Source organism: Tepidibacillus decaturensis (assembly GCF_001561915.1).
In the GTDB taxonomy this organism is placed as follows: domain Bacteria; phylum Bacillota; class Bacilli; order Tepidibacillales; family Tepidibacillaceae; genus Tepidibacillus_B; species Tepidibacillus_B infernus.
Window position 1 is genome coordinate 2,467,270 of the sequence record NZ_LSKU01000001.1, and the last position, 57,671, is coordinate 2,524,940.

The 57,671-nt window shown below is 37.5% G+C and carries 52 protein-coding genes and 2 pseudogenes (1 of these 54 running past the window's edge); 2 read left to right on the plus strand and 52 right to left on the minus strand.

Annotated features, from left to right (window positions below):
- Positions 1 to 391: 391 nt before the first annotated feature.
- The 30 genes and pseudogenes from U473_RS11500 to U473_RS11640 form a co-directional block, all read right to left on the minus strand.
- Positions 392 to 1,033 (minus strand): L-fuculose-phosphate aldolase, encoded by a 642-nt coding sequence (locus tag U473_RS11500; protein WP_068726502.1) that lies wholly within the window; start codon positions 1,031 to 1,033, stop codon positions 392 to 394.
- A gap of 15 nt (positions 1,034 to 1,048) precedes the next feature.
- A complete protein-coding gene (locus tag U473_RS11505) occupies positions 1,049 to 1,837 on the minus strand; it encodes a DeoR/GlpR family DNA-binding transcription regulator (RefSeq protein ID WP_068726504.1) in 789 nt (262 codons plus the stop codon).
- 39 nt (positions 1,838 to 1,876) lie between these two features.
- Positions 1,877 to 2,923 carry an S-methyl-5-thioribose-1-phosphate isomerase gene (gene mtnA / locus U473_RS11510; RefSeq protein ID WP_068726506.1) on the minus strand — a complete coding sequence of 349 codons (1,047 nt, stop codon included), beginning with the start codon at positions 2,921 to 2,923 and terminating at the stop codon, positions 1,877 to 1,879.
- A gap of 17 nt (positions 2,924 to 2,940) precedes the next feature.
- A complete protein-coding gene (locus U473_RS15445; RefSeq protein ID WP_082732520.1) occupies positions 2,941 to 3,729 on the minus strand; it encodes an extracellular solute-binding protein in 789 nt (262 codons plus the stop codon).
- Positions 3,657 to 4,067, minus strand: coding sequence for an extracellular solute-binding protein (locus U473_RS15450; RefSeq protein ID WP_068726510.1), 411 nt, complete (start codon positions 4,065 to 4,067; stop codon positions 3,657 to 3,659). Before U473_RS15450 ends, U473_RS15445 begins: the two co-directional genes overlap by 73 nt.
- A gap of 67 nt (positions 4,068 to 4,134) precedes the next feature.
- Positions 4,135 to 5,364: an S-methyl-5-thioribose kinase gene (gene mtnK / locus U473_RS11525; protein ID WP_068726512.1), complete on the minus strand. Its 1,230-nt coding sequence runs from the start codon at positions 5,362 to 5,364 to the stop codon at positions 4,135 to 4,137.
- Positions 5,365 to 5,392: 28 nt separating this feature from the next.
- Entirely contained in the window at positions 5,393 to 6,397 is a 1,005-nt protein-coding gene (locus U473_RS11530; RefSeq protein WP_068726515.1) for an ABC transporter permease, read from the minus strand.
- Positions 6,398 to 6,400: 3 nt separating this feature from the next.
- Positions 6,401 to 7,921 (minus strand): sugar ABC transporter ATP-binding protein, encoded by a 1,521-nt coding sequence (locus tag U473_RS11535; protein ID WP_068726517.1) that lies wholly within the window; start codon positions 7,919 to 7,921, stop codon positions 6,401 to 6,403.
- A gap of 90 nt (positions 7,922 to 8,011) precedes the next feature.
- Positions 8,012 to 9,106 carry a sugar ABC transporter substrate-binding protein gene (locus U473_RS11540; protein ID WP_068726519.1) on the minus strand — a complete coding sequence of 365 codons (1,095 nt, stop codon included), beginning with the start codon at positions 9,104 to 9,106 and terminating at the stop codon, positions 8,012 to 8,014.
- 705 nt (positions 9,107 to 9,811) lie between these two features.
- Entirely contained in the window at positions 9,812 to 11,182 is a 1,371-nt protein-coding gene (locus U473_RS11545) for an APC family permease (RefSeq protein ID WP_068726521.1), read from the minus strand.
- 16 nt (positions 11,183 to 11,198) lie between these two features.
- On the minus strand, positions 11,199 to 12,104 hold the full coding sequence (locus tag U473_RS11550; RefSeq protein WP_068726523.1) for an acetamidase/formamidase family protein: 906 nt from the start codon (positions 12,102 to 12,104) through the stop codon (positions 11,199 to 11,201).
- A 42-nt stretch (positions 12,105 to 12,146) separates the two neighbouring features.
- A complete protein-coding gene (locus U473_RS11555; RefSeq protein WP_068726525.1) occupies positions 12,147 to 13,400 on the minus strand; it encodes an SLC5/6 family protein in 1,254 nt (417 codons plus the stop codon).
- 20 nt (positions 13,401 to 13,420) lie between these two features.
- Positions 13,421 to 13,654 (minus strand): helix-turn-helix domain-containing protein, encoded by a 234-nt coding sequence (locus U473_RS15285; RefSeq protein ID WP_235589114.1) that lies wholly within the window; start codon positions 13,652 to 13,654, stop codon positions 13,421 to 13,423.
- A gap of 74 nt (positions 13,655 to 13,728) precedes the next feature.
- Positions 13,729 to 14,121 (minus strand): response regulator, encoded by a 393-nt coding sequence (locus U473_RS15290; RefSeq protein WP_235589115.1) that lies wholly within the window; start codon positions 14,119 to 14,121, stop codon positions 13,729 to 13,731.
- Between the two features lies 1 nt (position 14,122).
- Positions 14,123 to 14,875 carry a sensor histidine kinase gene (locus U473_RS11565; RefSeq protein ID WP_068726527.1) on the minus strand — a complete coding sequence of 251 codons (753 nt, stop codon included), beginning with the start codon at positions 14,873 to 14,875 and terminating at the stop codon, positions 14,123 to 14,125.
- A gap of 164 nt (positions 14,876 to 15,039) precedes the next feature.
- Positions 15,040 to 15,656: pseudogene (gene pcp, locus U473_RS15735) on the minus strand (pyroglutamyl-peptidase I).
- Between the two features lie 14 nt (positions 15,657 to 15,670).
- Positions 15,671 to 18,937, minus strand: a complete 3,267-nt coding sequence (locus U473_RS11575) for a M14 family metallopeptidase (protein ID WP_082732522.1) — start codon at positions 18,935 to 18,937, stop codon at positions 15,671 to 15,673.
- 97 nt (positions 18,938 to 19,034) lie between these two features.
- Positions 19,035 to 19,961, minus strand: coding sequence for an ABC transporter permease (locus tag U473_RS11580; RefSeq protein WP_082732523.1), 927 nt, complete (start codon positions 19,959 to 19,961; stop codon positions 19,035 to 19,037).
- The gene (gene nikB / locus U473_RS11585; RefSeq protein ID WP_068726532.1) at positions 19,958 to 20,893 is read right to left on the minus strand and encodes a nickel ABC transporter permease; all 936 of its coding nucleotides are present in this window, start codon (positions 20,891 to 20,893) and stop codon (positions 19,958 to 19,960) included. The genes U473_RS11580 and nikB overlap by 4 nt, the downstream gene beginning before the upstream one ends.
- Positions 20,894 to 21,011: 118 nt before the next feature.
- The gene (locus U473_RS11590; protein ID WP_068726534.1) at positions 21,012 to 22,586 is read right to left on the minus strand and encodes an ABC transporter substrate-binding protein; all 1,575 of its coding nucleotides are present in this window, start codon (positions 22,584 to 22,586) and stop codon (positions 21,012 to 21,014) included.
- Between the two features lie 22 nt (positions 22,587 to 22,608).
- Positions 22,609 to 23,601 carry an ABC transporter ATP-binding protein gene (locus U473_RS11595; RefSeq protein ID WP_068726536.1) on the minus strand — a complete coding sequence of 331 codons (993 nt, stop codon included), beginning with the start codon at positions 23,599 to 23,601 and terminating at the stop codon, positions 22,609 to 22,611.
- A complete protein-coding gene (locus tag U473_RS11600; protein WP_068726538.1) occupies positions 23,601 to 24,581 on the minus strand; it encodes an ABC transporter ATP-binding protein in 981 nt (326 codons plus the stop codon). Before U473_RS11600 ends, U473_RS11595 begins: the two co-directional genes overlap by 1 nt.
- A gap of 9 nt (positions 24,582 to 24,590) precedes the next feature.
- Positions 24,591 to 25,352 carry an IclR family transcriptional regulator gene (locus U473_RS11605; RefSeq protein ID WP_068726539.1) on the minus strand — a complete coding sequence of 254 codons (762 nt, stop codon included), beginning with the start codon at positions 25,350 to 25,352 and terminating at the stop codon, positions 24,591 to 24,593.
- Positions 25,353 to 25,765: 413 nt separating this feature from the next.
- Positions 25,766 to 27,235 carry a sucrose phosphorylase gene (gtfA, locus tag U473_RS11610; protein WP_068726540.1) on the minus strand — a complete coding sequence of 490 codons (1,470 nt, stop codon included), beginning with the start codon at positions 27,233 to 27,235 and terminating at the stop codon, positions 25,766 to 25,768.
- A gap of 11 nt (positions 27,236 to 27,246) precedes the next feature.
- Entirely contained in the window at positions 27,247 to 28,203 is a 957-nt protein-coding gene (locus tag U473_RS11615) for a carbohydrate kinase family protein (RefSeq protein WP_068726541.1), read from the minus strand.
- Between the two features lie 31 nt (positions 28,204 to 28,234).
- Positions 28,235 to 29,909 (minus strand): annotated as a pseudogene (locus U473_RS11620) (glycoside hydrolase family 13 protein).
- Between the two features lie 33 nt (positions 29,910 to 29,942).
- A complete protein-coding gene (locus U473_RS11625; RefSeq protein ID WP_068726542.1) occupies positions 29,943 to 30,779 on the minus strand; it encodes a carbohydrate ABC transporter permease in 837 nt (278 codons plus the stop codon).
- Complete coding sequence (locus U473_RS11630; RefSeq protein WP_068726543.1) at positions 30,779 to 31,663, minus strand: carbohydrate ABC transporter permease; 885 nt, start codon at positions 31,661 to 31,663, stop codon at positions 30,779 to 30,781. The genes U473_RS11625 and U473_RS11630 overlap by 1 nt, the downstream gene beginning before the upstream one ends.
- 93 nt (positions 31,664 to 31,756) lie before the next feature.
- Positions 31,757 to 33,073, minus strand: coding sequence for an ABC transporter substrate-binding protein (locus U473_RS11635; protein ID WP_082732524.1), 1,317 nt, complete (start codon positions 33,071 to 33,073; stop codon positions 31,757 to 31,759).
- Between the two features lie 192 nt (positions 33,074 to 33,265).
- Complete coding sequence (locus U473_RS11640) at positions 33,266 to 34,279, minus strand: LacI family DNA-binding transcriptional regulator (RefSeq protein WP_082732525.1); 1,014 nt, start codon at positions 34,277 to 34,279, stop codon at positions 33,266 to 33,268.
- Between the two features lie 462 nt (positions 34,280 to 34,741).
- Between U473_RS11640 and U473_RS11645 the strand changes: the two genes are divergently transcribed.
- Together U473_RS11645 and U473_RS11650 are read left to right on the plus strand one after the other, a co-directional pair.
- A complete protein-coding gene (locus U473_RS11645; protein ID WP_068726544.1) occupies positions 34,742 to 35,305 on the plus strand; it encodes a chromate transporter in 564 nt (187 codons plus the stop codon).
- Positions 35,302 to 35,832, plus strand: a complete 531-nt coding sequence (locus tag U473_RS11650; RefSeq protein WP_068726546.1) for a chromate transporter — start codon at positions 35,302 to 35,304, stop codon at positions 35,830 to 35,832. The genes U473_RS11645 and U473_RS11650 overlap by 4 nt, the downstream gene beginning before the upstream one ends.
- An 18-nt stretch (positions 35,833 to 35,850) precedes the next feature.
- Here U473_RS11650 and U473_RS11655 read toward each other — a convergent pair whose 3' ends face one another.
- The 22 genes from U473_RS11655 to nuoN all read right to left on the minus strand — a co-directional run.
- Entirely contained in the window at positions 35,851 to 36,246 is a 396-nt protein-coding gene (locus U473_RS11655) for a retropepsin-like aspartic protease (RefSeq protein ID WP_068726548.1), read from the minus strand.
- Positions 36,243 to 36,485, minus strand: a complete 243-nt coding sequence (locus U473_RS11660) for a hypothetical protein (protein WP_068726550.1) — start codon at positions 36,483 to 36,485, stop codon at positions 36,243 to 36,245. The genes U473_RS11655 and U473_RS11660 overlap by 4 nt, the downstream gene beginning before the upstream one ends.
- A gap of 57 nt (positions 36,486 to 36,542) precedes the next feature.
- Positions 36,543 to 36,965, minus strand: coding sequence for a 3-hydroxyacyl-ACP dehydratase FabZ (gene fabZ, locus U473_RS11665; protein ID WP_068726552.1), 423 nt, complete (start codon positions 36,963 to 36,965; stop codon positions 36,543 to 36,545).
- A gap of 141 nt (positions 36,966 to 37,106) precedes the next feature.
- On the minus strand, positions 37,107 to 37,610 hold the full coding sequence (locus U473_RS11670) for a CDP-alcohol phosphatidyltransferase family protein (protein ID WP_068726554.1): 504 nt from the start codon (positions 37,608 to 37,610) through the stop codon (positions 37,107 to 37,109).
- A gap of 232 nt (positions 37,611 to 37,842) precedes the next feature.
- Positions 37,843 to 38,085 carry a DNA-directed RNA polymerase subunit beta gene (locus tag U473_RS15055; RefSeq protein WP_068726556.1) on the minus strand — a complete coding sequence of 81 codons (243 nt, stop codon included), beginning with the start codon at positions 38,083 to 38,085 and terminating at the stop codon, positions 37,843 to 37,845.
- Between the two features lie 14 nt (positions 38,086 to 38,099).
- Positions 38,100 to 38,942, minus strand: a complete 843-nt coding sequence (locus U473_RS11680) for a flagellar hook-basal body protein (protein ID WP_068726558.1) — start codon at positions 38,940 to 38,942, stop codon at positions 38,100 to 38,102.
- A 29-nt stretch (positions 38,943 to 38,971) separates the two neighbouring features.
- Positions 38,972 to 39,775 (minus strand): flagellar hook-basal body protein, encoded by an 804-nt coding sequence (locus U473_RS11685; RefSeq protein WP_068726561.1) that lies wholly within the window; start codon positions 39,773 to 39,775, stop codon positions 38,972 to 38,974.
- A gap of 38 nt (positions 39,776 to 39,813) precedes the next feature.
- The gene (gene mreB / locus U473_RS11690) at positions 39,814 to 40,815 is read right to left on the minus strand and encodes a rod shape-determining protein (RefSeq protein ID WP_068726563.1); all 1,002 of its coding nucleotides are present in this window, start codon (positions 40,813 to 40,815) and stop codon (positions 39,814 to 39,816) included.
- Positions 40,816 to 41,022: 207 nt separating this feature from the next.
- A complete protein-coding gene (spoIIID, locus tag U473_RS11695) occupies positions 41,023 to 41,274 on the minus strand; it encodes a sporulation transcriptional regulator SpoIIID (RefSeq protein ID WP_068726566.1) in 252 nt (83 codons plus the stop codon).
- A gap of 277 nt (positions 41,275 to 41,551) precedes the next feature.
- On the minus strand, positions 41,552 to 42,892 hold the full coding sequence (locus U473_RS11700; RefSeq protein WP_068726568.1) for an ATP-binding protein: 1,341 nt from the start codon (positions 42,890 to 42,892) through the stop codon (positions 41,552 to 41,554).
- 297 nt (positions 42,893 to 43,189) lie between these two features.
- Positions 43,190 to 44,041: a M23 family metallopeptidase gene (locus U473_RS11705; protein ID WP_068726571.1), complete on the minus strand. Its 852-nt coding sequence runs from the start codon at positions 44,039 to 44,041 to the stop codon at positions 43,190 to 43,192.
- A gap of 78 nt (positions 44,042 to 44,119) precedes the next feature.
- Complete coding sequence (spoIID, locus tag U473_RS11710) at positions 44,120 to 45,124, minus strand: stage II sporulation protein D (protein ID WP_068726573.1); 1,005 nt, start codon at positions 45,122 to 45,124, stop codon at positions 44,120 to 44,122.
- Positions 45,125 to 45,229: 105 nt separating this feature from the next.
- On the minus strand, positions 45,230 to 45,802 hold the full coding sequence (locus U473_RS11715) for a TetR/AcrR family transcriptional regulator (RefSeq protein ID WP_068726575.1): 573 nt from the start codon (positions 45,800 to 45,802) through the stop codon (positions 45,230 to 45,232).
- Positions 45,786 to 48,914 carry an efflux RND transporter permease subunit gene (locus U473_RS11720; RefSeq protein WP_068726577.1) on the minus strand — a complete coding sequence of 1,043 codons (3,129 nt, stop codon included), beginning with the start codon at positions 48,912 to 48,914 and terminating at the stop codon, positions 45,786 to 45,788. Before U473_RS11720 ends, U473_RS11715 begins: the two co-directional genes overlap by 17 nt.
- The gene (locus U473_RS11725) at positions 48,911 to 49,750 is read right to left on the minus strand and encodes an efflux RND transporter periplasmic adaptor subunit (protein ID WP_082732527.1); all 840 of its coding nucleotides are present in this window, start codon (positions 49,748 to 49,750) and stop codon (positions 48,911 to 48,913) included. Before U473_RS11725 ends, U473_RS11720 begins: the two co-directional genes overlap by 4 nt.
- Complete coding sequence (locus U473_RS11730) at positions 49,699 to 50,148, minus strand: efflux RND transporter periplasmic adaptor subunit (protein ID WP_068726583.1); 450 nt, start codon at positions 50,146 to 50,148, stop codon at positions 49,699 to 49,701. Before U473_RS11730 ends, U473_RS11725 begins: the two co-directional genes overlap by 52 nt.
- 153 nt (positions 50,149 to 50,301) lie before the next feature.
- The gene (gene murA / locus U473_RS11735; protein WP_068726585.1) at positions 50,302 to 51,603 is read right to left on the minus strand and encodes a UDP-N-acetylglucosamine 1-carboxyvinyltransferase; all 1,302 of its coding nucleotides are present in this window, start codon (positions 51,601 to 51,603) and stop codon (positions 50,302 to 50,304) included.
- A 47-nt stretch (positions 51,604 to 51,650) separates the two neighbouring features.
- Positions 51,651 to 52,385, minus strand: coding sequence for a YwmB family TATA-box binding protein (locus tag U473_RS11740; protein WP_068726587.1), 735 nt, complete (start codon positions 52,383 to 52,385; stop codon positions 51,651 to 51,653).
- Between the two features lie 195 nt (positions 52,386 to 52,580).
- A complete protein-coding gene (locus tag U473_RS11745) occupies positions 52,581 to 52,814 on the minus strand; it encodes a DUF1146 family protein (RefSeq protein WP_068726589.1) in 234 nt (77 codons plus the stop codon).
- A 5-nt stretch (positions 52,815 to 52,819) separates the two neighbouring features.
- Positions 52,820 to 54,889 carry a S8 family peptidase gene (locus U473_RS11750; RefSeq protein WP_068726592.1) on the minus strand — a complete coding sequence of 690 codons (2,070 nt, stop codon included), beginning with the start codon at positions 54,887 to 54,889 and terminating at the stop codon, positions 52,820 to 52,822.
- Positions 54,890 to 55,023: 134 nt separating this feature from the next.
- Positions 55,024 to 56,439, minus strand: a complete 1,416-nt coding sequence (locus U473_RS11755; RefSeq protein ID WP_068726594.1) for a S41 family peptidase — start codon at positions 56,437 to 56,439, stop codon at positions 55,024 to 55,026.
- A 290-nt stretch (positions 56,440 to 56,729) separates the two neighbouring features.
- On the minus strand, positions 56,730 to 57,671 hold the 3' portion of the coding sequence (nuoN, locus tag U473_RS11760) for an NADH-quinone oxidoreductase subunit NuoN (protein ID WP_068726596.1). The gene runs 588 nt beyond the window's last position; only the last 942 of its 1,530 coding nucleotides appear in the window; the start codon falls outside the window, past its right edge — the gene reads right to left on this strand; it ends in the stop codon at positions 56,730 to 56,732.

Below are 57,671 nucleotides of genomic sequence, written 5' to 3' on the forward strand. Positions count from 1 at the left end.
CCTCACGATAAGTCTTGTTTCAACCGAGTTTCTTACTCTGTTTCCACCCGTCCGTGAGGCCTCCCACGGTAAGACGATTCACTTTCGTTCCATGTACCCGCAGCATCTACGTTGACGTGTCCGTGTAGCTTTCGGGCTTTGACTTGTTTAGCAGTCTTACCCCACGTTTTGCGCCTAATACTGTTCGTGTTCCTCGGGCCGGAACTTTGCCGCCGGCTTCCTTCAGATTCCACCTCACGATGGACACCCTTGCCTTAGGCTAATGGTTGGTTGCTACATACCCCCATAACGGACTTTCACCGTCTAGTTAATCGCCATGCGTGGCATACTAAAAGAGCACCTTCTTTTATTATGAAAGATAGGTGCTCTTTTCTCATTATTTATTTAGATTTTATCTTTGTCCGTAGGTCTTGAACTTTTCTAACATAACTTTCATTTCTTCATCAGATAAGATGACTGGATTACCAATACTTTTGGCGCGATAATAGATTTCTGCACTGAATTCAATTTCTTCAGCGATATTAAAAGCATTGATTAAATCATGCGCTCCTGCAAGTAAACCATGATTAGCAAGTAAGACAGCTTTTCGATCTTTCATTGCTTCAAATGCATTTTCGGCCAATTCTTTTGTACCAAAAGTAGCATATTTGGCACATCTTACATTTGGACCTGCATAGGCTACTAAATAGGAAACAGCAGGTAAATTCCAATTTAAAGCTGAGATAGTTGTTGCAAATGGAGAGTGGGTGTGAACAATTGCGTTGATATCTTCTCTTTTTCTATAAAAAATACTATGCATTTCCAGTTCACTCGATGGTTTTCTTATTCCATCCACTACTTCTCCATTTAAATTTAAAACAACAATATCCTCTGGCAAAATTTCAAAATAATCTAATCCACTTGGACTAATGGCCATTAAATTAAAATCTCGGTTATAGATACTTATATTGCCACCCGTGCCTTTTGTGAGACCACTCGTTATCAACTTTTTCCCATATTCTACAATGAGTTCTCTTTCTTGTTTTAATAACAAGATATCTAATCCCCCTTAATTGTCAGCTACAATTACTTCTATTCCGTATTCGCGAAACGCTTCTATCGTTAGATCTTGTTCTTTTGTTAATGGTTCAAATCTATCAGTAATAATGGTATTAAATCTTTCTTTCCCACAAACTTGGAAAAAGGATAATTTATCTAGTTTTGTATGGTCTGCAATGACAATCACTTTATTAGCCTTTTCAATTAAGGCTTGTTTAGCTTCTCCCTCTTCAATGGTGATATCGGTTAATCCTTCTTGAAAATTCAATGCTCTACTTGAAATAAAGGCTTTATCGATATAGATTCCTTCTAAACACTTTCTTATCGTGGCGCCTACTAATGATAGAGATGTCCCTCTTAGCGAACCTCCAAGTAACATCGTTGTGATATGAGTAGCGGTAGATAGTTCAATAGCTATACTGATGTTATTGGTGATCACTGTGAGTCTTTGCCGATCTTTGATTAATTTACTTACCTCGAGGGCAGTTGTACTTGCATCAAATGCAATCACATCACCATCTTCAATCAGTTCTGCTGCTTTTCTAGCGATTGCCATTTTTTCTTTCTTATTAGTATTTAATCTTTCTTCGACGGTTGCTTCATAAGGGCTGTTTATTTTAATTTTTGCTCCACCGTATACACGAACAATGTCTCCATCTCTCTCTAGTTTTTCTAGATCTCTTCTGATGGTCATTTCAGAGACATTAAATAAACTACTTAAAGAAGTTACATCAGCGTAGTCATGTTCCCATAGGAATTCTATGATTTTTTTTCTTCTGATATCAGGTAATTCAGTCATTTTAATGATCCTTATCCTTCTTATTGAAATGTTTTTGTGTTATTTTTGGTCGAATAGTTTTTTCAAATTATCTGCGTAAGGTGGGTAGACAATTCCTTTTTCTGTGACAATTGCAGTGATGTTTTCATGTGGAGTTACATCAAATGCTGGATTGTATGTTTTTACATCTTTTGGTGCTGTAGGTACACCGAATCTGTTGGTAATTTCCAATGAATCCCTTTCTTCAATTGGAATATCATTTCCTGTTTCGGTTTTCATATCGATCGTAGGAGTTGGTGCTGCAACATAAAATGGGATGTTATAATGTTTGGCTAAAATAGACACTCCTAATGTTCCAATTTTATTGGCTGTATCCCCGTTAGCAGCAATTCGATCACAGCCTACGATAACTGCATCAATCTTCCCTTGAGACATCACCATGGCAGCCATATTATCAGTAATGACAGTGACATCAATTCCTGCTTGTTGCAATTCAAAAGCTGTCAAAGTAGACCCTTGTAGCCTTGGCCTTGTTTCATCTGAAAAGACTTTTAAGTTCCAACCTTTTTCCTTAGCTAAGTACATAGGTGCTGTTGCTGTCCCGTATTTGGTTGTAGCTAAGGCTCCTGCATTACAGTGGGTTAAAATCCCCATTTCATCCTTTAATAATGTTAACAAATTCTCTCCTATTTTTCTATTGATTTCCTCATCTTCCTTATGAATTTCAACTGCTTCTTGATGCAACAATTCTTTGATTTGTGCCACTTGCAACTCTTTATTTTCAAGAGCTTTATTTTCCATTCGTTCTAGTGCCCAGAATAAGTTTACTGCTGTCGGCCTTGATGTGGCTAGATAATCTGCCTTTTCTTTTAGAACTTTATAAAAGTCCTCAAAACTGTCTTCTGGAGCGTTTTTAATTCCTAAATATAAACCATAGGCTGCTGCAACACCAATCGCCGGTGCTCCTCTTACTTTCATCACTTTAATTGCATCCCATACACTTTCTGCTGTTTCAAATTCTTCATAAGCGATTTCATTAGGTAAAAGGGTTTGATCTAATAAAATTAATTTCTCATTTTCCCATTGAATCGATTTAATTTGCTCCATGGTTTCTCCTCCTATTATTAAGCTTTTAACAGTTCCATCATTTCGTTAGGAGTGATTTCCTGTTTAAATAAACGATGTAATAAAGTATATAGACTTGATGAAGCCTTCGCAAAATGAACTGATTTCGGAACATGTTTCGCATTGATTAGCATGTGATATTGAACCTCATACCAATGGCAAAATTGTATTTCATTCTTATCTTGGTAAGTTGTTTTTCTTACAGGTCCTCCACTCACTCTACCTACTAATTTATCATTTTCTTGGTTTGATATATATTTGAGATATGAAATAGCTATATCTTTATTCGCACTATTTGCTGCAACTACAAATCCCCATGTGGTATTACAAGGATATTGATAAGTCATAAATCCGATTTGGTCAAAATATGGATTTTCATTAGGATTTAAGATAGCTGCCGCTTGCCCTCCCCAAGAAACTCCTATGACAACTTCACCCCTCTGAATAGCTTCCTTCACTTGCAGGTTTCCGTAGTTTTCAACTTGTTGTGGACAATACGGTTTAAAAGATAAATAGTCTTCCAACGCTAAGATTGTTTTCTTTTCATCAGAGAAAAATGGTGGTTGATCTAACAATTCCACTCCTCTTTCCCATAAAAAGGGTAAGAAATCTAGTAATATTTCAGTTACATCCGATTTTAAGGCAATTACCGGTTTATTATTTGAATACTTTTCTACTAAATCTTTTATTTCAGGAATGGACACCGTTTTTTTGTTTATCTTGATCCCTTTCTCTTCAAATCGATCTTTTCGATAGAATAATAGGTGTCCATCTGAAAAAGAAGGGATATATAGATATGGTCGTTATATTTCATTTCGTCTTGAACACTTTCTATAATTCCGTTTAGATCATAATCATCCAAATATTCATCCAAGGGAATAATAAGCTGCTTCTCTACCAATTCAGGAAGCCAAAAATTCCCTGGATTCATCATAATATCATAATTTCCTTCTCTATTTTTCAATGCAACATCCAAAGTATTTTTATATTGATCCCAATCAATAATATCAATGATTACTTTTACTTGGTTTGCCTCTTCCCATGTTTTCGTGATTGCATTTTCTGTTTCACGTACATAGGCATAAACTGCGGGATCATTTACGGCTAGGATTTTGATTTGTTTCATGACTTCACCTTCATCCTTACACTTGAATTGGACAGTTATTATTGATATATAAACAAGATCATTTCTTTTAACGAGGGAACCTGTTTACAGCTTCTCTTAAAGTTGCTAAAAAGTCTTCACCTGTTTTAAAGCTCTCTCGTTTTTTAATATAATCCTTAGCAGCAGTGAGACATATTCGCTCTGCTCTTAACCTAGCATTTTTATCTGAAATTGAAGTAATATCTTTAACATGGGCAAGACCTACAATTCGACGAGATAACTCAAGACCTGTTACAGCAGCAGTATCACGAAGTACAGTTCCAAGGTACCATTTATCGAAACCCTCTTCTTTGGCAAGAACTTCTGAGACGTTTTCTTCCCAAGCTTTAAGAAATTTCTCATTAAACATGTTCACAATATCAACAATGGTCTTCTCTAGCCAAACTGTATAATCTTCTCGTTCAGCTACATCATTTATGGTGGCATCTGCATTCACCCATGCGAAGATTAGATTAGCTATTACGTTACCGACATCGTAGCCAATTGGACCATAGAAAGCGAATTCAGGATCGATCACCTTGGTAGAGTCAGGTTTGATAAAAATAGATCCTGTATGTAGATCCCCATGTAAAAGTGCTTGGGCATTGGTCATAAATTCAAATTTGAGTTTGGCTACTTCCAAACGAAGTTCCTGATCTTCATAGAGTTCTCTTCTCACCCATTCAAGATTAGGTGGAAATACATCATTACGTCCCTTATAATCATTAAAAGGTTCTGTATAAACCAGATCCTCTGTAATTTCACAAAGATCCGGATTTATATAGTTTTTTACCAACGCTTTCTTTTCCTTATGCTCTAGAACAACGTCAGTGGTTAATAGTAGTGTATTGACCATAAATGTGGTGACATGATCTGCAAAAAGAGGAAATTTTTTATGTTCAATAAGAGCTTGGCGCATGATCACATGATCTGATAGATCTTCCATAGCACTGCAATTCATGATCTCATCGTATTTGTAAACCACAGGGACAAGTCCAGGGGCTAATTTCCCTTCTAATTGAAGCACATCTGATTCAATTTTATTACGGTCTGTGGAAAGTTTAAAATCATCGGAAATACGAGCAGTCTCTCCAGCCTGTTTTACGATAACTGATTGATTTGTATTCTTATCCCATACACGGAAGACGTAGTTCAAATTCCCATCACCGATTTCCTTACAGTCTAAATCAGCTTCTGGTTCAAATAAATCTAGTTTCTCCTTCACATATTCAATAACATCTGTTGGCTTCATTAAGAAGTAAGTATTGAACTTAGACATAAAACATTTCTCCTCTCCATCAGAATTTTTAGTTTCTTTTGCGGAAATAGGTTGATGCAAGGGCAAGGGCAAGTACTATACCTTTTACGATGTTTAATGAGTAATACGGAACTGACATCATTACAAGACCATTCTCTAGAACACCAACTAATACTGCCCCAACAAAAGTTCCAATAGCGTTCGGCTTACCTGAACCACCAAAGGAAGATCCAATAAACGCTGCAGCAACAGCTGGCATTAGATAACCAGCACCAGCATTGATCTGTGCAGAACCAATTCTGGATGCGATCATAATCCCACCAAGCGCAGCAAAGAAGGTGGATAACAAGTAGGCGATGGTTCGATAACGATCTACTGGAATCCCAGACAAACGAGCGGCCTCCATATTCCCTCCTACTACATAAAGATAGCGGCCATGCTTAGTATGGTTAAGAAAGATATGAACGATAACTACAACAACCAACATGATGATGATAATATATGGTGCTTGCCCGATCTTCTCAAAAATTGGTGGTAGAGTACCAACTGTTGGTGTTCCATCTAGTCTTGGCATGCCCTCACTAATCGACCCCCCACCAGTATAGGTCATAGCAACCCCTTCAAAAATAAACATAGTAGATAAAGTTGCTAACATATCTGGAATTTTAACTTTTACAATTAAAATTGCATTAAGTGCAGCTACTGTCAGAGTTATCACTATTGCGATGAACATAGAGGTAAACGTGGACATGCTATACCATACAAAGAAAGATACAATCAATGAATTAGAAAAGGTCGCTGCGGAACCAATTGATAAGTCCAATCCATTTACTGTCAAAGCAATCGTTAATCCAATTGCAATGACCGTTACAATTGAAATACTACGTAGAATTGTTAAAAGATTAGAAGTTGCTATAAATTGGGGCATGGTTATTGTGAAGAATAGTATAAGGATAAAGACTGCTATTACCGTACCCCATTTATTAATAAAATTTAAGAAGTTAGTAAGTCCCTTCATCTCACGTTCTTTTGTTTTTTCTATTTTTACTTGCATCGATCAATTACCCCCTGTTGAGTAAAAGAGTATTTCCTCTTCGTTTGTTTCAGAAGTAAGAAGCTCCTTCACAATCATTCCATCATACATAACATAAATTCTATCCGTGATCGCTAGTATTTCTGATAACTCGCTGGAAGCATAAATAACTCCTTTATTGGTACTTACCATACGACCAATCAATTCAAAGATATCATGCTTGGCACCAACATCAACACCTTTTGTCGGTTCATCAAATATGTATACATCGGCATTAGCCATTAGCCATTTACCGACGGCAACTTTTTGTTGGTTTCCCCCTGAAAGATAGGCCACTTTCTGATTTTCGTGTGGCGTTTTTATCCCTAGATCAACAATCATTTTTTTTGCAGCTTCGTGTTCGACTCTTGGTTTTAGGAACCCAAGGGGGCTACTAAAATCTGAAAGGCTTGCTGCCGTAAGGTTACTGTATACTGGTTCCTCAACCAATACTCCTTCTTTACGCCTTTCTTCTGGCACTAAGGCTAAACCTTGCTTTACTGCTGAATAGGGAGTATGAATATTTAATTTCTTACCCCTTAACCATATTTCTCCTTCATGAATAGGTAATGCTCCAAAGATCGTTTTGCAAAATTCAGTCTTACCTGCCCCTACCAATCCAGCAATACCCACAATTTCCCCTGATCGGACGTACATGTTTATATTCTTAACTGCATTATCTTTTTCGCTAAGATTCTTCACTTCAAAAAACTTCTCACCTATATTCACTTTATGTTTTTGGTAATTCTCATCAAATTTTCTGCCTAGCATTAGTTCGACAACCTGTTTAGCCGTTAAACCCTCCATTTTTCGCCGAGTAACGAGCTGTCCATCTCTCATTACAGTGATTTCTTCACATATTTCAAATAGCTCAGGCAGCCGATGAGAAATAAAGATGACACCAACGTTGTGATTGTATGCAAGGTCTCGAATAATGCGGAAAAGTTCTTCAGTCTCCCGAGAACTTAACGGTGCCGTTGGTTCATCGAGAATGAGAAATCTACGTTCCTCAGCAATCGCACGGGCAATTAATACTATTTGTTTTTGGGCAAGATTTAAATCTTGAACCAATGTGTGTGTATCAATCTGAATATGTAGACGTTCCAATACTTTACGAGCTTTTTTGTGTATTTCTTTCCAATTAACAAACTGCTTTCCTTTCATCTGATTAACAAGGATATCAAGCATAATGTTTTCTGCTACATTAAGATATGGAATCAGCGCCGTGTCCACTTCTTGATAAACAATATCGATCCCTAATTCCTTTGCATCGCGTGGAGAACGTATGTTGACCTCATTGTCGTCAATATAGATACTTCCTGTGTAATGATCGTAAGCTCCTGAAAGCACTTTCATTAGAGTTGATTTACCAGCGCCGTTCGCACCTACTAATGCATGTATCCGTCCAGTTTCCACATCAAAATGAACGTTTGAAAGAGCCTTTACACCAGGGAATTCGATAGAAATATCTTTCATTACTATTTTGGATCGTTTCGGTTGTTCCATGTTTTCCACCCCGTCTAGATAAAGTAAAACTAAAAATGCTAAGAAAAGAGAGGAAATTGGATTATTACTCCCTCCTCTCTCGTTATTTATCTATTTTTTTGCAAAATTAGCGCGAAGAGTATCCATCCATGGTTCATTAAAGGCATCAGATTTTCCCCAACCATCAACCACTAGATTGAGATTTGTCATATTGGTATCTGACTTTAATTGATCCTTCTTAATTAGTTTTGCTTCAAGGTCATAAGTATCTGGAGTCTCTTCACCAGCAAACTTCTTAGCTAAAAGTCTCATATCAACAATACCAATAAGGCGTGGATCAACAGCTGCAGTAGCAATCCATGTACTTCCTTCTTCTCTCATTAGGTTAATATCCTGATTAGAAATATCAATAGAGATTAGTTTTATATCCATTCGATTATTGTCCTTCATGGCTTTGAATCCACCTTTAGCCATTTCGTCCCAAGAACCCCAAATCACATCAACTGTACCTGGAGGATATTTAGCGAGTACTGCACTCACCTTAGCAGCGATATCTCCTTGAACATCCTGAAAATTGGTAGGTCCAATAATCTCAAGTGTCTTAATTTTATTTTCCTGCTCAAATTTTTGGTAAATGGTTTCCCGTCTATCAAGTGGGGGAACTCCTGGGCCAAACCAAAGTTTTATCACTTTAACTGGTTGACCATCTTTTGAGAGTGCTGCAATTTCATTTAGGGAAAGCTCAGCAAGTTTAAAGTCGTCTTGGAAAGTCGTGGTGATCTCTGGAATACCCTGTCCATTTTTATCAATGACAGTATCAAATGTTACAACTTTAATTCCTTTGTCAATCGCTGGTTTTAACATATCGTAAGAATAATCTTTTTTTCCATGGGAAATGACAAGCCCATCATAACCCTTTTGAATAGCTTGGGCTACTAATTCTTGAAACTTTGCATCATCATTGTCCGCAATAAAAGTATCAACCTTAAAACCAAACGATTCTCCTTCACTTCTAGCCCCATCTAAAAATTGTTTCGTGTGGTCGTCAGATGGAAGGTTACGAATAACAGCAACCTTTTTGCCCCCTTGAACTCCATCAGGTACCCCTTCAATTTTTTCTGCCGGTGCATTTGATGTTTGTGAGTTTGTACCACAAGCTGTTAGAACTAACATAAGTGAAAACAACAAGACAAGTACTTTTTTCATTTTGTTACCCCCTTCTGATTTTTGATTTGTTCTAGACTTAGCTTGATATTTTTATTGTTATGTACTTTTCACTCCTTTCTTTCTAAAAAAATTGTTTTACAGATTATGTTTGTTTTTAACATATTTTGCATTCATTTAATGTAAAGTTGTGTTTAATTATGTTTATTTCTAACATATTTAAATCAATTATAAACATTCATAATATTATATACAATTTTAAATTTCCGATGTTTTTACTACATTTGAGCTAGTTTTTAGTTGTTTTGATTATGTTTTCATTGTTTTTCTAAAATTTTAAAGCGCTTACATATTGATTTTACATAAAAAAACCACCAACTGATTTTTTCAGTCAATGGTCTTATTGTAAATTCAAATTAAACTTAATAGTTAATTATCTCTGATCACCTTGATAAAGCTCCAATAATTAAATTCATACTTTTCTCTGGTATTCCAAACTTCATCTTTTTGCTCCTAAGTCACGATATACCTGTGTTATAGCTGCGTAAAAACTATCCTTAATCTTCATTACTGCAAATTGAAAACACTCTTTTCCTTTAAGTTCATTATTATCATGCTCCCACATTTAATTTATTTATCAAATTTTATCACATTATCAATAAAGGTTAATGGTTAGTAATAATCGCCTTATAGCGGCAGCTTGAGCCCGTTTAAATAATGCAGTTGGATCAAAGCTTTAGTAAAGTCTTAAGCATCTAGATCTTTAGTAATAGAGGTATCTTTTCGCAATAATCGTAATACTACCATATAAAGAATACCTACCCCCATCCAAACAAAACCTAATTTTTTGGACATAGGATCAAGATTTACCCAAACATATCCAATCACTAGAAATCCGATAGCTGGGAATATTAAATGATTCCAATATTGTTTTGTTTTTTTCCTGATAAAAAAGTAATTGACTACTGAAACATGCAAGAATAAGAAAGCTGTCAAAGCACCAAAATTGACTAATGAAGCTAAGCTATCAATTTTTGAAGCAAAGATTAGACTAACCACTAATGAGATAATCGCTACGACAAGTGTGCTCGCATATGGTGTCTTGAATTTGTGATGAACTTTAGATAAGAATTTAGGCAATTTCTCATCACGCGCCATACTAAATAGAACTCGAGAAATAGCAGCTTGGGCCACTAATGCATCTGCAATTCCCCATGCAAGAGCTGTTGCGATGATCGTTGTCCATTTTAACGGAGTTCCGCCTGCAACTTCTGCGATTTGATAAAATGCCACATCTAGATTGTCAAAAGTCGTATAATCTGGCCATATCAGAGCAGCTACCCATGTTTGAATAATAAACATAGCACCTATCACAAATAAAGATACAATTGTAGCGTTTCCTACTGTTTTTCTTCCACCTTTGGTTTCTTCTGATAATGTTGAAATGGCGTCAAAACCAAGGAAACTTAATACAGCAATAGAAACTGCACTCATGACAAGACCCAGGCTGAAATTGCTAGGATCATAGATTGGTTTTATGGAAAACTCCGCACCATTCACTCCTTTAGCAATAGCCACTAAACCAACAACAACAAAAACGGCTAAAATGATCAATTCTAACACCACAATGACCTTGTTTGCCTTTGCAGTGATTTCAATTCCTAAAATATTGATAATCGTATTAGTACCGATGAAAATGATTAACCATACAGCGATAGGAATACCTGGGATCATGTCCTGTAGAGCAGCTGCACTAACGAGATAAAGAAGCGCCGGTACTAAAATATAGTCTAAAAGAATCACCCATCCAGCAAAGAAACCAACATGCTCATTGATCCCTCTTTGTGCATAGGAATAGACGGAACCTGCGATTGGAAAGGCTTCTGACATTCTTGCGTAACTTAAGGCAGTAAAAACCATACCTACCATTCCTATAAGATAGGCTAATGCTACCATTCCCTTTGAAGTATCTGCAACATAGCCATAAATACCAAATGGAGCGATTGGCACCATAAAGACCATACCATAGATTAATAAGTCCCAGAATGTAAGAGATCGTTTTAGCTCTTGTTTATAACCAAATGATTCAATCGATTGTTTTTTCTCTTCCCCTGCCATAGACTTTCCCCCTTATTTAAAATAACGTTACTTTTTTCGCTTGCAGTACCCATTTAGGAACAACAAAGCGAGCTGTCATCAATGGATCTACGACTTGACAGATTTGTGTCTGTCCTACTGCACTTAAGAGCATCGTTAAATCTTCAACAGAAAGTCCAAACTTAGGTTGTAATCGATTTGCCATTTCTTTGACTGAACCCTTGACAGCCTCATCTAATGTTTCTTTGGAAACGATAGAAGTGACGACGTCATCATTTTCTAAAAACGGATAGGCAATACTTTGACCTTTAATGACATCTAATGTAACAGTCACTTTCCCTGGTATCTCTACACCAGAAACCCCGATCTCCCCATCGCCCATCGCAGCATGTAAATCACCTAAAGCAAATAATGCGCCTTCGACAAAAACAGGAAAATAGAGAGTAGCTCCTTTGGTGATCATCTTGTTATCCATATTCCCACCGTGAGGTCCAGGTGCTCCACATGGAATATCCCCTTCTTCAGGGGCAACCCCTATCACACCGATCATTGGGTTTAAAGGAATCTGTAGATCTTCATCGAAAACTGCTTTTCCGTTTTGAATAGAAATCATTTTTGTGGTAAAAGTGTTGATTTCGTCTCCCATTACACCTAAACCAGGGCCTGTTGCCATCACTCCTTGGTCGGCAAGCTCAATTTCATCGATGGTGACTTTTAGAATATCTCCCGGTTGTGCTTCCTTTACAAAAACTGGACCTGTAGCTGGGTTGATCTGTTGCCAATCAATTGAGTTGAATGGAGTGTCGGATGAAGTGATCTGGTTTGTAAAACAATCATAAGTCTCTAATACAACCTGAGTTCCTGCCTCTACTTCTAGCATCGGTTGATGTTTGGCACTAAATGAGTAAATGGAAGCAGTTGAACAACTTAACGATTTCTTCATTTTATCCCTCCTCGTTTTTTTCTAAGTATACTTAGATAAGCCCTACTCTTTTTGTGATTTTTTTGCTAAACTTTGTTCATTTTTTACTATTTTTATAATTTTCAAAAAATATAGAGTAAATAAAACGACGAAAAGGGATATACCGATCACCATATTCCAAACAATCATAAAATGTATGGTATCTATTTCTTCTTGTTTAAATAATAGGGAAAAAAGAAACATGAAAAAGCCTATTCCTAAAGAAAAGAAATAACCCTCTTGAATAATATCCCTAGAATGTTTAGAATATCTACCTCGAATAACCAAGAATAGACTAGTAAATGCTTGTAACCTTGTCATCCAAGTCATCATTAATACGGAAAAAACTGAAAGCATGAATAACAATAAGATCAAATGGTGTTTTTTCGCAACTAAATAAGCAGGTAATGAAAAGATATTAATTGCAAAACCTTCAGTTGCAGTAAATAAGTTTAAAGTAACAAATGCCATAGATAATGAAAACCATGAAAATGCTGCTAAATTAAAACTTGAAGAGATTTTAGCAGGTTTGATGGAAAAAAACCTTTGCCACAAAGAAATATCTGTGATCCAACTAAAAAAAGTGATGATTAGAATGATTGAAAAAACAGTGCTATCCTCCCACTTTAACGGAGCCAATAAATGAGGTATATGTTGTAACTCTTGAAAAGTTGTATCGATCCCTTTTCTTAAAAAGATGGAAATAGGTAAAAACATGGCGACAAACAAAACAAACGTCATTTGTAAAATGGACATTTTTCTTATAGCGTCAAATCCCCCTAAACCTGCTAATACGCTTGCGGCTAAGAAAAAAATGGCCACTGTGAGCCCATAAGGAACGGAAAATAGCTTCTCCATGATTGATCCTATCCATATTCCTTGAAGCAAGAAAAATTGAATACTTCCAATCAACAGGAATCCCAGAATGAACAAGGTTCCTTTGGAAGATAATCTTTTCGTTAATAGATCTATCAATGTTTCACTATGATCCATGTCAGTTCTTATTTTGCGAGCCAATCTTCCTATCCATCCGATCCCAAGCGCACTTAAGATCGCATATAAAAAACTTGCCCATATCCCATATTGCTTCATTAACCAAAGGCTTATGATCATCATTTGTCCATTTAAGAGATGGGAAAGGAGGATTAACGCCCCAATACTCATTCCAAACGTACTGGTTCCAAATATATAGTTTCGAATAGTTAAATGGGTTCCAATATGTTGGAACACCCAAAAAATCAAATAGATTAAGATTAGATTTAAAAAAGACCAATCCAAAATCGTCCCTTCACCCCTTCTTATTTATATGATTTACGATATTGACTAGGTGTTCGATTTGTCCATTTTCGAAACATATGATTGAAATGATGTTGGGAAGAAAAGCCAACTTCATCAGCGATCCAAGCTATCGGTTTATCCGGATATTGAATGAGGATTTGTTTAGCTTTTTCAATACGATAATGGTTTAGATAATCTATATAATTCATTTCTAATTCTTCAGTAAACTTTCTACTTAAGTAAGTGGGATTCACATGAATTTGATTGGCTAATGATTCAAGTGTAAGCTTTTCTTTATAAGAATGATGAATAATCCAAATTGCTTTCTCTATAATAGGTGAATAGTTTTTTTTTCAGGATGGTTATGTAGATATTGATCTACTGTTTGGTATAGTTCTTCCTCAATAATCGGTTTTACAATATAATCAAATACGCCTAATCTAAGGGATTCTTTGGCATAATCAAACTTTTGATATGCGGATACAATAATCATCCCTATTTCTTTATTTTGGGATCTAAACTCTTTCATTAGTTCAAACCCAGAGTGACCAGGCAAATGAATATCAATAAAGCTTAATTGAATATCTGTTTCATTACTTATTTTTAATGCTTGTATAGCATCAATGGCTGTATAGTATTTCCACTGAGGATAACGATGATGAAGTAGCCATTTTAATTGTTCTAATTCTAAGGGCTCATCATCAACAAGTAAAATGTTCATGTTACTTGTCCCCCTTTTTCTTTTCCATAGGCCAAACGCATTCTATCCAAGTGTACTCATCCTTACGCATGAGTTCTAATTTCCATTGATCCTGATATAGTAGATTTAAACGATTTTCAATATTTTGTAATCCTATTCCCAACTTCCTTTTTGTTTGATCCGTTTCTTCCCAATTTGGTCCATTATCCTGTACAATCAAATGATGTTGATTGTTCTTAGTTTGTAAGATCATTTTCAATATCATATCCCCATATTTTTTTTCTAACCCATGTTTAAATGCATTTTCTACTAAGGTTTGAATCAGATATGGTGGAATAGAATTGTCTAATAAATCATCATCTATATCATAATGTATCGAGAGCCTTTTCCCATAACGTAATTGTTGAATCGCTAGATAATGTTTTGTATACTCTAACTCTTTTCTAATCTGTGAAAGGTACTGTTTGTTTTGGTATTTATATCGTAAAAATAGAGAAAGATGTTCGATAGCTTTGATAAGTTCTTGTTTTCGATCCAATCTTGCCAAAGATAATAGGGCATTAATAGAATTAGACAGAAAATGAGGTTGAATTTGTTGACTTAATTGAATTAACTCACTATATTCTAATTCTTTTTCCAATTGTTCTTGATGATATTTAATTTCAGAGTATTCGACTTCCCGTTCAAAGTAAGCGCTAGAAAAAAATAAAATAAAAGTCAAAACGGGTGATAATACACCAATCATTATAATAAAAGTAAATACACTTAAACTCATCCCTTTTATCTCCCTTTTAAAAAAGCACATCACCATTGATGTGCAATAACATAACAAATCATAACAATCTTGTTAAAAAACGTGCAATTTCGTGATTATATCAATAACGTATCATACGCTTCTCATAGATCCGTACGTGAATCCGTCTAACAATATGTGTTTTATCATGCTTCATCATCAGCATCAAGTGCTTCAATCACTAAGGTTATCGCTTTAATCATAGCTTCCATCGGCCAACTTGGCAGATTTGACTTTTTAATCGCCAACTCATAGGATGCAGGTATATGGATAAAACCAGATTTTACATTAAGTTTCTTAGACTCAATTTCATGTAACATTTGGAACATGACATTATTACAGAGATACGTTCCAGCACTATTAGAAATTTCAGCAGGAAAATTATGTTTGGTTAATCGGTCTACCATTTTGCGGATCGGAAGCGTGCTAAAATATGCGGCTGGTGCCTCCTCTATAATCGCTTGATCAATCAGCACTACTCCTGTATTATCTCTCGGACCATCATTACAGTTGATGGCAACCCGCTCTGGCGTGATTCGATCCCTCCCCCCGCTAAGCCCAGCGAAATAACCACATCAGGTTTTTCTTGATAAAAATAATCTAAAAGCACCTTTGCCGAACGAGAGAATTCCACAGGCAAGATCTTTCCTACTACTTGGTATTGACCAATCGTTTTGCCATTTAATTGATTGGCAATCACCTGACTGGGGTTAAAAGGAAAGTCTAAAAAAGGCTCAAATCCTGTCAATAGTAATTTTTTCACGAATTATCCTCCTATCATTGAAGTGGTCTTTTTCTAAACCAGCGAATCCAACCATTATTCGATATTTTAGTCACAGACTGAGGTCTGTTTGCAATCCAGCCAATAATTGAACGATCAAAAACTTGATGAGCATCCATGCATTCTCTTAATGCTTGATCATACACGGTTTCATCAGCCGCCTCGGAGATGATATCTAATGTAACCCATTCTGGATGCCTTGCAATCAGACTGGTCGACTTTTGATCTACTTGGGTTGGCCATTCGTAGAAAATTAATTCACTCTCTTTTTCTAAAGGAAAAGTCTCTGGACACCATTGATGACCATATCGTTGATAAAACAATTGATATTGACGATTTTTCTGTTGTAATGAAGATTGTTCAAATCCTCGGTTAATCTCCTTGATTACTTGTTGTAAGATTTGGTAATGTTTCGGGTATTTGTCCTGATCTAGCTTTTTGGTAATACCATAGATTAAGGAAATCGGGATCCAATATGAGACTGGAAACCTTGGTGGACTATTGTAACCGGCAAATGGCTGAGTCCATTCATGGGAAGGAATACCATGATCATCAATTATTACATCTGGTAACCAACGATAAAAGAGGGTTGGGACAACCTCAGCTTCTCCAAATAAGGTCTCCTTAAAACGATGGTACGCATATTCTAAGCCTACTGCATTAAAGCGTGCAGCATGATGCTTCCATTCTGGGTGTTCTGCCGTCAACCGTTGATGAAGTGCTACTCCATCTGGATTCGCTTGAGGGATGACGACTAAATTTACGCGTTTAAGCCAATCTGGATGCTGATTTATGATTTCGGTAACCAATTCCTTAATCGCTGGCATACTTGAAACTTCATTTGCATGATGCCCTGTTTCGATTAATATCGTTGGTTTAAACAGAGACAGTTTATGAGTAGAACGAAATTGCGAAACCCTATGACTTGTCACTTCAAGCGCTTGGATGGGTCTTCCCTCAAAAGAGTGCTTTACGGTCCACTCAAATACATGGACTTGAGACTTATGATGATTGGTATCATTATTGATTTTTATTGGCACTTGATGTTGAATCGGTGTTTGTCTAGGATCCGTTTCTTCTTCAACTACTGCAATCAGCTGCTCTGGGTTTTGGTGATCTATCCATAACTTGGTCGTTTTCATCTTTCGTTTTGGCCTTGGTTGGTAACGACGTAGAATAATCTCTGCTTTTGGCGCTTGATTTTGGTTTAAATGAAGGAACGGTTTTATCGCGCCGGGACTATTCCACTCCTGACCCGTTATCCGTTTCCCTAAGTCTGCGAAGTAATCTAGCGTAAAAAAGTAAAGATCCTCATGTAATGCTTCAAGAGCAGAAATTCTCTCTTCCTGGATATTTAAACGTTCTTCTTCCTCACTAAGCCAAACATGAACTTCTAAGGAATGGAACAAAGGACTCAAACCTGACTCAATATAGGTATCTTTACTAAGTTGTTCTTGAATTAGTTTTTCAATCTGAGGTAAAACGTTAAATCGGTATTCTCGCCAAAAGCGTTCCCGGTCAGTCGAGATCTGTTTTGCATTAATCTCTTTTTCATTCAAAATTATTCTAGCATTTCCAGTTGTTGGATAGCTATATTGATCATTTAAATAGAGCATTGGTGCAACTGGTACATTTAAACTCCATGTCCCTATACATTGGTAATCATGATAAGCTTCCAGAAAATAGGTACTTTCTAAATCTTCTTTCATGACCCATTCAATGTGATCAAGTTGGATTCCTAAATGTTTCTCTAACCATTGATCAATGGGATACATTTCTTGAAGCCAACGAATCTCTAATTCTAATCCATTTTCACGAGTTTCCTTTTGAAAATAAATTTTGAGCCGATCAATTGAATGGTTTACTTGTAATTTTTTTAATTCTTCACTGAGTTGTTCTTTGATCCAATGGAATCCCGGTTTATAGGCAGAATAAATATGAACAGTGATTGTATTATTGTTAGTAGTAGAAAACAACTGAGCTAGTTCTTCAGCTAATTGAGTTTCAAGAGCTTTGCGAATCTGATAAGGTTCTGAAAGAAAAACTTCTAGGTTGATCCTTTCTACAAATTCTTTCTCTTCAACTTCTCCTATTTGATTAACTGTTGAATGATGAAAGTAGTTCTTTCGCAATTCTACTTTTATCTGCTCCCACCACTGTTTAAAATCATTGAGTTCACCTTGATTATGCCACTCCCACTTTTTCCATAATGGAAAATCTATTGGTTTGTGATCTTGATTTAGGAGTTCTTGTTCCCAGCGTCCAAAACTTCCCCCTTCTGCCACTGGATAAGTTTGATTCAAATATTGAATCATGGCTGTGATACCGTCAGCAGTCCCTTTGAGTTCAATGATCTGAGGCAGTAGCGCTTGATGATCCAATTCAGAAGTGGTTTGCCTTGGTTGGCTAAGCAATAGCTCTGCACCATTCGGAGTATCTCCCTTTGGCTGGTCTTGTTGAGAACATTCTATGAATTTAAAGATTAGTTCTTTTTTATTGGTTTTATCTTGAGTTAGATCAAACCCAGTGATTGGAAATTTGATCCCAGTGGCATATAAGCCTAATTTGGCTGCAAGATGAGCACTTTCTTTAATCATAAAATGATGTGGTTGATTAAGACTAAATTCGAAGCCTATGTTTAGTTGACTATTTAGATCAACACGTCCACCTTGATAAAAACCTATTTCTGTCCATAATTGGCTTAAACTATCGAGTGGCTTCCATTCTAATTCTTCTCGTTCTTTTTCTTTTGGTAATTGATCAGCGGTTTGGCGATCATTGGTGATCTGAATTGGACTTTGGTCTCCATGATCGTTGATGGCAAACACTTGATTTAATCGCCATTCCAGTTTAGTAATCCTTTGTTCTTCGTTACAACTGACGCCTTCTGGCCAGTAAGCAGCTAACCAGCGTAACATTTTATCAATGCTTGTTTCATTGTTTCCTTCTAAGATTACTGTTCTCTTATCTTCATCCAAAAATAAACTGGCCTCACTATTGACTAAGTCTTGATCTTCTCTACTCCAATCAAAATAGTCTCTTTGACGGATCAAGAAGAGCCAATCCCCTTCCTCTAATTGTTTATCGATAATAGGGAAGGTTAGTTCACTGGTCTCTAAACCAAGTCGTGCAAGAAAATCAATGATGCCATAAACAACCAGTTGCTGCTCGATCTGAACCGAGACCGTAAGAGCATCTGTAACTCCATCTTGATTGCGATCAGCCAAAAATCCTTCTGTGGTAAAGATTTTTCGTATATCCACGATTCACTCCCTCCTCCCTACCTTTTCGACTATTCTTTCTTCTATTATCTTTCATTAGCAAACTATCTCTTTCATTCTTATACACCATTTATTACACTTAGGCTTTTAAATTAGGATCAAATTCATCACGCAACCAATCACCGACCAAATTAAAGCCAAGTACGGTCATCATGATAGCAATTCCTGGGAAGGTAGCTACCCACCAAGCAGAATCGATATAGTTACGTCCATCTGCTAACATACTTCCCCAAGCTGGAATGGAAGGATCAACTCCTAATCCAATAAACGTTAAAGAGGCTTCTAAAAGAATGTTAACAGCAACATTAAGTGTGGCTAATACGATAATTGAAGAAGCCACATTAGGTAACAAATGTTTTCTCATAATTCTAATATGGCTAGCACCAATTGAACGTGCAGCCTGAACATATTCCATTTCTTTAACGGACATTACTTGACCTCTAACTAAACGAGCAAAGCCAACCCAGTTACTAATTCCTAAGACGATAATCAACTTCCATAAACCATTTCCGATAATCGCCATCATCAAAATGGCAATCAAGATAAAGGGTAAGGCTAATTGAATATCTCCAAGTCGCATTATGAGATCGTCAGCCCATTTGCCAAAATAACCGGCGATCAAGCCCAATATTACTCCAATGACCATGGAGATTAAAACTGATATAATTCCTACCATTAGGGAGATTCGTGCACCATATATAATTCTTGTTAATAGGTCTCTACCTACCTGATCCGAACCTAAGAGATAGGGGGATTCACCTGATTCATCCGCCCATGATGGAGGTGCTAAACGGGCTCTAAGATCAGCTTGATCTGGTTCAAAAGGTGCAATCACTGGAGCAAAGGTAGCCGATAATATACTGATTAAAACGAGTAGAATTCCGATTAAGGCCCATACATTTTTCGTTGCTTTTTTGAATATTCCTGCCTTTTTCTTTTTGCTTGTTTTGGTAGACGTGTCATTTACTATTGTTACCTCTAGCACTTTTGTTTGCTCAGTATTCATTCATTCTTCCCTCCTCCCACTTTGATTCGTGGATCAATAAAACTATAACTAATATCTACCAACAGATTAACTAAAACCATGACTAAAGCTAAATAGATAACTGCTCCTTGAATCACAGGGAAATCCCTTTGATTCACGGCATCGATTAAAAGTCGGCCAACACCCGGCCAGGAAAAAACTTGTTCAACAATGACCGTTCCGCCTAATAACGTCCCAAATTGCAAGCCGATAAAAGTAACAGTAGGAACTAAAGCATTCCTTAAGGCATGTTTAATAATCACTAACCATTCACTCAACCCTTTTGAACGTGCGGTACTGATATATTGCTGATTAAGAACCTCCAACATTGATGACCGAATTAACCTCGCTAAAATCCCCGATAAAATTAAGCCAAGGGTAAATGCAGGTAAAAATAAATATTTGACTCCTTCATATCCTGATGCCGGAAACCACTGTAAACGAACAGCAAAAATTAAAATAAACATGATTCCTAACCAAAAGTTAGGAAAAGAAATCCCTAATAATGCAAAGATCCGTCCAAAAAAGTCAACACTTGTTCCTTTTTTCACGGCAGATAGGACCCCAACCGGTAAAGCGATCAATAAAGCGATGGCTAGCCCAGCAATAGCTAGTAATAAGGTTGCAGTCATTCGATCAAAGATCATCGTGATGACCTTTTCACCAGTCCTAAATGACTCTCCTAAATCTCCAACAATTAGCTTCTTAAGAAATATTGAATATTGGATATAAAGCGGTTGATCCAATCCTAACTGGGTTCGTAATTGATCAATGGCCTCTTTTGTCGGTTCACCTGCTTGAAACATCACTGCAACAGGGTCTCCTGTAAGGCGAATGGCAAAGAAAATAAGTAATGATAATGCTAAGACCACTAATATACTATGTCCAATTCTTCTGACAATAAATGCTGCCAACTGATTCTCCCCCCTTTAGACTATATGGGGAGGACAAGATTAACTCCCATCCTCCCTCTCTTTTCTAGCTAATTAAAATATTACAAAACCTATATTATCTTTTATTTTACAAATTCACTTATTCTACGGTAACCTCTTCTAAACGAATTCTCTCATCTGCTGGAGGGGTAAATCCCTTCACTTTCTTACTGACAGCCCAGAGATTAACGGATTGATATAGTGGAACATCTGGTACTAATTCATACAACCTTGCATCTAATTTCTTAAAGGCTTCCAAACGTTTAGCCTCATCAAAAGTAGAACGCTCCTCAGCGAGATATTGCTCTACTTTCTCATCATAAAAATCTGGGTTCCAGAATTCCCCTTTATGGTAGAGTAGATAGGCTGTATTATCAAAGTCTAAAGTCCAGCCACCCCAACCTTGGCGATACATATGTCCTGCTTTACCATTTGGAATTAGGTCAGATATAAATGTAGAGCTATCGACTGGGTTTATATTCACCTGAATGCCTACATCTTTAAGATAGATTTGAACCGCTTGAGCGACTTCTTTAAAGATTGCATCATTACCAGGGAAGTAAAAATCTAAGGCAGTACCTTCCTTAACACCTGCTTCTTTTAATAATTGTTTAGCCTTTTCAGGATTAAATTCTCTAAAGGGAAGAGATGGATCGTTACCAAAGGACATTTCACTTTGGAAAGTGGAGATCCGTTTCCCGTATCCATTTAAGACAGTTTCTATAATCGTATCAGCATCAATAGCTAAAGCAATTGCTTCTCTAACTTTTGGATTATCAACAGGTGGCTTAGATGTATCAAATCGAATCGAATAAACTGTTGGTGCGCCAACTGGTACTAAGTCTACTTTTTCCTCCTTTTCAACTGTCGCAGCTTGACTAATCGCTACTGCCTTCATCACATCGATGGCTCCTGTTTGTAGTTCAGCTAATCTTGTTGTTGCCTCTGGAATAATTCGGAATGTCACTTTATCTAACTTAGGTAATCCCTCTTTCCAGTAATTTTCGTTTTTCTCTAAGACTACCTTGTTATCTTTCTCATAAGTCGTCATTTTAAATGGGCCAGTGCCTACTGGATGCTCATTAAAATACTCGTCACCTTTTTCTTGAATATATTTCGGTGGTACGATTACCCCACCATAACCGGCTAATTTAGTAAGCAATACCGGGTCTTTAGTTTTAAGAATAAAGTTAACGGTATATTCGTCAACGATTTCTACATGGTCAATCGATGTATAGTTTGCCTGCTGGGGTCCTTTTTTACCTTCTTCACCAAGTAATCGGTCAAAGGTAAATTTGACAGCTTCAGCATTAAATGGTTCACCGTTGTGGAATTGAACCCCTTGACGAAGTTTAAATTGAAGTGTTTGATCATCCAAAAACTGCCAAGATTCTGCTAAGCCTGGTTGAATTTTTAGATCAACTGTACGATCGACTAAGCCTTCAAAAACGGATGTTGCAATCGTACTCCAATCCAGTAAGAAAGTATCAATAGGATCCCAATTGTGAGGATCCCCAACCACACCAATGGTAATTTCATTTTTACTTGCAGTTGCGGGTTGTTCACTTTGTTTTTCGTCTTTTGCAGGTTCAGTAGCCGTATTTGAAGAACAGCCAGCTAATACCATACTTAAAACCAAGACTAATGCTAAAATACCCATCGTTATTCTTTTCATCTGCTTTTCCCCCTTATTTATTTTATTCATATAAATGACAGGCGACATAATGCCCGTTATTTACTTGTCGAAATTCAGGTCTTTGTACTTTACAGATCTCCATCACCTCAGGGCAACGGGTATGGAATGGACAACCACTAGGTGGGTTAGCCGGACTTGGTACATCCCCTGATAAGATGATTCGTTCTTTTTTTGCTCTTCGATTGGTCGTAGGAACCGCAGATAATAATGATCTGGTATAAGGATGTAAAGGTTCATAGTAGAGATCCTTCTTTGGAGCAAGCTCCACCATCCTTCCCAAATACATTACCCCAATGCGATCACACAAATGTTTGATAACACTTAAGTCATGAGAAATGAAAAGATATGTTAAAGCAAACCTTTTTTGTAAATCTTTGAGTAAATTAAGAACCTGTGATTGAATGGAAACATCTAGGGCAGAAACGGGTTCATCTGCCACAATCAATTTAGGATTCAAGGCTAGGGCCCGAGCAATTCCGATCCTTTGTCTCTGTCCACCACTAAATTCATGGGGAAAGCGGTCCATATGTTCTTCTTTCAAGCCAACCACTTGAAGGAGCTCTTTCACTCTTTCTTTTCTTTGCTTTGCTTCTAGCTGATTGAAGATCACTAATGGCTCCTCAATGATTTCACCAATGGTCATCCGTGGATTTAAAGATGCAAATGGATCTTGAAAAACAATTTGAAAATCTTTACGTTTTTTCCGTAATTCTTGCTGATTTAATTCTAAGATATTATTACCTTCAAAAAGCACTTCTCCTTCAGTCGGTTCTAGTAAGCGAACTATCATTCTCCCAGTAGTCGTTTTACCACATCCAGACTCTCCTACTAAACCAAATACTTCGCCTTTAAAAATGGAAAAATTCAAGTTATCTACCGCTTTGACATGATTAACAGTTTTCCTTAATAAACCTTTTTTAATCGGAAAATATTTCTTTAATCCTTTGACTTCTAAAAGTATCTCTTTAGAATCATCCGTTAATTTCTCATTCATTACTTCACCCCCTGTTCCTCATATAGCCAACATCTAACCCGACTATATTCCTTAAGTTGGATCATCGGTGGGGCTTGCTGAAAACAACGTTGTTCTGCTTTGCTACATCGAGGAGCAAAACGGCAACCTGATGGCATTTGATCAGGGCTTGGAACCGTACCAGGGATGGAGTAAAGATATTCTTTTTCTTCTTCTAAAGTAGGGATTGACTCAATTAAACCAATTGTATAAGGATGTTTAGGATGGTCAAATAAGTCATCGATTTCTGCCTCTTCTACCACTTGTCCTGCATACATTACCACTACTCGATCACAGATTTCAGACACAACGCCAAGATCGTGTGTAATCAAAATAATGGACATTTCCATTTCTCTTTGTAGCTTTTTCATTAAATCTAAGATTTGAGCTTGAATGGTGACATCTAATGCGGTTGTAGGCTCGTCCGCAATTAATAACTCAGGATGTAATGACATCGCCATGGCGATCATCACTCTTTGTCTCATCCCACCAGATAGTTGATGTGGATACTCATCAACCACTTGTTCAGCTCTTGGTATTCCTACAAGCTTAAGCATTTTAATCGCATGCTCTTTTGCTTCCTTTTTGGAAACTTTTTTATGTGTCCTAATTACCTCAATGATTTGCGACCCTACGGTATAGACTGGATTTAGGGAAGTCATCGGTTCCTGGAAAATCATAGCTATTTCTTTGCCTCTAATATTTCTTAAATCTTTTTTACTTAGATTAACGATATTTTTATCTTTAAATTGAATACTTCCATACTTAACTTTACCGTTAAGAGGAAGTAAACCCATTACAGATAAAGAGGTAACGCTTTTTCCACTCCCTGATTCGCCAACGATCCCTAGCGATTCTCCTTTTTTTACGTAAAAATTTACACCATCTATCACATTCAAGTCTTGTTCATTGGAATTAAAATTTACATGGAGCTCCTTAACCTCTAGTAAATGCTGTCCCATCTTCTCACCTCATTCTCTAAATCCCATGTTTCTAGAAATTTCATTGACGGCAATTTTTAGTTCTTGGATTAAACTAGGAAGTCTATTTGAATCAAAACGATCTATTGGACCTGCGATACTTAAACCCGCAATGACCTTTCCAGTATAGTCTCTGATTGGCATCGCTACTGCTGCTGATCCATTTTCCAGTTCATTATAACTGACTGTATACCCCGATTCCCTCGCTTGAGCAATCATCTTTAATTGCAAATCCTTATCAACAATCGTTCCATTGGCAATTTTTTGCCATTGAAACTTATTAAATAGCTGTTCAATTTCTTGATCATCCATGTACGATAATAAAATTCTTGGGCACGCTCCTGCATATAATGGAGCCCTTCTTCCTACACGGGTATACACTCTCACTGGATGAGAGGTATCTACTTTTTCAATATAAACGGCTTCATTCCCATCAACTACAATGAGATTGACGGCCTCATTCACTTGATCCCTTAGTTTAGTCATCGACGAAAAGGCAGCTTTTCTAATTTCTAATCGTTGCTCAACAAGGTATCCTAATTCCAATAAAGACAAACCTAAACTATAGCTGTGTTGACTATTATCAACTCTTCTTAAAAAGCCTTCACTTTCAAGAGTTACAACCATTCTGTGTAATGTGCTTTTAGGTAATTCAGTCATTCTGGCCATCTCGGCTATTGATAATTGTTCATACTGTCTAAAATAGTTAAGTATTTCTAGTCCCTTTAATACGGTTTTATTCCTGTAATCCATCACTAAACCACCATTACCATCGTCTCAATCCCATGATCAATATTTTACAAATTTTACATTTCATTTGTCTCGATATTTGAGACGTTATCTTATTTTTTAAAATTTTATTAAAATCAATTTTATGTGCATAATTATTTCTTGTCAATATTTTCAGAAACTTAAGATTATATTGTAAGCGGTTACTTTTTTTGCTTTAAGAGTAACTGTATAATTTGGCCATTTCATATACCACTTGTGCCACAAGTATAACAACAACTGGACGAACGGCGATCATCATTCCTTTTAACCATGCCGCATCTCTAAATTTTAAATAAATATTTATTCAATAGAACTTTCCCCTATAAAATTCTAAATTATCCATGTAAAAAGACCATTAGCTGATAACAGTTAATGGTCTTTTTGTCAAAAACTTATTATATGAAGTATGGAATCTCCCCATCCTTTTCATCTACATATTCAATCACAGACTTATTCGTTTTAAGATCTATTTGTAACGTGCAACGTTTCTCTTCTTTTTGCCAGGAAAGCCGAATCTCATCTTGCGCGGAATCTAATACCTTAAACTCGCCATTAAACGCATCATATTCATTTCTAAATCTGATGAGCTGTAGAAGTCTTTGAACAACTTTCTTGTTAAGAGAATGCTCAATTTCATCCAAACTGAAGTTGTGGCGATTGATTTCACGGCCTTCACCAGTTTTTTTAACACCTTCCATATCATTCTCTCCAGCAAGCAATCCAACATAATATACCTGGGGAATTCCCGGAGTGAAAAATTGGATCGCTCTGGCAGCTAAGTAGGCATCATCATCCCTATTTAGAACGGAATAATAAGAACATCTTATTTGGTGAACGTCAAAGCCATCCTTATCCTTGTGCTCATGGGATAAGATAAGGCTTAGATTCGATCCTCTTTCTAAGCAGACATTCACTAGTTTCCTTGCTTCCTTTGTATCGATCAGATCATCCAAATCTGGCTTAACTGGTATTCCATCATGACAATCAAGCATCGTAACTTGTTTATGAGGTCGATTTTTAAGATAATCTAATAGATCTTTACTCGATTTATTGACCAATGCATCAAGGATTCTATATGGCAAGATAAAGTCATAAATCCAGAAACCATGTTCTGCTAGTTTATATTGAATAGAGTAGTGGGCATGAACTTCGGGAAGTAATTCAATCTCCATCGAATCGGCAATTTCTCTCATCCAATCCAGAAAATCATAAATATCTGGCTCAACAAAAAAGCAACTTGTACCTAGCTTTTTAATCACATAACCAACGGCATCAAGTCTAACCATTTTTACATTCTGTTGTTTGAAATTTTGAAAAAAAGAGGTAAGCAACTGTTTTACTTTCTGTGATTTTATATCTAAATCAATTTGCTCAGAAGGATCAGTTTTCCCAAAAGTTGTCCAAACCCGCTCCTGTTCACCAGTCTCTTTTATTGAAAAAGTCGAATAGGGAAGCGGTCGCCGTAGGAACATTTTGTCAATATCTTCTTGTACAGGTTCTCCATCATCCCATATCTTATCTAGGGTGATGAACATATCTGCATACTCTGATTGGCGTCCTTTTTTTAGGAAATCTTGGAAATAAAGAGACTGCCTAGAAATATGATTGACCATCAAATCTAGCATAACATCAAAATTTTCACCAATAGCCTTTATATCTGCCCAAGTCCCAAACCTCGGGTCGATTTCTAAATAGTTAATGGGAGCAAATCCTCTATCCCCTGAAGAAGGGTAGGGTGGCAAGATATGAACTCCACCTTTAAAAATATCGACAAAATACTTTAAAAGAACGTGATGAAGGTTCTTTAAATTCCCACCAAGAGAATCTGGATACGTAATCAACTGTACTTGGTTTTTTACGTTCATAACGAAACCTCCTATAATCCATACATTTCTTTAATGATTTCAAGCTTAGGCAAATCAACAACTGCCCCTATAAATTTTAACTTGTAGGCACTAACTGCAAATCCTAATTTTGCTGCTTCACGAATCGTGTATCCTTTCACTAACGCCGTATAAAATCCCGACCAGAATGCATCACCAGCACCCGTTGTATCGACAACATCGGTTGCGAAGGTGTTATATTGAACCGTTTCTTTTCCATTTGAAACAATGGCCCCGTCCTTCCCTAAGGTCATAATCACTAGTTTTGCTCCAAGATTTAAAAACTTTTCGATCTGATTCTCATGAGTGTCTTTCCCGAATAATCGCTCCGCATCGTCCTCAGAGGGTTTTACGATATCCACCTTTCCTATTATCGATTTCACATACTCAGCTCCATTCTCTCCCTTTTGCCATATCATTGGATGATAGTTTGGGTCAAAACCAAGCAATATTTGATTCTTGGTCACCTCTTCGATCATTTTTTCAATCGTTTTTCGTGCAGGTAATCTAGATAATGGCCAACAAGAAAAGTGAATGATCTTAGAATCAAGCAAAGATTCCTTCAACTTTGGAGTATATTCCAACTGATAATCTGCCCCTCTATAAAAAATAGGGATAGGGGTTGATTGACTTTTTGTGACAACGACCATGCTTGTGGAGTCATCTACACACTCAATACAACTCGTATCAATACCCTCTTTATTTAACTGATTGATTAAAAAAGATCCTAATCTGTCTTTGCCGACTGCAGAAGCAACCATAGAACGAATGCCTAATTTTTTTACGTTCATTGCAATATTCGAAGGTGATCCACCAAAAAACCTGTGATACGTATCACATTCATCGTTTTCACCGTAATTTTCAGAAATCATATCAACTAGAAGTTCTCCGACTGTTAATATATCGTTTTTCTTGTCTTGAAATTCTATTTTTCTGTTCAATTCATACATGTGGAACCTCCAGAAATAGATAATTATTGATTTAATTTAATAGATATATGCGAGTTTCATATGGTTTTAGCGTAAGTTCTTTCTTTAATTGCAATTCAGCTCCCTTATAATTATTGAGAATAAGTTCTGAACTCGAATAGGAAACACTATCCGGCATGGTGAACTTTATTGTCTTTTCGCCAAAATGATTGATGACGATTGCTTTTTGGTTACCTAACTGGCGAAGATAGATAAATAGAGTTGGATGATCTGCCAACAACAATTTATAACTACCATAAATAAATAAATAAAGGGTTCTCTTTTCTTAAGCGAATCATTTTTTGATAGAAATGTAAAATTGAATCAGGATCCTCTATTTGTTGTGCCACATTAATCTTCTTATAATTAGGATTGATTTTTAGCCAAGTTTGATTGGCTGTTGTAAATCCCGCCATATGCTCAGCATTCCATTGCATCGGCGTGCGAGAATTATCTCGTCCCTGCTGCCAAATGACTTTCATGATCTCATCATGAGAATGACCTTTTACTGATTGTACTTTGTAATAATTGATCATTCCGACATCATTATAATCTTCAATGGAGGGGAATTGGACATTGGTCATTCCAATTTCTTGCCCTTGGTAGATAAAGGGGGTCCCTTTCATAAAGAAGTATAAGGCCCCTAACATTTTGGCGCTCTCTTTCCAATACTTCTTATCATTTCCCCAACTTGATACCCTTCGTGGTTGATCGTGATTTTCGATAAATAATGCATTCCAACCTCTGCCCTCTAAACCTGTCTGCCATTTTGATAGGTTTTTCTTTATTGCCTGTACATCAATCGATCCATCTTTATCCCTTTTCCAAAGATTTAAGAATTCAAATTGAAAAATCATATTAAAATACCCGTTTTCTTCACCAACCCATTTATCTGCATCCTCAAGCCCAACACCATTTGCTTCTCCAACTGTCATGATGTCATGGTTTTTTATCGTTTTTTGGGAAAATTCCGTAAGAAACTGGTCAATTCCGTCGACATTCATCATTTTCGGGAAGCATGGAACGTAATCTAGCTTCTGTGGGTTTGGCATATCGGGAAATCCTGGTTCTTTTTTGATGTGGGAGATTGCGTCAATTCGGAAACCGTCAATTCCTTTTTCTAACCACCAATTCACCATTTCATATAAAGCATTTCTTACTTCAGGATTTTCCCAATTTAGGTCAGGTTGACGTTCTGAAAAAATATGCATATAATACTGGTCTGTTTTTTCATCGTATTTCCATGCTGAACCACTAAAAATGGATTCCCAGTTATTTGGTTCCTTGCCGTCTTTGCCATCTCTCCAGATATACCAATCACGTTTTGGATGATCCTTTGAAGACCGCGACTCAATAAACCATTGATGTTCATCACTCGTGTGATTGATGACAAGATCTAAAATCAGTTTCATGCCGCGTTGATGGACTTCTTCTAACAGCTTGTCAAAATCCTCCATCGTTCCAAACTCGTCCATAATATCTTGATAATCCGAAATATCATATCCATTATCATCGTTAGGGGATTTATAGATCGGGCAAAGCCAAATCACGTCTATCCCGAGTTGTTGCAAGTAATCTAATTTAGATAGAACCCCATTTAAATCACCAATCCCATCTCCATTGCTATCCATAAAGCTACGAGGATAGATTTGATAGACAACGGCTTCTTTCCACCATGCTTTTGTCATCTCATGATCTCCTTCTCCATTTTATTATTTAGTTTATTTAATAGATCCTTGTGTCACTCCACTAATTATGTGTTTCTGCCCTATCATATAGATGATTAAGATTGGTAGAATCGTTAAAAGTATCGCTGGAATCAATAATTCCCAGTTATTCATATATGTTCCGTTGAACACCTTCATTTTCACTGGCATCGTATACACGCTTTCGTTGCTTAACACTAAGGAAGGAAGCAAGTAATCATTCCAAATCCACATGATATTAAGAATCGAAACCGTGACGGTGATAGGTTTAAGGATTGGAAATACAATTAGGAAAAAGGTCTGTGTCGTATTGCATCCATCAATTATTGCCGCTTCTTCAATCTCAACCGGAATGGATTTAATAAATCCATGATAGATAAAGATAGAAAGGGCACTTCCAAACCCAATATAAAACATTATTAATAAAAGGATAGGCATCACGTCAATTAGATGGAGTTTGGCTCCATATATATAAATAAGTGGTATCATCAATGATTGAAATGGTATTACCATGGAAGCGACTAATCCCATGAAAAATATTTTGTTATATTTTGTTGGTTTCCTGACCAAATGATAAGCGGCCATAGAGGAAAAGATCACAATAAAAAGTGTACTTATACTCGTGATAAGGAAAGTATTTTTAAATGTAACCAAAAAATTCATCTTATCTAAAACATCGATAAAGTGTGTCCAGTTCCAATCTTTTGGTAAAGAAAAAGGATTAACTAAAATTTCGCCATTCGATTTGAAGGAGTTTATAATCAGTAGAATAAAAGGGAATATAAAGCTAACCAACGCAATAATGGCAATTAAATAGGCGAACATGGATACCGCCACTTTTTTTCCCTTCATTATGCCTCAACCTCCATTTTCTTGCTAAAATATACCTGTATGCCTGTGACAATTGCGACAATTAAAAATAACACCATTGCCTCGGCCTGTCCTGTGCCATAGTTTGCTTGAACAAACGCCTTATTTACAACATACATAGAAACCATTTCGGTACTGTTATATGGACCTCCTTGCGTTAATGAGAAGTTCAAGTCATATACCATGAATGCATTTTTCAAAGCCAAGAAAGTGGTTACAACAAATGATGGTATCATTAGTGGAAGCGTTACATGAAACATTTTACGGAAAAAACCAGCTCCATCAATTTTTGCAGCTTCCATTAGATCATTTGGTATACTAACTAATCCAGCGATAAAAATAATCATCATATATCCTGACGATTGCCAGATCGTTACCAAGACAAGTGCCCAAAAGGCAAGATGAGGATCACCCAACCAGCCTAATTTTAACCATTGAATATCCAATTTTTCGCCAATGGCAGGCAATGATTGCACAAATATAAATTGCCAAATGTAACCGAGCACTAAGCCACCAATGAGGTTTGGCATAAAATAAGCTGTTCTTAAAGAGTTTTGTATCCTTAAGCCCGATGTAACCAGATAGGCCAGTCCAAACCCAACTATATTTACAAAAAAGACCGTTGCCAACATGAACTTTAGCGTCAATCCAAGCGATGCCCAGAATTTCGAATCTTCCATTGCACTAAGATAGTTATAGAAACCTGAAAATACCATAGGGTCTGATGGTGTATCCATTTTATTCAGAGTAAGAAAAATTCCATATATAAAAGGGATCATTACGGTCATTGCAAAAAAGAATGTCGTAGGTCCAAGGAATAAAATCGAATTACCCCAATTTGAAAACTTCCCTTTTCGCTTTTTCATTTCATCACATCCTATCCTTCTAGTTAAAACAAGTGGGCGAGATCTATATACTCGCCCACGCCGTGGTATTTTAATGTTCATTCCATCCATCATTTATTCCTTATAACTTTTGTAATAGCTTTCAAAAGCTTTAGCTAAATCCGCTCTTGATTGTTGACCAGCAATATACTTTTGAACCTCTGGTCCAATAATTGTCGTCCAATCTCCCGTATTGACATAATTGGTAGTAAACGGCATTGTTTTATTATTTGCAATTGCGTTGCTGATTGCTACCCCTAAAGGATTGGTAACCTTTAATGGGTTATTTGTAAAAGCAGAGATAATTTGAGCTTTATTTACGATAAAATCTTGACCTGCTTCATCATAGACAAGCCAATTGAGAAACTTCTTAGCTGCCTCTTGTTGTTCTTGTGTTGCTTTTTTATTGATCACAAAAATCTGGGTTGGTCCAGCTGCAATTTTATTGTTAAGTGGATTATTTGGGTTATTATCAACAGGTATCGGCATAAATCCAAAGTTATCACCAGCTAGCGCTTGTAAAGAATCAAATGCCCAGTTACCATTAAACAAGATGGCAGCTTCACCTTTCCCAACTGCCACATGTGCCGCATCATAATATTTGCCAATTGGGAGTTCTCCGAACTTGTTATATTCTTTGGATGTTAGAAGATCTAATGTATTGTAATAATTATTCCATACTTTGTTTTTGGTTAGATCCAGTTTTCCCGCTTTTAAGTCATCTAAAAGACCAGTGGGGTCACTTGACTGATTCAAGAAAAGGGAACTGTAGTGATTAGCAACAGACCAGGCTTCTGTTTGATAAGCTATAGGATATTCAACTCCGGAAGCCTTGATCTTTTCAAGAAGATCCTTTAATTTATCCTGTGTGTTTATTGAGAAAGGATCAAACTTCCCGCCAATCGCTTTTTCAATTACTTTTTCATTGTATACCAAACCCATTCCCTCAACTGCAAATGGGAAACCAATCACTTGACCTTCCGAATTTTTTAGTGCGTCATTCGTGTCCTTTACCCATTTCTCATTTGAGAGATCAATGCCAACATCCTTGTATTTGTGTAAGGTATCATAAGGAGAAAACATGGCTAAGGTCACTGTTTTCCCAGATGAAGTCAATTTGTCAAAAACATTCAATGGATCTCCTACTGCAACAGATTGAACTTCAACGTTAATATCTGGGTTTGTTTTCATGAATTCTTGAGCTGCTTGTTTAAACTGTGCATCAATTTCACCTTTACCATTTGTAACAATGATATTGACTTTAGAGGATGAATCGGAAGCCCCTTCTTTTTGATTCCCCCCACACGCTGTAAATGTAAGGATTAAGGCGATTGCCATCGCAACTAAAGCTGACTTTCTAAACAAGCCTACTTTTTTCTTAACACGATTCATTTGCTCATCTCCCTTTTATTAGGTGCTTGAAACCTAATCCTTTTAACTCTATAACATTTAGGAAAAGGTTTTCCTAGCTTTTGATACTAATTATATAGTAACGTTTTATATGATTCAATAGTTTTTTTGAAAACGGTTTCCCAACACTTAAAAAAAAAGACGCTTCCCGCTTCTATGGTCTGCATCATGATTTTATCTTTTTCTTATAAGTTTAACGCTATCGCGAATGATAAGCCTATAATTGACATAATGCTCTAATTTGTCTAACTCCTCTTCATTGATTACTTTAATTAACGTCTCCATCGATAGGGAACCCATTTTAAAGGAATCTACACGAACAGTTGTCAATTGTGGGCGAATCAGGGTCGCTATCTCAATATCATCAAAACCCACAATAGATAAGTCATCTGGAACAAAATACCCTCTATCCTCTGCACAGTTCTTATCCCCAATAGCGATTGTATCAGAAGCACATAAGATAGCTGTTGGAATGGTTGAACGTCTAAGTAACGTTTCCATTGCCTTATAACCACCTTTTGTTGAGAAATCACTCTCAACCAGGTAATCTGGATTTATCGGTAGTTGATAGCGTTTCATCTCATCCAAAAATGCTTTATAACGTGAATAACCGGCTGATTTGTCTTTTAATGGCCCATGAATCATCCCAATCTCTTCATGTCCACTGCGTATTAAATAGCGCACGACCTCGGTAATTGACGTATAATTATCGACATCCACCCACGGTATATAGCTATCTGTTGTTTTTTGGCCGACGACGACTAATGGAATATTATAATGATGAATGAGATGAACATGTCGCTCTGTAATGTCTACTGAGGACAAAATAATCCCATCCACCTGTTTTTCCTTAAATATATCAATGGCTTTTAATTCTTGCTCTGTATCTAAACGGGAATTACTTAAAATAATATTGTAGCCATTTTGATTAGCAACCTCTTCAATCCCATTGATAAGATCAGCAGAAATAGAATTAATCTGTGGTATAATCACCCCAATTAAGTTGGTTGATTTATTGATTAATCCTCTAGCTAATGCATTCGGGCGAAAATTTGTCTCTTCGATCACTTTTTCTACTTTTTCCCTTATTTCATCATTGACAGGTTTACTATTATTAATGACTCGCGAAACAGATGAAATGGAGACCCCCGCCATCCTTGCAATATCTTTTATGGTCAATTTTTTCAATTCATACTCCCCTCACCTTCCGGGAAAACCTTTTCCTATTAAAAGTATATTTTAAAATCTCTTTTGTCAAGAAAAAAACTTGCTATCCCATTAGCTTTTTGATTGATAGCATTTTGCTTTTCAACTTCACAAAAAGGTGTATATTTTTGCCAAGCAGTCTTCTACGACTTCTTTAGGAGCTTGACCATTTATATGTAAATGACGAGCTCGCCTATTTATATTTTTTACCTAGCCTGTTAAAATAACCCTATTCCTCCACTTTATCTTCGGTTTCCACAAGACTCCCTCTTCAACACCGTAAGAGGGAGTTGTGTCAATCCTCGAAATAAGTCTCGCTTTCATATGTATATATACAGTTTTAACGGCCAATGTCGTCTATTAAAATGATTTGTCGCCCTCTATACAATAAGATATACTAAAAAAGGAATGAGAAGATTAGAGATTAGAAAGAAGAGGAGAAATATGCTACATTTAGATATATTTATCGCATTTTTTCGTTCGGGAATGTTAGGATTTGGCGGGGGACCTTCTTCAATCCCTCTCGTCCATAAAGAAGTGGTGGAGAGATTTAAATGGATGGATGATGATGAATTTGCTGACGTCTTGGCGTTAGGAAATACCTTACCAGGGCCAATTGCCACCAAAATGGCCGGCTATATCGGTTATCGAATGGCGGGGATTCCTGGGATGTTTAATGCACTATTGGCCTCTATTTTACCAACGATTCTTCTCATGATTGTATTTCTTACATCACTAAATACTTTTAAAGATCAAGCGTGGGTAAAAGGAATGACAAGAGGGGTTGTCCCCGTTGTTGCCATGATGATGATTACCTTAACATGGGACTTTGTAAAAAAGTCAAAGCAACATCTTGGGTGGTTTGCTTCTATCCTTATGATTATCGCAAGTTATCTTTTACTTGAAATACTTAACGTTCATCCCGCAATCCTTATCGTTATTTTATTATTGGCAGCTGTACTGAAACGGGATCCTAAATCTGTGAAAGAGGGAGGATCGGCTAAATGATATATTTGCAAATTTTCTTAGCTTTATTTATCCCCGGAATTCTTGGCTATGGTGGTGGTCCATCCTCGATTCCATTGATTGAAAATGAGGTCGTTGGTCGATATGGCTGGTTTACCGTAAGTGAATTTAGTGAAATCTTAGCCTTAGGCAATGCTTTACCAGGGCCTATCGCCACCAAAATGGCTGGTTACATTGGCTATTCACAAGGTGGCATTTTAGGTACGATCATAGCTGAATTAGCTGTCGTTGCCCCTTCATTAGTTCTAATGATTCTTTTGCTGAAATTGCTTTTCAAGTATAAAGACTCACCAAGAGTGAAGCGGATGAGCCAGTATGTTCGCCCAACAATTGCTGTGTTATTAGGAGTGATTGCCTATAAATTCATTGATACCTCTATAGGTCATGTAGGTGCTATCCAAACCATGGTCCTCATTGGTATCAGTTATTTATTGATGGAGCGTTGGAAGATTCATCCTTCTTTTGTGATTTTAGGCGCATTGGTGTATGGCTCGATCTTCTTAGCATAGAAATAAAAAAGCAGTGAATCATTCATTAGTTGATTCACTGCTTTTTTCTAGTTTTAAGTTTAACAAATCAATCTTAAAGCCTGCTTCCATTAATACATCTAATCCAAGCAATCCATTTATATCTTTATAGCCAAAATCATTAAAATCTATGTCCAAGTTCTTAATAGAAAAATCACCAATTGTGATTTCATCTACCTTCTTCCTAAATGCATGTTCTTTTCCGCCAATACCATAATAAGTAACGATTCGATCATTTACCTCTACTTGTACCCCAATATCATCAACCGCATTTTGTGAAATTAAGGTTTTAGATGCTCCAGTATCAACGACTAAATTTTTAATTGTTTTTGATTTTCCATTAGTCGTTATTCTAATATCCACTAACAACAAACCATATTGATACTTTATTTTCATAAAAATCTCCTTAGTCCAATATCTTCTCTGATTTCAAGAACGATATTTTCATGAGCAGTATGATATACAAATTCATCGCCTTTGGACTTTAAAAGTTCACCTGTAGCATTTTTATCATCAATCACTTCGATTAGAGCCACTTCTTCTATCACTTCCTGCCCATCTGCAACTCTTGATGATAAAGCTTTTAATTTTACAAATTGGTTAGGATACATTTTACGAATGGAAGACCATTTCATTCCATTTTCCCCCTCTATACTAAGTATAGTATTTAAAATGATCGAAAAGATTTATATTCACTTAATCGCAAACATGATTTCGCCTTCGGCCACTAGCTTGTCTCCTACATGGGCTGTTGCTTTTCCTTTTCCCATTGGTCCTTTTACTTTGATGACTTCTACGGTTAAAGTTAATGTATCTCCTGGGACCACTTGATCACGAAAACGGAAGTTGTCAATTCCAGTAAAAAAAGCTAACTTTCCCTTATTTTCTTCCTTCACAAGCATGGCCACTGCGCCAACTTGGGCTAAAGCTTCTACAATCAAAACCCCTGGCATCACTGGATACTCCGGAAAATGGCCTTGAAAAAATGGTTCGTTTATCGTTACATTCTTAATCCCAACTGCCTTTTTGCCTTCCTCTAATTCAATCACCTTGTCCACTAAAAGAAATGGATAGCGGTGTGGTATAATTTTATGTATTTCTTTGATATCTAACATCGCTTAGTTCCCTCCAACCAAAATTTCACAGCATAATTTTCGGCCTTGCCGCTTAGAATAAATAGTGTCCCCTCTTCCGGCTCTGGTTGGATGAGGGTTCACATAAAGGAGCATGGCGCACTTGCTGCGTTGTGCTCTCTTTTAGTCATTGATTTTTTTAAACTGAAACATGTAAACAATTGAAGTTAAGAATGAAAATGCAACTACAAAGGTAAAGAATTCTACATTATAGGGTAAATCAAAAGTGATGAGCAATACAGCAAGGTAATACATAAAAGTAGTCATCTTGCCTAGGGCATTGGCTGGCACCGTTTTCTTCCCTCTAAAATGAAAAAAAGCGGAACCGATAATCATACTTGCATCTCTAAAAAAGAAGATGGCTGCTACTAACCAAGGGATTTCACCAGCAACTAACAAAGAAATAATGACTGTAATCATCATCAGCTTATCTGCCAATGGGTCTAACATGCTACCCAATTCTGTGACTAAATGATGCTTTCTTGCCAAATACCCATCTATCACATCCGTAATCCCTGCTAGTAATAGAATTCCATAGGCGTGAATTTCGTATCCATTAAAAAATACAAGAAGGAAAACAGGAATTAAGAGAAATCGACTTACAGTAAGAATGTTTGGCACATTCACGAATTTTCCCCCTCTTCATCTGAGGTTGTAAGATTCCTTAGAATTGTCCTTTACAAGAGGCTCTCAAAAGTCGCACCTTTTGCAAAGAACAATTCTTATCAAACTTAGTAATTGTAAGATTCCATTAAGCGTGTTGCAATCAAAGAAAGGCATGGATGACGGAGCTCGTTACAAATTACAATTCGCGTCAAAAAAGCCACCTTCATAGTAACGAAGATGACTGAAAGGAAGTCTAGCCAAAAATAAGTTGGTACATATGAACCCATGTAGTCGGGTTTAATATTTCAAGAGGATTGCCTTTACCAAGCACCCCGTACCCAATGATTGAACCTACAAAAAATGAAATGATTGCAAATGCCATCAATAAGAAAGCTAAACGATTAAGGCTTTGTTTTGAACCCACTGTTTTTTTCTTTTTCTTCTCAGTGGTATGTCTTTCTGATCTTGATCTTACTTTTGCTTGTTGTGATTCCATTCTGTCTCATCCTTTTATCCTCTAAGGTTATTTACCATTCCTGCCATTTGATCAGCGATGGAAATCCCCCTTGATTGAAATTGATAAGCTCTTTGGGCTTCTGTTAATTGAACCATTTCTTTGGCTAACTCTACATTAGAGGCTTCTAAACTCCCTTGAATCACAGCGTAGAGGTTGGCATATCTAGGCTCTGCTAAATCAAAGTTCTGGTCTCTTACCTCGATTCCCTGATCAATCAGTTCAGCAGGAATCCGATATTGGTTTGCCCCATCTTGTGCTAATGCTTGAAGGGATATGATTCTTGTAAGTTTTAACGTTGCTATTTCTTCTTTCGTTCCATCTGCATATTCAGCAATCACATTTCCTTGTTTATCTACCTGAAAGGTTGCTTGCTCAGGAATTTCGATTGGAAAATCATAAGTATCTAAAACATAATCGCCTTGATCTGTAACTAAATAGCCTTCTGCATCGATTTGAAAATGGCCATCTCTGGTATATCTAAGTTCTTTAGGGTCTAGTGAATTCCCATCTGCAGGGATCACTGTAAAGAAAATGTCTTTACCCATCAACATCAGGTCTGTTGAAACCCCTGTTTCAATAGGTTGCCCTTGATTAAAATTGCCTAAGGTTAACGAAACTCTTGAACCGGTTGCTTGGTCCAATCCCATTGGGGTCATTCTTCCTTGTAATCGAAAGGAATCTGGTTGTTCGATTCTTGATGACAAGATGTCCTGAAAAAATATTTCCCTTCCTTTATATCCAGTTGTCTCAATATTGGCTATATTATTGGATATGGTATCTATTTTTTGTTGGGTGGCTTGCATTCCTACCAAACCATTGATCATGGAAACATTCATCTCATAACCTCTTCCTTTCCATTATACATCTATACCCTACCAATTTCATTCGCAGCTTTTTCCAAGGTGCGATCTAAAGATTGAATCACTTTTTGATTGGCTTCATATAATCTTAAAGCTGTCAGCATATCGACCATGGTTTGACTCGGGTCTACGTTTGCTCGCTCTATTTTCCCTTGTTGTATCTGATAATTGCCATTGGGATCGACCATAGGGGGATTGTTATTATCATTTAAACGATACATATTATTCCCTTGTTTCAATAGCTGTTTTGGGTCATTGATGACAGATAAACCAATTCTGATTTGTTCTCCGTCAGAGAAGGTCATCAATCCCTTTTCATCCACTTTAAAGGTACGGCCATTTACTTGGATAGGAAATCCAAGATCATCTAAAATCAGGTAGCCTTCAGGAGTGACTAATTGCCCGGCAGCATCTTCTGTAAAAACGCCACTTCTAGTATAAAATCGATTTCCTTTTCCATCAACTGCAGTAAAAAAAAGAGATGGTTTCAGGCCTGTTGTTGGATCGATCGGTAAATCTTGATCAATAATAGCAAGATGATAGGGGTCATTTGTTTCGATTAAATCCCCTTGCGTAAAAATAGGTACACTTTCCTCAATAAAGACACCTTGATGAATCGAACCGATTTGTTTATTTGCAGCAAATGGTTCTTGAATCGCTTGAAGAAAAACCTCAGGAAAAGAACGCATCATCGCTTGATCCTGTTTATATCCAGGTGTATTGATATTGGCTAAATTATTCGTTAAGATATCTTGACGTTTTTGTTGAGTTAACATTCCTGCTGCTGCAGTATACAATCCGCGGATCATTTTCCTTCACCTTCATTTATGGAATTAGATCGATACACTTATCTCTTTTTTCTTTTTTTGACCTTATCTAAGTTGTCCAACATGATTCCTGTTCCCCGTACAACACAAGACATCGGATCATCTGCAATAAGAACAGGCACTTTTAATTGTTCTGTTAATAATGCATCAATTCCGTGCAGATAAGCTCCGCCACCCGTTAAAATAACCCCTTTATCAATAATATCTGCAGAAAGTTCAGGTGGGGTCTTTTCTAAAACAGATTTTGCAGCGGCAATGATCGCTGAAATCGGTTCTTGTAATGCTTTTCTAATCTCATCAGAATGGATCGTCACAGAAATCGGTAATCCAGTGACTAAATCTCTCCCGCGAATATCCATTTCTTCATTTCGACTTCCGGCAAATACTGTACCAATTTGTTTTTTTAAGTCTTCAGCTGTCCGTTCACCTATGAGTAAGTTATACTTTCTTTTTATGTACGCCATAATGGCATGATCAAACTTGTCCCCTGCAATCTTAATAGAAGAGGCGGTGACGACATCTCCCATCGATAAAACAGCTACATCTGTCGTTCCTCCGCCAATATCTACAACCATATTCCCACTAGGTTGAAAAATATCCAATCCAGCGCCTATGGCAGCAGCCTTGGGTTCATATTCTAGAAAGACTTCTCCTCCACCGCTTTTTTCTGCAGCTTCCCGTATCGCTTTTTCTTCTACTGATGTAATGTTTGTTGGTGCACAGATTAAGATTCGAGGTTTTTTAAAAAAACTTTTCACTCCAGCTTTGCTGATAAAATGTTTAAGCATTGCTTCTGTAATATCAAAATCTGCAATAACCCCATCTTTTAACGGCCTTGTTGCAATGATATTCCCTGGGGTCCTTCCAACCATTTGCCTTGCTTCTTCTCCTACTTTTAATACTTTTTTCGTTCTAGTATCGATCGCAACGACGGATGGCTCATCGATGACTACTCCGCGACCCTTTACATGAATCAATACATTGGCTGTACCAAGGTCTATTCCGATATCCTTACTCAACATGATCCATATTTCCTCCCTGCCGCATACTCTACTTTAAAAAACTTAAATTCGTGCATAATTTTCCCTTAAAAAATATTTCGATACAGATTCGGAAATCCCTTTTTATTTTTATAAAATTTTATCCTTTTTTGTCGATTTTCTTAGAATTTTTTTCCGCCACTTTTCGTTTTAGATTTGTATCGTGCGTTGGAATATACAAACTTACTTTTATTCTGCTTTTTTATATTTAATTTTTGTTGCCTCCCCTCCTCTAATGTGCCGAATAGATTTGTGATATTCTAGGATATCTTTCACTTCATTAGCTAAGTCTGGGTTTATTTCGGGTAACCGTTCTGTTAGATCTTTGTGCACCGTACTTTTTGATACACCGAATTCTTTAGCAATAGTACGAACCGTATTTCTAGTCTCTACTATGTATCGACCAATTTTCAAGGTTCGCTCTTTGATGTAATCGTGCACTACCCTCGCCTCCCCGCATTCAAATCGTCTGTACATTATATGAGGAGGTTTGGCATATATTCTTTTGTTACAAGCCTTGACAAGCTATTTTACATAAATTTTTTTAGAAGGTTTGTATTTTCTAACGTGCTCCGTTACTCGCGGCTTTCCTTGAGCTCCGTCATCCATGCCTTTCTTTGAATAAGGAATAATGAAAGAAAGGCATTCCTGAAAGTACACAAACCTGCACCTCTTTTTTAAGGCAGGGCAGGTTTGCTATGAACTAGAATTAATTCTCCTACTGCTTCAATGCCATCCCAATCAGTTTATCTGCATAATCGGCCATGAACATCGGGATATTCAACAGATCATCGTCCAACCGCAAATTGTTCAATGAAAAGCGGACACGCAGCTTGACCTTGTCGCCGTATTTTTCTTTAAACTTCTTCAGGCTTCTGCTTTCCACATTGGTTTCCAATTTAACCTCAACGGGCAAAATGTCGTTTTCCCTCTGGATCAGAAAATCCACTTCATACCGGGGATTGTCTATCGTCCAATACCGGGGCATGGCTTCAAACTGGTTTCTCAGCGCCTGGAGCACATAATTCTCACTAAGAGCCCCCTTAAACTCAACGAACAGGCGGTTGCCTTCGCTAAAAGCGGAAGGCGCCAAAAGCGACAAACGGCGTAATAGTCCTACATCCACCAGATAAAGCTTGAAGGCAGACAAGTCATCATAGGCAGAAATGGGCAGCCCCGGCGCGCTGCTGCGGTATATCTTATAAGTCAGGTTGGCATCGCATAGCCACTGCAAAGCATCCTCATATTCTCTAGCCCGGGCTCCTTCCTTGACAACCTTATAAATAAATTTTTTGTTCTCCCTGGCAAGCTGGGACGGAATGGATTTCCAAATTAATGATATCTTAGGAAAGTCTTTGGGATCAGGATGCTTGGCAAAATCCCTCTCGTATGCCCCCAGGATATTGGAAAGTACCTGCTGCATCAGCTCGACGTCCCGATCTTCCGTCCAGGACCTGACAGACTCAGGCATCCCGCCGGTCACAAAATACATTTTGAGCTTTTCATAAAGTGGATTGAAGAATGCATCCGGAACAGCCTCAATCCTGTCCAAGCTGTCCATATAGGCAGCAAGATTGCCGTCGCCGTTGGCCATTAAAAATTCGGTAAAGGTCATAGGCCCTATTTCCAAAAAGTCCACCTTGCCGACAGGAAAAGAGGCCGGCTTTGACAAAGCAATGCCCAAAAGTGAACCGGCGCAGGCCACATGATAGTGCGGCGTGTTTTCGCAGAAGTATTTGAGCGTATTCAAAGCATTGGGACATTCCTGAATCTCATCGAAAACAATGAGCGTATCCTCAGGCTTATCCGGCTTGATGGTTTGGCCGCTTGCCATCATCAGGTTTTGCAGGATGCGTTCGACATCCTTTGTGTTTTCAAAAAACTGCTTGTATTCCGGGTGTTCGTCAAAGTTGAAATACGCAATATTTTTATAATAACGCCTGGCAAACTCCTTGAGCGCCCATGTCTTGCCCACTTGGCGCACGCCTTTCAAAATCAGTGGCTTGCGGTGCCTGGAGTTTTTCCACTTCAGCAAATCCTGCATGATCAGCCTTTCCACAGTATCACCTCCAAAATATCACATTTTTATACATATTTTGCGTCACTTAATCACACTTTTATAATTTATTATAACCACATGCTCAGTTTTAAGTCAATAGATCACATAATTTTATGATGTTTTGTTTGTTCAATCACATTTTTATGTATAATAGTGAGCCTAGTTTAAAACCACTATCCTTAGATGATACAAGTCACACTACACAGCTAAAGCTGCTAGTCGTGCTATGTCGCTTCTTTTGTAATATACAAACCAATAAAAAGCTACTAGGCAATCATCCTAGTAGCTTTCATTTCTTTACTCACTTTGTTCTTTTGTTTTATTTTGTTCTTCGTTTTGTTTTACATCAGGTTGTTTTGAATCTTGTGATTGAACATCCTTCGCTTCATTTGGCTTCGACTCTGGACCCTTTTCATTTTCAGTTTGGGTTGGTCGATTTTCCCCTTGAGAAAGTTGTTCTAATACTTGATTTACATCTTGTCCAAAAAAGGCATTGGGATTTAAAGGAATATCGTCTTTACGTACTTCAAAATGTAGATGTATACCATGATCTTTTTCAAAGACATTGCGATCTGCTGTACCTAAAGGAGTTCCTTGAGAGATTTTATCTCCTTTTTTCACAGTGACATCTTTTAAGCTAGAATAAGTTGTAATCAGCCCATTCTCATGTTTGAGTTCGACGACATACCCCATTACTGGATCCTTATCTGCCCGAACTACTTCCCCACTTAATGCTGCAACAGCAGTAAAGGCTTTTTTATCCTTTGCAACGATATCAATTCCATTATGTGGCCAATATTCACCTTGAAATGTAATCAGAGATTCAGCCATTGCATCTTCAGTAGATGTATCATCGAAAAATTCCATTTTAACTTGAACATTGATTGGATCCTCTGCAGGCCAAACCATTTGCTCTACTGTTTGTGTTGCAACTGCAACGGCCTCTTCCCCCATCTCATCTTGTGCTGACCCATTAACTACTTCTGGGGTAATTTCTTGAAGACCTAATTCTTCTTGAGTTAATGGATACTCATTTGGATCTTGATACCACCACATTAATGTAAGAATAAGTGCTGCGGCAATCATATAAATGGCGGGGAAGGTCCACTTTTTACCTAAAAATTTTTTCCACTTTGAGTTTTTACTCATTTTTTGCATCACCTCAGCAACCATTTTGTCCATTATTTACCTGTTTATACCTGAGGGATACAAAATTTTATACTTGCTCTATTGTTTTTTGATCCAGATTTTATCGTCTTTCACTTCGACTCCTGTGTAGTAGTATTTGACAATCTCCTCTGCTTTTTTCCCTTCTTTGGCCATTCCATTTGCTCCGTACTGGCTCATACCTACACCGTGTCCATATCCTGTTGTATTGAACACTACCTGATCGCCAATAATTTCAAAGGTGAAGCTGGAGGAGTCAAGCCCTAAGAGTTCTCTCACTTCTCTACCTGTTAATAATTTATCTCCAATCTTCAACTTCTTTACTCTTTTACTTGGCGTCCATTCTAAAACCTTGATCCATTCTTGCCCTGTTGAAGTAAATACGGCTGGGTCTACCTTCAACTTGGCTTGAATTGTTGAAAAGGGGATGGAGATTGTTCCCTGAAATCTTGGCGATTCTGTATCCCAAGGACTTGGAACACTTCTTAGGTAAGGGATCTTTTTTACATAGTAGTCTTCTGAATTGACAGTATAACCGTTACTAGTTGAAAAGAAAAGTGCTGTAATCGGTTGACCTTCATAGGTGATGACTTGTCCCATCGTTTCATTGACTGCACGGTTCAGCTTGGCGATCTTTTCAGCATAATGAAGCCCAAACTTTTTTCTTAATTCTGATTCAGAACGAAAGACTTGATGTTGGATTGTATCCGTCACCATCGCCCTACCAGGTACATCAGAAAAATCATTGGTTAAGATTCTCTTAACGATATAGGTTCTTGCTGCCATGGCTTGTGCTTTTAAGGCCTCTAATTCAAAATCAACTGGCATCTCAGCAGCAACGACTCCTCGTACATATTCTTCGATTGGATAGGTTTCTACCGTTTTGCTAGCTGTCCGATAGACGGTGATCGGAATCGAATGATCAGGATCGATTTTTAAATCTACTTTTTCTGGTATCGTCATTTCTGTAGAATGGGAGTTTCCAAAAAATGCTACAAATAGTGTAGGAATTAGGATCATGGATACTCCTAGGATAAATAAGAAGATGAAAATCATTGGTCTCATAAAAATAGCTCCTCCATTCTTGTTTGTCAGTTTGACCCTGTCCATACAAGATATGAAGGAGCGATAGAAATAGAACTATTTTCTATTAGAAAATCACTAGAAATACTAGATTTGCATCATCCCGTTTGCCAATGTCTTAATCATCTCTTCAACTGATGCTTCATCTAAACAACCTGTTTCAAATTGAATGGAAACCATGCTCCCTAGAATCATTCTAGCCGCAACTTCTGTACTCATTGGTTTCAATTCTCCTGAAGTGATTCCTTGTTGGATTAAATCTTTCAACATTTCGATAAAGGCTTGGCGCTGGGACATTAAAAACTGATGAAACTCTTCAGTGACAATGCCAAAGTTATGAAAAATCAATTGAGAGATATTTTGATTTTCTCTTAAGATTTCGGCATGCCTTCTAATCATTTTTTTGATTTTCTCCCATGGAGGGGTTGGACCCTTAATATTTTCTGTTAATTCCTTCATGTAGTATTTGATTCCTTCTTCAATAACCCCTCTTAGTAGATCTTCCTTGCTTGAGAAATATTCATAAACAGTCCCTTTGCCTACTTTGGCTAATTCAGCGACATCACTCACTTTGGCAGCATGATAACCTTTTTCCGTAAAGATGATAAAAGCACTTCTTAAGATTGCTTCCCGTTTGGTTAATTCAACTTGTTCTGACATGCTTTTTACTCCTTCCCCCAAACCATTTCCGTTTTACCCAGTTTTCAAAATCATCAATATATAGGTACATCACAGGTACAAGTAGTAACGTAACTAATGTGGAGAAGGATAAACCAAAGACCATTACTGTTGCTAAAGGAGCCTGGGTCTCTGCTCCTTCGCCAATCCCCAACATTAATGGAATCAAACCTAAAATGGTTGTTAAGGTTGTCATTAAAATGGGGCGGAGTCGGTTTGGACCAGCCTTAAGAATTGCTTCTTTTCTTTCCATTCCCCTCTTTCTGAGAATGTTAATATAGTCAACAAGAACGATTGCGTTGTTAACCACGATACCCGCTAACATGATTACCCCGATAAAGGCTGGAATACTTAGTGGCCATCCTGTAATAACAAGTCCGACTACAATCCCTATAAAGGTTGCAGGCATGGAAAACATAATGATAAATGGATAGGTAATTGCTTCAAACTGGACTGCCATCACCATGTAGACTAAGAAGATCGCCAAAATCAAGGCGTATTGTAAATCACCAAAGGCGTCTGCCATATCCTTCACTTGACCACCCATTTCATACATATAACCATCTGGTAGATGAAGTTGGTCTAATTTGGCTTGAATATCTTTAGTTACACTACCTAGGTCTCGGCCTACCAAGTCGCTTGTAATCGTGACTTTTCGCTTCTGATCTTCACGCTCAATCTGAGTCGGACCTTTGACTTGAACGATGCTTGCTACTTCTTTTAAAGGAATCTGTGTACCAAATGGGGTTTGCAGCAACATTTCTCCTACCTGGTTCATGTCTTTTTTATATTCCTCCGGCAATGTAACCCTTACATCGATTTCTCGTCCTTCATTTCGATAACGAGTAGCAACTTGCCCATTAAATCCGGTCTTGACTGAGGACATGATTTGCGCAAAATTTAAACCATATAAGGAAGCCTTATCTCGATCAACAAGAATTTGCATTTCGGGACGACCTTCGTCAACAGAGCTCTCCACGTTCCTTGTTCCTTCTACTTGCATCACTTCAGCTTTCACTTGTTCAGCAAGTTGCTCTAAAACGGTTAAATCATCCCCAGATATCATAATGGAGATTGGAGACCCACTACCAAACCCACCACTTTGGATTTGTGAGACTTTCACTTCGGCTCCAGGAATCTTTTTCGTTACCTGACGAATCTCTTCCATCACTTCATCTGTGCTTCGGTCCCGTTCCGCTAGAGGAACCAATTTGACATAAAGATTACCAATATTTGAATTACCAATCCCCATGGCGAAGGCGCCACCATTTCCTGCGCTGGTAAATACGGTCTTCACTTCAGGTATTCCTGATAATTTTGATTCAATATTTGCCACCGTTTGATCTGTTTCTTGCAATAAGGTCCCTTGAGGTAAGGTCACATCAATGTTAATTTCTCCTTGATCCATCGTTGGAATAAACTCTGTTCCTACCAATGGGACGAGTGCAAAAGTGGCCACAACGAGGGCTAAGGTCCCAAAAACAACCGTCTTTCGGTGCCCAAGTGACCATTTTAGTGCAGACCGATATTTGTCATAGACTTTATTCATCAAACGTTCAAAAGCAAATAAGACTTTGTATAGCACTCCTTTAAAACCTTGAGCTATATTTGGTTCTTTTTCTCCCTTTTTTAACAAACGAGCAGAGAGCATCGGTACAATTGTTAATGAGGCGATTAAAGAAGCCAATAAGGAAAAGCTAACGGTTAAGGCTAATGGTCTAAAGAGTTCTGCTGCTAAGCCTTTTACAAAGACAATCGGAATAAATACAGCAACCGTTGTTAATGCAGATGCGATTACTGCTGGAGCGACTTCTTTTGATCCCTCTTGGGCAGCTTCCATCATTTCATAGCCTTGCTCGCGATAACGAAAGATATTTTCTAAGATAACAATCGCACTATCTACCATCATCCCAATACCGAGTGCTAAGCCACCAAGGGTTAACAGGTTTAAACTTTCACCTGTGAAATAGATGAGGTTGAAAGTAGAGATCACTGCGATTGGCATCGCTATGCCTATCACTAAGGTTGAACGTAGATTCTTTAAGAAAAGATATAAAATGATGATGGCTAATAGTCCACCTACAATTAGATTTCGTAAAACATTATACACTGATTGACGGATAAAGACAGATAAGTCATAAACGGTATCAAGATGAACCCCTTGAGGAAGAACCTTCTCTATTCCTTCCATTGATTGATATAGCTCATCACTTACTTTAATCGTATTGCCATCTGATTTTTTGGAAATGTCAAAGGTTAAACTTGGTTTCCCAGAGACCTTGGTAATCTCTGTGATTTTCTTATCAACCTCTGTGATTTTGGCAATATCCTGTAGTTTGACTGTTCCTCCTTTTGGTAAAGGAATCAGCACATTTTTGATCTGATCGATATTTTCAAATTCTCCGTTAATCCGAAGCTGTAGTTCTTGATCCCCTTTTTGTAAGGTTCCCGCTGTAGCTGATAGATTTTCTGACCCGAGAATCTGAGTGATTTGGTTGATAGATATACCATAGCCATTTAAATAGACAGGTGAAACTTCAACCTTAACTTCTTTCTGTTTACTACCAAGAAGGGAAACATTGGCCACACCTGGGGTACGTTCTAATCTTGGCTTGATTACATCTTCTGCAATTTGCGTTAAACGGTTTTGATCTAAATCTCCGGATACAGATAGCCTCATAATTGGAATCGCTGTTGGGTCTAATTTTAATACAAGCGGTTTTCCTGCCTCTTCTGGTAAGAAGCTTGTCACAAGGTCTAACTTATCCCTCATGCTATTTATCTTTTCATCCATGTTCGAACCCCAGTCAAACTGGAGGATAATTAGGGATTGGCCTGGTGCTGAAGTAGATTGTAGTTTCTTAATCCCTTCAATCGTACCTAAGCTTCCTTCAAGGGGTTTGGTTACTAACTTTTCCACCTCTTGAGGAGCAGCTCCTTCATATTCAGTCATAACAACTGAAATAGGGAGATTCAGTTTTGGATAAAGGTCAATCGCTAGGTTACGAAGAGAAATCGTCCCCATCAAGATAATGGCTAGGACGATCATGATGACGCCGATTGGACGTTTGACAGAAACATCAACTAGTTTCACGATGACTTCCCTTCTTCCTTCACAATCTCAATCGGGGTCCCCTCTGTTAACGCATATTGGCCTTTGATTATAACCGTATCTTTTTCGGATAAACCTTCAGCAATTGTCGTTTCTTCTGTAGCCATTTCACTTACTTTTACTGGTCTTTTTACAGCTTTTCCATTCTGAATGATATAAACATAGGTTTGGCCCCCATTTCCTAAAATGGCTTGGGTAGGAACGACGATTTGCTGTTTTGCATCTTTAATCAATGTTACTTCTGCAAGCATTCCTGGTTTGATCTGTTGTTGTTCATTCTTGATGACAACTTCTATGGCAAATGTTAGGGTTTGGGCATTCGCTGACGGGGCAATAAAGGTTACTTCTCCAGGAAAAGTCTGATTGAGAGAAGAGACGTTTACTTTGACCTGTTGTCCTAGCTTAAAGCTTTGAAGTGATGTTTCAGAAACGTTTAACTGTACAGTGACTTGATTGGCATTGACGATCTGCGCTACTGGAGATTGAGGCCCTGCCATCTCTCCCTTTTCAGTATTGATGGCAACCACCTGTCCTGCGATTGGCGCCGTAATTTTTGAATCAGCGATCGCATGTTGAGCCTGTTCTACCCCTACTTTTGCTTGCTGTACGGCAGATTCTGAAGATGCAATCCCGACATTGGAATTGGCTTTTTCAGCTGCATCCTGAGCCACTTTTAGGTTTGTTTCAGCTTGAAGATAGGTAGCCTCCGCTTGTTCTAATTGGCTTTTAGAAACTGCTTGGGTTTCATAAAGTGTCTTTATCCGTTCTAGATTTTTTTTGCTTGTTGAAAAGCGTCTTCTGCTTGTTTTAACCTTGATTCTGCTTGAACAAGGTTAGATCCTTTTCCTTCTTTTGCTTGAGTAAGTCCATTTAGTGCTTGTTGGTAGGCCGCTTCTGCTTGGTGCAAGCGATCCTGTAAATCACGGTCATCTAATTTAATAAGAACCTGCCCTTCTTTTACTGTATCTCCTTGCTTGACGTAAACTTCTTGAACTTTTCCTGATACCTTTGGTAAAACAAGAACATCTTGGTTCGCTTTGATGGTACCTACATATCGTTCGGTATGTTCAACCGTTTTTCGCTCTACTTGTTGTACCATGACAGGTACAGGTTGGTTTTCTTTGGATTGTTCCTCTTGTTGCGATGAACATCCGATACTAACTAGCATGATAGCAAGTATGACAAACCATACTCCTATGCGACGGCTTTGCCTCATGACATGTTCCTCCTTATCCTCAGAACCGACTAGTCAGTTCTCAATCCAAATTCTATCATATTGGTTTTTACGAAAAAAATAAAGAGGAAAAATAAAAAACAGAAGGAAAAAATCCTCCTGTTTTCATCTTAGTATATCTAATTTTTTAATTCATTAAGATATCCAAAGGGGTTGCAAGCTTTGGGCTGACTTTACTTCATCGGCTACTCGCTCAATATCTGCACCTAGTGCTTGAAGCTTGCCAACAAAGTTTACATACCCACGGTCAATATGGTGTAGTTCGGTTACTTCTGTTTCACCAGTTGCAACGAGCCCCGCAATGACAAGGGCTGCTCCAGCACGTAAATCTGTGGCTTGAACCCTTGTACCAATTAGTTTAGCATTACCCTCGACCACTGCTGTTCGACCTTGGATTTTGATATTGGCATTCATTCTTTTGAATTCTTCAACATGCATAAAACGATTTTCAAAAACAGTTTCCGTGATCACACTTGTTCCGTTTGCAATTAATAATAATGCCATCATTTGCGATTGCATATCAGTAGGGAATCCAGGATGAGGTAACGTTTTTAAGTCAACTGCCTTCAATGGATGTGTTGCTTTTACACGAACACCTTGTTCCTCTTCTAGTATCTGAACGCCCATTTCTTCCAGTTTAGCAATCACGGGTTTTAGATGGTCAATGATTGCATTTTCAATGAGTACATTGCCACCAGTAATCGCAGCAGCCACCAAGAAGGTTCCTGCTTCAATTCTGTCAGGAATAACAGAATGCTGTGTCGCGGTTAATCGTTCTACTCCTTCAATACGAATGGTTCCTGTACCTGCACCGCGAATTTTCGCTCCCATTCCATTCAAATAATTGGCTAGATCGACGATTTCTGGTTCTTGCGCAGCATTTTCAATGGTTGTAACTCCATTCGCTAATGTAGCTGCCATCATAATATTTTCCGTTGCACCTACACTTGCATAATCTAGGTAGATTCGTGCACCTGTTAATTTGCCATCAATAGAGGCGTCAATATAGCCTTGACCAATACTTATTTTTGCACCCATTGCTTCAAAACCTTTTAAGTGCTGATCTACAGGGCGGCTGCCAATGGCACATCCTCCAGGCAAAGCTATACGAGCATGCCCTTTTCTCGCAAGTAATGGTCCCATGACTAAAAAGGATGCTCTCATTTTTCTGACTAGGTCGTATGGTGCTTCTGTTCGCACAATCTTTGTCGCATTGATTCTAACGACTTCATTTTTGTAATGAACATCTAAGCCAATAAAAGATAATACATCTATAATGGTGTAGACATCATCTAAGGACGGAACATCATTAATGATGCTTTCTCCTTCTTCCCCTAGAATTGATGCAGCAAGGATCGGCAGTACTGCGTTTTTCGCACCATGTATTTTGACGCTGCCGGATAATTGCCTTCCACCGCGGACGATGATTTTTTCCAAAGTTGTTCCCTCCGCGCTCATTTTTCATTTCACATTTTCTCATACTATTAATATTCAACAATGATGATCGGCGTTCCCACTGTAAGCACTGTTCTTCGTTTTAAAACATCTAAATGGGTCGCCACTTGAATATTCATTTTCTGATTCCCTGTCCAAATCGATTGTCTAATTAAAGTTGAAAAGGCTGAGACGCTTTTGACTAGATCTGTGTCTAATTGCTCTACTTTCTTTGCCTTTAGATTATGTAGGATTTGATCAATCAGGACAAGCTGAGTACCATTATTTATTTTATCATCGATACTTCCTTGGATACAAGAGTTAATTTTAGGAGAAATTTGGTTTTCTTGTAATGTTTGATACAATTTTTGATAATACATCGACATCTCTTCTAGCGATTGGTTCCCTTTTAGCTGGAAGATGAGATACATCTCTTTTGTTTGCGCATTTTGACGTTTTAGTTGTAATTCAACTTCTGTTTCTTTTCCCCATGTTCCTTGGCTACGATAAAACTTTTGCAATCCAATCGTTTGTAGCTGATTTTGTTCGGCTAGTTCTAAAGCTTTACTTAATTGATTCCCAAGATCTAACCATTGGTGATCATCCTGATAGATGCCATATGGAATCCCAACATGTAGCCAATATTGGTCTAATGCTGCATTTGTCTTTTTGAATGAGTTAATCACAAATTCTATATCCTCTTGCGATTCTCCTTGAACCGTAAGACCTAAAATGAAGGTCATTGACAATATAAAGATAAGGACTATTTTCCCCTTTTGATTCATTTTTTCTCCTCCCACACCATTTTCGTCGTCAAGATTGTATATTCCATAATTGGAATATCCAAACTTTTTTATTTGTTAACCATTGTTCACACTTATGGGAGAAGATATACTTTTGTGGGGTTCCAAAAGGTAAGAAATGCATTCCTGAAAGTCGCTTCTTTTGTAATATACATTCTCATTCATCTTAAATAAAATTTAAAACATACTCTTTACATTAAATGACCATTGTAAATAATTGATGAAAAATTGAGCCATTTGGTATCCGATGACGATGGACAAAATAATCTGCAGTGCTTTGGTTTGTGGGCTTTTGGGATTGTAGGTAAAAAGGTCAAAACGGATACTCTGTAATGCCCACCAAGATATTCCGATGCTTACAAGTGTTAAAATAATCCCCATTAAACTGATATAGCCAAAATAGGTTGTCATCTTACTCACCTCGCACTTCTATTTGGTAATTCTTTGATATGATCTCTTAAATAAAATTGATACGGGTTATGGGAAAACTCTCCTTTTATTCGAAGTCGATAAGTTCCTTTTTTTAATTCTAATTGCTCTTTCCAAGATGTTTGTTTTTGATTCCAAATGATTTCGTAGTTATCATCATAAAGCGTTACATCTGCCTCTTGTTCTGCTAAAAAGTCGAAATCTAGTTGGTTAGACATTTGTTTGATTTCAAAAATGAACCAATCTACATCTTGATCATTGGATAGGATGCCTTCCATTTTTCTGTTAGAGGGAGTGATCCTTGTCGCGTTACTTGATAGGTTATTCGGTTCATGAATATCTCCATCCATATCTTTAAATTGTAGCTGTAAGGTATATTCTCCATTCACACCATAGCCATTATAATCAGAGATTTGAATATAGTAAGTACCTGGTCTTGCAAAAATAGTTCCTTCTTCTGCTTTTCCTGAACCATAGCTGTCGATTTCAATCGCTTTTTTCCCTTCTGGTTGAATACGAATCACAGGATCCAATCTTAAGGTGTCAACAGATACTTTTGCCTTTAGCTCCCCATTACTTGGTATGTAAAGTTTATACCAATCTAAATCTTGATCCTTTTCCAATGTTCCTTTAATCGGCTCAGATAAGTGTTGAATCTGATAAGCTTGCCATGGTCTATCATTGTTTTCATAATTATCCTTATAAATGGTATATTTCGTAGAAACGGAGTAAGATATCGCTTCATTCCTAAGTTGCTCATTGATCGTTTCCCTATCAGGTGTCATTTCTTTAACAGTTGTTGAAAGACTGATTTTTAAATAAGTCGTTCCCTTTGGTAGATCGATATCAATGGTTAAATTTTTGTTGATTGGATAAACCAACGGTTGTTGATCTTCTGAATTCGCTGGTTCTAACTCTAATTGAAGAGCAACGTTAGGTTCCTGCTTTAATTGAATATTCAATTGAACTTTCCCTCGATAAGGCAATAATAACTGATACCAATCATGATCATTGACTCCAGCAATTTGGGCGTTAATTGTATCTTGCAATGGAATAGGGGTTGCTTTGTCTTTTGTTTGGTTTTGTTCATATCCGTCCTTTATGGTCGATAACGGACTTGTTAATGCTTTTGCGACATTAATTCTTCCATAACCTGTTAGGATATCCCACCCCGGCCTTCCTACATCATCAGCAGTAAATTTAATCAAATCTCTAACCTCTGCTGGAGTTAAAATAGGATATTTTTGATAAATTAAAGCAGCTAACCCCGCTACTTGTGGTGCTGCCATCGAGGTTCCCACATTCGAAGTATACCCTCCACCTAATTTGGTTGTATAAATCCCTTCACCAGGCGCAACAACATCTAGCTGTTGACCGTAATTGGAATAGGTTTCGTAATCGTCCTCTAAATCTACCGCACCCACAGATAGTACATTGGCAAATGCTGATGGGTAATTTAATCGATTTCCTTCGTTTCCAGATGCTGCAACGACTAGTACATCTTTAGATTCTGCATAATCTACGGCTTCCTTCATAAAAGGTGTATAGATGGGTTCGCCTAAAGATAGAAGAACAATCTTTGCCCCATTGTCGACCGCATAACGGATCCCTTGTCCAACTAAGAAAGAGTCTCCTTCCCCTTGTTCATCTAATACTTTAATTGGCATGATTTTGGCATTCCATACTAATCCTGCTATCCCTTCATCATTATTACCAATCGCTCCAACAATTCCTGCCACATTGGTTCCATGGCCATTGTCATCTTGAGGTGGCATCTTTTTATCAATCAGATTTATCCCTTCAACCAAGTTAGCCTTTAAGTCAGGATGGTACAGATCTACCCCTGTATCAAGGATGGCAATGGTCACCTCGCTGGTGTTTACTTCCTCCCATCCTAAAGGTGCTTTAATTTGTTGTAAATAAAGTTGTTTATCAATATTTTTATCATTTGGAACATTCCCTATTAGCACTGCATTTGCTCTTAAGAATGTCATATTTACGATAAGTCCTATGATTAGAATTGCTAGCAACCGTTTCTGTTTTTTTAAAAGCTCCATTTTGCTCCACTCCATCTTTTCCGAACCTATATGAAAAGAAAGTTATGCTTTCTTGTCCCCAAAAAGAAAACGTATCACACGGAAAATTGTGAACGTGCAATACGCTATATGACTTTGTATTTCATTTTAACATATTATGGGAGATAAATCGTTAATATTTCTTGCTTTTTGTTTATTTTTAATTCTGGTAAGTGTTTGGTTAATTCTGCTAATGTAAGAAAACTCTGACCGTCCTTGATCATGAAACCAGCACTTTTACCCTTGGTTAGTACCATTTTCGTTTTACCAATGACAACGTCTAAACTTGAGGATTTGGAATTCCAAAAAATTTTACCGCCTAAGGCATGAACGAGTGGCCTTAAGGCAACATAATCTTTATTATTCTCCTGAATCCAGTTGCTACCGATTGCTGATACAAAAATATTTTTTTCACCTAAGGTTGTTATGGCTGTTGAAAGTTGTTGATCGACTTCTTCTACCATGATATCTGGCTTGATTCCTATTTTATTCATTTTGTTCTTTTTCGGTGTGAAATATTCATTGGTCGTTAGCTTGAGATAGCCACCGTTTTCTAACCGAATTAAACTTTGGACAACCCCTTTACCAAAGGAATTGGTTCCAACAATAGTTGCTTTATTATAATCTTTTAAAGCACCTGTTAAAATTTCTGAAGCACTTGCCGTCCCTTCATTGATCAGTACGACCATCGGTGAATTCCAATCTGTTCCTCCTTGAATAGCTAATTCCTCTTCTTGTTGTATATTGTCCTTGACATAAACGATTGGGCCTTCTTTGATGAAATTTTTAGATATTTTAAGTGCAGCATCTAAATATCCACCTGGATTATCCCGCAAGTCGAGGATTAGCTTCTTCATTCCTTTTTCCTTTAATTGTTCTAAGTGTTGTTTGAATTCATCTGCTGCTCGTTCACCAAAGGCGTATAGTCGGAGATACCCAATTTCTTTGGTTAGCATTTCCGATTCTACAGAAGGTAGATATACGTCCCCACGAGTGATGGTTTTAGTCATGGTTTCTTTATCTCTTTGAATTACCATGGTAACGGAAGTTCCTTCTTCTCCTTTAATCTGGTCTGTAACCTGTTCAAGTGTTTTTCCTTCAGTTGAAATACCTTCTACTGATTTGATCAGATCGCCAACTTGAAGTCCTGCTTCTTCGGCAGGTGAGCCAGGAATGATCGTTTGAACCGCGATTCCCTCTTCATTCTTCTCTACAACAACGCCAATACCGACAAAAGAACCATTTAAACTGTCTGTAAAGGATTGATACTCTTCATCTGTAAAATAGGCTGTATATGGATCCCCAAGGGTGTCAATCATTCCCCAAATCGCCCCTTGCATCAATTCATCTGGATCTACACCTTGTAAATGATAATATTCGATCAGTTCATAGATTTCATTCATAATCGCTTTCTGTTTTTCTAGCGAATCTTGATCTTCTGCTTGTGCCACATTTGGCATTAAGCTAAACAGGGATAAGACAAGAATGATTGCGATTATTTTTTGTTGGATAGATAACCATTTCTTTGACATTGTTTTGCCTCCTCTTTTTCTCTTGTTTATCTAATTCGGCAACAAAAGGTCAATTCCTTCATTCGATCATGACCAAATAGTACATAGTTTGTATATTCCAGTGCGCTCCGTTGTCCGTGTATTTCTCTGAATGAAAAATAAGGTGAGAAATACACTCCCAAAAGTCGCTGCTTATGGAATATACAAACCCTATGTTAATGAATGAAGGTGAGTATATTCCAGTGCGCTCCGTCAAAAAAATACCCACTAAAGAGGGGGTCTCCTTAGTGGGTATTGTGTACATTAGAATCTTATTGACCAAGAGTAAGCATATTGAAAAGGTCAAAGTTTTTTGTTATAAAGTCTAGCATTACGTTTGGTACAAGACCGATGACGAAAGTTCCAATGAAGGTCAAGAGAATCACGAATTGCATGCTAAATGGAATACTAAGCTTTGCTTCGGTGTGACCCGGTCTCATGTACATTTGACGTACAATATTAAAGTAGTAGAAGTATGAGATTACACTTGTTGCTACCATGATACCAGCTAACCAGTAAGATTTAGTAGTTAAGGCACTGATGAAAATGTTGAACTTACCAATGAATCCAGCCGATATTGGAAGCCCTGCGAGTGACATTAGGAAGAAGGTCATCGCGATGGCCACAAATGGACTACGATGATATAATCCAGCAAAGGATTTCAGATCCTCTGTACCTGCATCTTTATTTACAATCGTGATGACTGTAAATACACCTAGATTCATAAACAAGTATGCCATCAAGTAGAAAATGATATTGCGAATATCAACAGAAATCAGTTGCTCACTTGCCATCGTCATGGTTGCAAGAGGAACTAAAAGATAACCAGCTTGTGCCACACTAGAATAGGCCATCATTCGTTTGACGTTGGTTTGGCGAAGTGCCAATGTATTACCAATGATCATCGTTAGTCCAGAAATGACTGCTAAGAAAAGAGTCATTTTATTGAAGAAGAAGAAAACTGGATTATTGTTTACTACTTCTACTACGATTGGTGTGAAGACGGTAATAAATAAGCGAATGATAATCGCAAAACCAGCTGCTTTAGAAATGACGGATAAGAATGCAGTAACTGGTGTTGCTGCTCCTTCATATACGTCTGGTGACCACATGTAGGAAGGAACTGCAGAAATCTTGTAGCTCAGTCCCACAAGCATCATAAAGAAGCCAAGATAAATATAGAAGTCAAATCCACCATTAAAAGCTTCCTGAAT

Excerpts from the sequence above, each read along its gene's own strand:
- U473_RS11505 (WP_068726504.1), bottom strand. The coding sequence starts at position 1,837 with ATGACTGAATTACCTGATATCAGAAGAAAAAAAATCATAGAATTCCTA.
- mtnA (WP_068726506.1), bottom strand. The coding sequence starts at position 2,923 with ATGGAGCAAATTAAATCGATTCAATGGGAAAATGAGAAATTAATTTTA.
- U473_RS15450 (WP_068726510.1), bottom strand. The coding sequence starts at position 4,067 with ATGAAACAAATCAAAATCCTAGCCGTAAATGATCCCGCAGTTTATGCC.
- mtnK (WP_068726512.1), bottom strand. The coding sequence starts at position 5,364 with ATGTCTAAGTTCAATACTTACTTCTTAATGAAGCCAACAGATGTTATT.
- U473_RS11530 (WP_068726515.1), bottom strand. The coding sequence starts at position 6,397 with ATGCAAGTAAAAATAGAAAAAACAAAAGAACGTGAGATGAAGGGACTT.
- U473_RS11535 (WP_068726517.1), bottom strand. The coding sequence starts at position 7,921 with ATGGAACAACCGAAACGATCCAAAATAGTAATGAAAGATATTTCTATC.
- U473_RS11540 (WP_068726519.1), bottom strand. The coding sequence starts at position 9,106 with ATGAAAAAAGTACTTGTCTTGTTGTTTTCACTTATGTTAGTTCTAACA.
- U473_RS11545 (WP_068726521.1), bottom strand. The coding sequence starts at position 11,182 with ATGGCAGGGGAAGAGAAAAAACAATCGATTGAATCATTTGGTTATAAA.
- U473_RS11550 (WP_068726523.1), bottom strand. The coding sequence starts at position 12,104 with ATGAAGAAATCGTTAAGTTGTTCAACTGCTTCCATTTACTCATTTAGT.
- U473_RS15290 (WP_235589115.1), bottom strand. The coding sequence starts at position 14,121 with ATGAACATTTTACTTGTTGATGATGAGCCCTTAGAATTAGAACAATTA.
- U473_RS11565 (WP_068726527.1), bottom strand. The coding sequence starts at position 14,875 with ATGAGTTTAAGTGTATTTACTTTTATTATAATGATTGGTGTATTATCA.
- U473_RS11580 (WP_082732523.1), bottom strand. The coding sequence starts at position 19,961 with ATGAATACTGAGCAAACAAAAGTGCTAGAGGTAACAATAGTAAATGAC.
- U473_RS11590 (WP_068726534.1), bottom strand. The coding sequence starts at position 22,586 with ATGAAAAGAATAACGATGGGTATTTTAGCATTAGTCTTGGTTTTAAGT.
- U473_RS11595 (WP_068726536.1), bottom strand. The coding sequence starts at position 23,601 with ATGAATGAGAAATTAACGGATGATTCTAAAGAGATACTTTTAGAAGTC.
- U473_RS11600 (WP_068726538.1), bottom strand. The coding sequence starts at position 24,581 with ATGGGACAGCATTTACTAGAGGTTAAGGAGCTCCATGTAAATTTTAAT.
- U473_RS11605 (WP_068726539.1), bottom strand. The coding sequence starts at position 25,352 with ATGGATTACAGGAATAAAACCGTATTAAAGGGACTAGAAATACTTAAC.
- gtfA (WP_068726540.1), bottom strand. The coding sequence starts at position 27,235 with ATGAACGTAAAAAACCAAGTACAGTTGATTACGTATCCAGATTCTCTT.
- U473_RS11615 (WP_068726541.1), bottom strand. The coding sequence starts at position 28,203 with ATGTATGAATTGAACAGAAAAATAGAATTTCAAGACAAGAAAAACGAT.
- U473_RS11625 (WP_068726542.1), bottom strand. The coding sequence starts at position 30,779 with ATGAAGGGAAAAAAAGTGGCGGTATCCATGTTCGCCTATTTAATTGCC.
- U473_RS11630 (WP_068726543.1), bottom strand. The coding sequence starts at position 31,663 with ATGAAAAAGCGAAAAGGGAAGTTTTCAAATTGGGGTAATTCGATTTTA.
- U473_RS11635 (WP_082732524.1), bottom strand. The coding sequence starts at position 33,073 with ATGAATCGTGTTAAGAAAAAAGTAGGCTTGTTTAGAAAGTCAGCTTTA.
- U473_RS11645 (WP_068726544.1), top strand. The coding sequence starts at position 34,742 with ATGCTACATTTAGATATATTTATCGCATTTTTTCGTTCGGGAATGTTA.
- U473_RS11650 (WP_068726546.1), top strand. The coding sequence starts at position 35,302 with ATGATATATTTGCAAATTTTCTTAGCTTTATTTATCCCCGGAATTCTT.
- U473_RS11655 (WP_068726548.1), bottom strand. The coding sequence starts at position 36,246 with ATGAAAATAAAGTATCAATATGGTTTGTTGTTAGTGGATATTAGAATA.
- U473_RS11660 (WP_068726550.1), bottom strand. The coding sequence starts at position 36,485 with ATGAAATGGTCTTCCATTCGTAAAATGTATCCTAACCAATTTGTAAAA.
- fabZ (WP_068726552.1), bottom strand. The coding sequence starts at position 36,965 with ATGTTAGATATCAAAGAAATACATAAAATTATACCACACCGCTATCCA.
- U473_RS15055 (WP_068726556.1), bottom strand. The coding sequence starts at position 38,085 with ATGGAATCACAACAAGCAAAAGTAAGATCAAGATCAGAAAGACATACC.
- U473_RS11680 (WP_068726558.1), bottom strand. The coding sequence starts at position 38,942 with ATGAATGTTTCCATGATCAATGGTTTGGTAGGAATGCAAGCCACCCAA.
- U473_RS11685 (WP_068726561.1), bottom strand. The coding sequence starts at position 39,775 with ATGATCCGCGGATTGTATACTGCAGCAGCAGGAATGTTAACTCAACAA.
- mreB (WP_068726563.1), bottom strand. The coding sequence starts at position 40,815 with ATGTTGAGTAAGGATATCGGAATAGACCTTGGTACAGCCAATGTATTG.
- U473_RS11705 (WP_068726571.1), bottom strand. The coding sequence starts at position 44,041 with ATGAGTAAAAACTCAAAGTGGAAAAAATTTTTAGGTAAAAAGTGGACC.
- spoIID (WP_068726573.1), bottom strand. The coding sequence starts at position 45,124 with ATGAGACCAATGATTTTCATCTTCTTATTTATCCTAGGAGTATCCATG.
- U473_RS11715 (WP_068726575.1), bottom strand. The coding sequence starts at position 45,802 with ATGTCAGAACAAGTTGAATTAACCAAACGGGAAGCAATCTTAAGAAGT.
- U473_RS11730 (WP_068726583.1), bottom strand. The coding sequence starts at position 50,148 with ATGAGGCAAAGCCGTCGCATAGGAGTATGGTTTGTCATACTTGCTATC.
- U473_RS11740 (WP_068726587.1), bottom strand. The coding sequence starts at position 52,385 with ATGAATCAAAAGGGGAAAATAGTCCTTATCTTTATATTGTCAATGACC.
- U473_RS11745 (WP_068726589.1), bottom strand. The coding sequence starts at position 52,814 with ATGACAACCTATTTTGGCTATATCAGTTTAATGGGGATTATTTTAACA.
- U473_RS11750 (WP_068726592.1), bottom strand. The coding sequence starts at position 54,889 with ATGGAGCTTTTAAAAAAACAGAAACGGTTGCTAGCAATTCTAATCATA.
- U473_RS11755 (WP_068726594.1), bottom strand. The coding sequence starts at position 56,439 with ATGTCAAAGAAATGGTTATCTATCCAACAAAAAATAATCGCAATCATT.